The following is a 57,671-nucleotide window of genomic DNA, read 5'->3' as shown; positions in this document are numbered from 1 at the left end:
GAAAAATAAAATAATATATCATTTTTTCTAATTATATTATCATATTTATAGAAAAATTAAAAGCCAATTATCATTTATAACAATTTTCTACCTTTGTTTTTTACTTGGCATGTAGATTCGTGGCCCACAGCTTTCAAAAGTGCGACAAAGATTCCTAACCTTTAAAAATTACAAAAGATTTAAAGGCTACCGCTATTGGTCTGACTTTTGGTAGTATATAATGAAAAGGAAGTGGCATCATAAGGGATGCCAACAAAAATGGTTTAACCCTTTTTCTAAAAAAATGTACCAAGTGTAATAATAAGGAGTGTATACAATGGCACAACGAAGATATAATACAGATGCGAGTGTCAACCAGATGCAATCTTTGCGGGCGGAAACACATCAAAAAGCCAGCGCCTTGTCGGCGGATATGCGGTCCTTCTTCCAGGATTGTGAGGGGTATTTTCTAACGAGTGGTCCGGCGCAACCTGCGATTTATCAGGAGTTATCGAAATTGGTGGACCGATTGCAGGTAGCGGAACTGCGACAAATTTCAGCTGAGGAAGTGCTAGGGATGTCGGGGGAGGATTATTGTAAGTTGACCCTGCGTCGCTTGAATATTGAACGATATGATTTTAATTTAGCTAAGTATGTACCAGCTGTTCTATCATTTGTAGTTTTAACTTTAACCATTTATGCTACTTATATGTTTATTGCCGGCTTTGCTTGGTGGGGTGACTTTGCTTCTGCTATCCAGATGCCCGTTGCGGTATCGATTTTAGGATTGCCCCTACAGGTTTTCGTGATTTTCACAGCCATTTTCTTCTGGGTGACTTTCAGCCGCAATACTGCCTTTGGCCGCAAGTGGTATCAGGGCTTTAATGTCTTATATTTATTGGCCGGCATCTTTTCTGCCGCACTGGTTTTCACCCTACCCTACATTATTCATTCATACCGGGTAGCGCAGATTAACCTACCAGTCTGGTTGGTATGGGCCATTGCCATTATCGCTATGGGATACTACTTCTTGGTCTCTTACTTCAATGTGGGCGACAAGGTAGACTTATGGATTTCAAACCGAGCGGCTCAGTCGACTTTAAGTGATGACGACACCTATTCACCAACTTTAGGAGCCTATTTAACAGGCCAACCAGGGAATGAAGATAAGGATTTAACCCCAGTTCGGGAATTAGACCAAACACCTGATAGTAATAATGAGGAAAAACCAGCTGTCTCTGATGAACCCATGCGTTTAAATAACTTGTGGAATACTATCATGTTAAAACGGCCGATTATTAACCGAAAGACTTACCGGGAAATGCAAGACCGTCAAGAACGTGATGGTTACAGCGATAAGGCAGATAAAGACAACAAGAAAAATAGCGAATCTGGCAAAACCAGTCAGCGCCGTAAAAAATAAGGGCTAGCAAAAGATGAAATTCGCTGATATTGGTACTGATTAATAGTACTGATACATTGTACCGATATATAGTAAGGAGCTAACTAAGTGAAGATAGCAGTAATAGGTGGCGGGATCCTTGGATCGACCGCTGCCTTTTATTTAACCAAAGACCATGATGTAACCCTATATGACGACGGAATTGGACAAGCTACTAAAGCGGCGGCCGGCATTATCTGCCCCTGGTTCTCTAAACGTCGCAATAAACCCTGGTACCGCCTAGCCAATGGTGGGGCCCATTTTTACCGAGACTTATTGAAAGATTTGGCGGACGCTGGGATAGTGACCCAGGCTTATCAACAAAAAACGACTTGGTTGTTGAAGAAGAAGCCCAAACTGATTGATGATTTGATGGCGGTTGCTGAAAAACGACAAGGAGAAGCACCTTTAATCCAAGAAATTAACAAGTTATCCCCAACTTATCAACAGGCTCGATTTCCCCATTTTCACTATGACAACGACCTGATTGAAACGGATGGCGGTGCGGTAGTAGACGGTCATGATTTATGTCAGGATTTAATTACCGCAGCTAAGGGGGAAAATCTAAAAGTTGTGAATGTTCGGGCTGATTTAACTTTCTTAGATGATGGTAAAGTTATGGTGAAAAATGACCAAGAAGTCTATGATACCGTGGTTTTAGCGACTGGTGCTTGGTTGGGTCAGGTCCTTGACCCACTGGGCTATCAAGTAGATGTCCGCCCTCAAAAAGGCCAACTGGCAGTGTTTGAAACCGACTGGAATACCCAAGCATTACCCCTGATTATGCCTGAAGGTGAAGGTGATTTCATACCTCATTTAGACGGGAAAATCTTTGTGGGCGCTAGTCATGAAGACGATCAAGGCTTTGATTTGTCCACAGACCCAAGCCAATTAGTGGATATCTTTTCCACAATCTATCAACTGGTCCCTGAATTGGCTAACTATCCAGTCACTGACTATAAAATCGGTAGCCGGGCTTATACCTCTGACTATGCGCCCTTCTATGGACCATTGCCTGACCGGCCAAATGTTTATGTGGCATCCGGCTTGGGTTCATCCGGTTTAACCACCGGCCCTTTGATTGCTAGAGAGATGAGTCGCTTAATCAATAATGAGGAAACCTTGCTTGATCCTAGCGACTATGCCGTTGAAAATTATATCCAAAAGCGTGTCCAATAGTAGGAAAGTCTTTCAAATCATTTCAAATAACCAATGCAATACACAGTCCTTGCTGCATCAAATGAATCAGCAAGGGCTTTTTTTGGTGTTCATTTATATTTATTTGCACACTTAATTTGCATAACTTTTAAATTATTTTTCCACCTCTTCCAGTTCTGTGTCTTTTCTTACAAATCTCACATGGTTTGCGGAGAAAATCTCACATTGATGAGAAAATCATGTGAGGTATTTTTCTGTCATGTTACTTTTTTGAAAATATTTTTAAATTATTTTACACGGCGCAAACCCTTGTGAAATAAGAAAAAGATGAGATTCACTCTCATCTCATTCTTAAAATAGTGGTTGACATTCAAATATAAAGTGACTAGGATACAGTTATCAAAACTGACTTGTAGCGTTTTCTACAGGGTTTTTGTTTTGCATGTTTTATTAAAATTAAAGAAAGGGTGCGGTATATCTTGTCTATCGGTTTTGATAATAGAGAGTTTGGACGTCAATTTGTTGATGTAGTAAAAGATAACACAACTATCTCTCCTGACCATTATTCTACCTATGACTTGAAACACGGTCTACGGAATGACGATGGTACAGGTGTATTAGTTGGGGTGTCAGGGATTGCTTCAGTTTCAGGATATAAAATGCTAGATAATAAAATAATTCCGACAGAAGGGGAACTCCGTTATCGGGGAATTCGATTGACAGACTTAGTAGAGAATTATTTTAAAGAAGATAAGTTCGGCTATGAGGAAACCATCTACCTATTGCTCTCTGGCAGTTTACCAACTAAAGGAGAAATGGCTGCTTTTGATGAATTGCTGGAGGAGAATCGAAAACTCCCCGATAGCTTCATTGAAAATTTCATTATTAATTCACCATCTCAAAACGTAATGAATAATATGCAGCGGGTATTATTGGCACTTTATTCCTTTGATGATAAGGCGGAAGATCGTGATTTTGAAAACCAAATCTCCCAAGTCATTTCCATCATTGCGAAGATGCCACTCATACTTGCCTATTCCTACATAGGTAAGAAGTATTACTACGATGATGCGTCTCTTATCTTGCATCACCTGGAGCCGAATATGTCCACAGCTGAAACAATCCTTCATCTTATTCGTCCAGACGCGACATTTACAGATGAGGAAGCCAAGTTATTAGACCTATGTTTGATTATCCATGCGGAACACGGCGGCGGGAACAATTCAACCTTCGCTACTCACGTAGTGTCTTCAACAGGAACGGATACTTATTCAACCATTTCAACAGCCTTAAGTTCGCTTAAAGGGTCAAAACACGGTGGCGCCAATTCGATGGTAGAAGCCATGGTGCAAGATTTAAAAGCCACAACGGCTGATTGGACGGATGAGGACCAAGTTGAAAAATACTTACGTGACATCTTAAATAAGCAAGCCTTTGACCAGTCAGGTCTCATCTACGGTATGGGGCATGCAGTATATACAAAGTCAGACCCACGAGCTGTTTTGCTGAAAGATAAGGCGAAAGAAATGGCCATTGAAAAAGGCTATTGCGATGACTTCAACCTCCTAAGTAACATCGAAGCCATCACCAAAGACCTCATCAACGAAAAGCGTCCTGGCAGTGAAATTTGTGCCAACGTCGATTTATACACGGGCCTTGTTTATAGAATGCTTGGACTGAGTCCAGACCTCTATACCCCAATCTTTGCCGTCGCACGAACTGCCGGTTGGTGCGCCCATCGTTTGGAACAAATTCAAGACCCGAAAATTATCCGCCCAGCTTATGTCAACATTTCCGAAAACAAGGCCTACCTTGCCATGGAAGATAGGCAAAGCAAACACAGTCAATTAGCTATCAAGTAACGATCAAATAACAACAGACACTCTGGTTTACGAAAGGGAAAGTGATTACTATGGGAAACAACACTGATCTAAACAACAAAGAAGCATTTGCTAAAATTAAACATAACAACCGTCAAGCAAAACCACGTACACGCGGGATTACAGAAATCCGTGGACCATACTATACGGTTATGGGTGAACGCTACTTACGCGATGTGTTAGAAACAATGGGTGAACATGTAGATATCTTGAAATTTGCTGGTGGGTCTTTCACTTTAATGCCTGAAGAAGAATTGATTAAAATTTTAGACTTGGCGCATGAATATGGTGTCAAAGTATCTACAGGTGGATTCATGGAATATGTTTTAACACAAGGAATCGAAGCGGTAGACTACTACATTAGCGAATGTAAACGTGTTGGTTTTGACATCATTGAAATCTCTACAGGCTTTATTACCATGCCAACTGATGACATTGTCCGTTTAGTAGAACGCGTGCAAGATGCAGGTCTATTAGCCAAACCAGAAATCGGTGTGCAATTTGGTTCAGGTGGTACCAACACAATCGAACAAAATGAAGCAGCCGGTCTACTTGATCCCGCTCAAGCGATTGAAGTAGGTAAACGTTGTTTAGAAGCTGGGGCTTACATGTTGATGATCGAGTCTGAAGGAATCACTGAAAGTGTGGCTAGCTGGAGAACAGAAATTGCTACCCGTTTCGCTTCAGAATTAGGTACTGAAAAAGTCATGTTTGAAGCAGCTGATCCGGATGTATTCTCTTGGTACATTAAAAACTACGGTCCAGACGTGAACTTGTTCGTTGACCATAGTCAAATCGTACAATTAGAAGGTATTCGTCGCGGTATCTGGGGTAACAACGAGTTATTCGGCCGTGTAATTACCTTAAACGACGGTAAAAACTAAGTAGTCATATAAACATCAACTATAGGGGGTATGCGTTTTTGACCATATCCTCCTTATATATCTATAAAGAAAATAGACTGAATAAAATATCGGAGGTCGAGTAGATGTCAAACGATAAACAAACATTGGTTCAACAACTTGCAAGCTGGGTAGAAAGCCGTAGCTATGATGACTTATCAGATGAAGCCATTAAAGTATTAAAATTACGTCTCTTAGATAGTATCGGAGTCGGGATCGGTGCCTTAGAAGGCCAACCCGTGAAAGATATCCGCACGATGACAGAAGATTTAGGTGGCGCCCCACTAGTAACCTTACTTGGTGGCGGTAAATCCAGTCCTGACTACGCAACCTTTTATAACGGGGCAGCTATCCGTTATTTAGACTACAACGATTCATACCTAGCGAAAAACGAAACCTGCCACCCATCTGACAATATTGCCCCAGTATTAGCCGCCACTGAATACGCTGGTGGTAGTGGGAAAGACTTCTTACTTGGCTTAGGCATCGCCTACCAAGTCCAAGCTCGCTTATCTGACGTTGCTCCCGTACGTGACCATGGTTTTGATCATACCGTACAAGGAAGTTACGGTGCCGCTGCAGGTGCGGCCGCTGCCTTGAAATTAGACGCTGATAAGACCGCAAATGCGATTGCCATTGCAGGTACAGGCTACAATTCATTGCGGGTGACTAGAACCGGTGCCCTATCTCACTGGAAAGGGTTAGCTTATCCAAACACGGCCATGGGTGCCATGCATGCGACTTTACTCGCTAGCTACGGCATTACTGGACCTAAAGAAGTATTTGAAGGAAACAAAGGATTCATGGATTCGATTGCTGGTAAATTTGATATCGACTGGTCGAAAGAAGATTTAAACCGAGTAACCAAAACCATCACCAAACGCTACAATGCTGAAATTCATTCCCAATCTTCTATTGAAGGTTTGTTAGAATTGAAAGACGCAGAAAATATCGCCGCTGATGACATTAAGGAAATTCGCTTGTACACTTTTGACGTAGCCTTCAATATTATCGGGGGTGGCGAGGAAGGTGGCAAAAAGAACATCCAATTCAAAGAGGAAGCAGATCATTCACTACCTTACATGCTAGCTGTCGCCTACTTAGACGGACAAGTCATGCCTGACCAATACGAACCAGCCCGGATTACTAGTTCAGACGTTCAAGGCCTCTTACATAAAGTCCATGTTGAACCAGTTCAAGCATATAGCGACCGTTTCCCAGCAGAAATGGCTTGCCGTATTGAACTAGAAACCAACGACGGCCAAGTATTTGAAATTGAGAAAAATGACTACCACGGCTTCAACACCCACCCTGCCGATTGGGACGTCTTAATGGAAAAATACAAGGGCCTTACAAGTAAAATCGATGCTGACCTAGCAGATAAGATTGCTGCTACCATCAAAGATATCGAAAACGTTGATATCAGCATCTTAACTGACTTACTAGGACAAGTGAAAGTCAAATAAGTACATTATGCCAACTAAAAAAGGCCTAGCTGAGTATACTTACATACTCAGCTAGGCCTTTTACTTTATTCAAAATAGATGAAGGTAGATTAAAGGACGGAGCCTAAATCGGGCTCACACCTTATAGTCGAGCTCGAGGATCTCGCATCCTAAAATCGGACTCGCTTTGGCAGTCAGGTGTTCACTTCAGGAATATTTGCAGCAAGTAAACTTGCTACGGCATATTCCTTCCAGTGCTACCTGCCTAAACGCCAAAGCTCACACCTTAATTATTATTTTGTTCTTTTAATAAGTCACGGATTTCTGTTAATAGTAATTCTTGGCTATCAACAAGTGCTACTTCGTCGTCTTCAACACCATCTTCTTCGAATTGGCTCTTCAATGATGCTACAGCTTTCATGACGAAGAATAATACCAATGCGATAATTAAGAATGTGATCACTGCTTGGATGAAGTTACCTACAGTTAATACAGCTGATCCTAACTGAACTGTGATAGATGTAAAGTCTGTTGACCCCAAAAACAATCCAACAAATGGCATAATAATATCATTTACTAATGAGTTCACGATAGTAGTAAAAGCAGTCGCCATTACAACCCCGATTGCCATATCTAAAACGTTACCTTTAGCGATAAAATCGCGGAATTCTTTTAACATTTTTGTTTCCTCCCCTAAATAAAATATGATTAATAATACATAATTTATTAAACCATATCTCTCATTTTTTGTAAAAAAAATAGCCTAATACCATACAAAAAAGTACAATTTCAAGCTAAATATTTCAATATTGTATTAAAAATGCACGAAATTGATGACCCCTAAACCAACCATCAAACAAGAAACCGCCAAATGCAGCTTCCGGTGCATGAAAATAATGGCGACAAACTCCCGCACCCAATTTAAAATCTGCTCCATCATCGTCGCCTGCGCACCCACACCAGACATCTGGTACAAGCCCTCCATATTGGCGTACAACTGACTGCGGTATAAATGGTAAGACGACGTCACAAAGACCGCTTTCGTCGTTTTCAACTGCTTCACATTCGCCTGCATAATCCCTTTTGCATAAATAAAATTCTCATGGGTATTTCGCGCCTGGTCCTCAAGCAAAATCATCTCAGGCGGCACCCCGTGGTCCACCAAATAATCGGCCATAATCCGCGCCTCGCTCACTTGCGACTCCGCCCCAGTCGACGTGCCGCTCACGATAATCCGCGGCACCGATTGAAATTGGAACTGTTGCCGTTCAATGTAATCCACCGCCATATCCAACCGACTCTCCAAAACACCCGAAGGTTCCCCGTTCTTAGACAGCTGCTCCCCCAAAATCACCACAAAATCCTGCTGGCCTTCATCCTCCAACAAGGTCAATCGCAAGGTCACCACCAAATAATTGACGAAAGCGAGCACGAAATAGGCCATCGCAAACTGGAAGACCCGTACCACTTCCTGGTGAAAAAGGGTCGAGTAGAAGAAACTGGCAACATATTGGAAGACAGTTCCGCCAATCAATACAGCAGCCAATAGTAAACCTACCGTCAACTGCAATTTCGACTTTTCAACCCGGTAGACTTTCAAAGCATAGGAAATCATCCCAACTCCAAAAATCATGGTAAATAAAGGCGCTAATAACCGGACATACCTGTCCAACCAATAAAAGACATGCTGGAAGAAGGGATGGTTGTTAAAAGTCGGATCATTTAAAATTGCGAAAAATAAAATAATAAAGCCCGCTAAAAACAGGAAATTATCCACCAAATTCCTGGGCGCAATCACTAAAATGACGATGCCAACAAGAAAACATGTCAGCGCTATGAGATATGGAATCATAAAGCCTCCTAGATTTCGTGGTAAGCCGCGTACACGTCCCGCTTATTCACGCCCGTTTGCTTAGCCACTTGTTTAATGGCATCCTTTGTCGACAAGTCTTTTTGCCCCATCCACCAGTCCACCTGGTCTTTCAAGGTCATTTCCTCTAAAGCATCCTGCAACATCGTCGCCTCAGTCACTGGCGCATCATTACCCGCAATATAGAAGCAAATTTCCCCTTTAATCGGCCCATTTTGGTCAAAATGCACAGCCAAATCATCCAGGCTGCCTCGGTTAAACTCTTCAAACTTCTTAGTCAACTCCCGGACCACCACCGCAGGCCGGTCAGGACCGAAGGCATCTCGACAATCCTCAAGGGTTTGCACCAAGCGGTAAGGCGATTCATAAAACATCATCGTGTAGGGAAAATTCACCAATCCATCCAAGAAAGCCTTTTTCTCAGACTTCTTACGCGGTAAAAATCCAATAAAAGCAAACTGGTCAGTATCCAAACCTGAAGCCACTAGCCCAGTTAAGGCCGCATTAGCACCCGGCAGCGGCACAACCCGAATCCCTTCTGCAATAGCTGCTTGCGCCAACTCAAATCCCGGATCAGAAATCGCTGGCATCCCTGCATCTGATACCTGAGCTAAACTCTGCCCTTCTTTTAGCATAGCCAAAATTTGTGGTATCCGCGTTTGACTATTATGTTGGTGGTAGGACATTTGCCCCGTCGTCACCTCAAAATGGTTGAGCAACTTCTGCGTATTTCGCGTATCCTCCGCCAAAATCATATCCACCGATTTCAAGGTATTGACCGCACGGAAAGTCATATCCTCCAAATTACCAATCGGCGTCGGCACCAAATACAAGGTCCCAAACCCTTCATTCTCCTGCTTCGTAAATGAATGTTGTACCTGAACCATGCCCTCACTCCTCATCTTTAACTGCTTTTTCTTCCTCCGGCAAAAAGGGTAAACTGCCCTCTAAGCTGTCAGCCACCCGGTCCGCCCACGCACTCGGGGGCCAAACCCACTTGGCCCCCTTATCACTAAGGAAGGCCTCCTTTTGACGCCGGGTCAACTGTTTAAACCGATACTCCGCAGACATGGCCCGCGACTTGGAGGTAAAGGGCTTGCTGTAAACCATATGAACGGGCCGACGCCTAGCTGCCTGAGTATACTTGGCCCCCTTACCTTGGTTATGAACCATTTCCCGACGATCAGGATCAGTCGTATATCCTGTGTATAGCGTATTATCACTGCAAGCTAGCACGTAGAAATAGTGCCATTTTTCTGACTTATTCGCCATAAATTAACTGTCTCATTTCTGGTGTATACTCGTCTGACAAGGTTTGTGTGTAGAAAGGTGGCAAGACCCGCAAACCCTTATCATGGCCATCTTTCATGAATTCTAGCAAAATGGTTTTCGCTTCTTTACCTGGTTTCGGATAGATAAATTGCAGCCGTTTCAAAGTCAAATGGTATTGGTTACCTAAAACAATCAACTCACTCAACCGCTCAGGTCTATGGACAATATATAATTTACCACGGTTACGTAGGACAAACTGAGCCTGCTGGAAAATGTCTTCCGCTGTCATCGCCACTTCATGGCGGGCCAAGGTTTTAGCATCCAATAAATTGACCTTAGATTCATCGTATTTCTTGAAATAAGGCGGATTACAAGTCACGACATCTACAGAATCCTTTTTAAAATGGTCACGAACCGATTTTAAATCCATCTGGTGAACCATAATTTTGTCCGCTAAGTCATTATGTACCATCGATCGCTTGGCCATGTCTGCTACTTGAGGTTGAATTTCAATCCCATGAATCTGGGTTTTATCACTCGTTTTAGCCGACAGTAATAAAGGAATCACCCCGTTACCCGAACAAAAATCAATGACCTGCTTCACACGACTCGAAGACACCTGGGCGAAATGCGCCAATAAAATTGCGTCTACTGAAAAGGAGAAGGTCAGGTCACTTTGAATAATTTCAAGATTTTGCGGAATTAAGGCATCCAACCGTTCGCCTGCTTGTAATAAGGGTGTCTCCATTAGCCTTGATTCCCCTCACCAGCACGCTCACCATACAGAATATCTAAACAGAACATGCACTGTTCGTCATTTCCTCGGCGTTGACCGTAGGAAATATTACAAATATGGAAGCCATCTTCGTAGATATTCATAAGATTTTGACGGGCTTTTGACATCACCTGTGGCGTATCCTCGTCAGCAGGTTCATCTGTTTTCGCAGTATTTTGCGACAAACTATCGTTTAATTCAGTTAGTTCTTGCACCCGTTCACGTAAATAAAAATTTTCCATTTTCAAGTTATGGGAAGAAATCAATAATTTGTCCCACTCCTCGTTGATGGCATCAATTTTTTCAATCATCCCTTGCAAATCACTCTTCAATGCAGTAATTTCTTCTGCTACATGATGTTCATCCACGTTCCCACACCTACTTTCTACTAGTCATCCTATACCTGTTTAGCCAAAGCCTATTTGGCTATCGGATCATTTCAGTCAAAACGCAATATCTACGCTTTTTTCACTCTCCATGATACCACATGATGTGGCTAACCTAAATGAAAACTTCCTTTTCAACTAGCGTCAATTATAGCACACTTGTTCGGTTTTTGATTAGTAATTACGCTAAATCATCTCAAGTAAATAATGTTTTCACTGAAGAGCTAGCAAGTTATACCTAGCCAGCACGATTTATTTTCCTAAACGATTAGTCTAAGCTATGCTAAAATAGGAACAATAATATAGAAAAAATTTTACGCAAGGAACGGAGCACGCTCATGCAAGCATTTACCTTTGACAATATGTTTACCCTAGCTGATACCTACGATGAAACCGAATTATACTATTTCATTGGTAATCGCAAGGTCCCTAGCATGTATAGTAACAACAAAATAGTCCTAGATTTCGTCCCTACAGCCGAAGAATTAGATATTCTAGAAGACAATTTTCTAGATTACGCTTATGACTTAAACCTCGCCTACTACAGCTTCGTACTACCTATGAATCAACCACTAGCGCCAGACCTATTCGCTTCAATCGGTGAAGTGGGCTACGAAATTTCACTAACCAAGTTAATGGTGCTAGATCCCGCTGACTTCAAAACTACAACCAAAGCCAAAGATACTTACGGCGACCGTCTCGTCTTAAAAGAAGTAAATCCTTCTATTGAACAAGATTACATAGACTTCAACCAAGTCTTTGATAAGGCTATTGATGACTCAGGCCAATTTGCAGAACAAAAGTTAAATTATTACCCATGGTTTTTAGCGGAAAATTATACTACTGCGCTAGCTGTCTATATAGATGACAAATTAGTCGCTATTACAGACATCATCCGCCTAGCAAACGCCTATGAAATTGATAATTTCCAAGTTTTAGACGATTACCAGCGTCAAGGAATCGGTTCACTCATCCAACAATGGGTATGTGATAAAGCCCTAGCTGAAGGTAAAATGATTATCCTGTCTGCTGATGCTGACGATACCCCTTATGACATGTATGTAAAACAAGGCTACCAAGACCAGGGTATGCAAATTGGGCTAAATCGAAAAATCGAAGCCCCCATCATCGAAGACATCCAAACCTACCAAGCAGACCCCGTGGCTTATATGTTAGAAAACGCAGGTCCAGATGATTTCGATGACTTTGACGATTTAGATGATTTTGAATAAAAAGTCTAATCACTTCGAGATGAAAGAGTCTCGAACCCGACTATGACTGATGGTGGTCTCACCGCAAGTCGAGGTCTCCAGGAAGACAGGCGTCAACTTCAGAATAGTTTGCGCCACACTTTGTGTGATACGGCACTATTCTTCTAGCTTTCCCTGTCTGAACGCCCTGGATTACATCCTTACTTAAGTCAATGATAGGAAAATCGGAAGACGAAGGCTTCTTGATATATAATAAGAAATCTATCGTCACCCTTTTAAACACATTCGTCACCCAATTTTTAAAACTAGTTGACAACCTACTTTTAACTTGTTAATCTAATTCTTGTATTTTAGAAAGAAAGGACGGATTTCATGACAGTTAAAGCGAAACTACTTGCTTATCTTTTAGACCACCCAGGTCATTTTCACACTGGCCCTGAATTGGCAGACCACTTCCAAGTTACTCGTAATGCCATTTGGAAGGCTGTGAAGCAATTAGAAACGGATGGTTATGAAATTATCCGTCACCCTAAAAATGGTTATGCATTAGAAAACCTAAACCAGGCAATTGACCCTGGTCAGATTACCCATGGCCTACAAAATGTATGGCCAGAATTAAAGGTTTACTACCTAGATTCCACTACGTCAACCAACGATCTTGGTCGTAAGCATGCAGCGGACTATCCAGATCACCCCGCTATTTTTATTTCCAGTGAGCAAACTGCTGGTCGTGGTCGACGTGGTCGTACCTTTTATTCTTCACTTAGCCAAGGCCTTTATTTTTCAATCGTCATGACCCCACCACCGGGTGTGAATAATGACCTTGTTGCGTCCTTGACCATCGCTTCTGCTTCAGCTTATGCGGAAACCTTAACCAGCTATTTACCCGATGATGTTATGATTAAGTGGGTAAATGACTTGTTCTACCATGGTAAAAAGGTTGCTGGTATTCTAACTGAGGCGACTTTTGATATGGAATCTCAAACGATTTCTCATCTGGTGCTTGGGATCGGATCCAATCTGGCAGGTGACTTCGCTAAGGAGAATGCACAAAATCAATCTGTTGCGGGTACGATATTTGGTCCACAATTGCCTAATCACTTTAACCCAAATGACTTAGTTACCAACTTCATTACTAAGTTTAAGGGCTTCTATGATGACCTAGCAAGCTTGGCTTTTCTAGATTATTACCGTGACCATCTATTAGGAAAAGACCAATGGGTAACCTATACGGAAAACCACGAAAGTTATCGCGGGAAAATCCTTGGTGTGACAGATCTTGGTCACCTTTCAATCAAAACATCAGAGGGCAAGGTACGAACCCTTGTATCTGGTGAAGTGTCTTTCTCTAGCAAGCAATTCGCTGACTTATGAGAGACAAAACTTTATCTACAGTAACAACTGGATGTGTGATATTATGTCGCACGTTCAAATTTAAAAGAGTTGGTCAACCTATAATGAAATTGGGTTGACTGAAAAAGGAGAACAATTATGACAAAATCAACTACTTACTACTGGGTGCTCGCTGCACTAATGAGCGTGATTACCTTAATCGCTTCCTATGTTGTCGTACCATTTGGGGTGATTCCATTCACCTTACAAACCATGGCAGTTGTCTTAACTGGTTTGTTGATTCCAAGAAAATATGCGGCTGTAGCTATGTTTTTAAATGCTATTCTTCTATTTATTTTTAAAGGTGCTTTTATTTACTCCCCTTCATTTGGTTTCATTATCGGTTTCATCGTGGCGATGATGTTTGCCAGCCAAAACCCTGGGGCTGAAAACGGCTGGAAAATCTTAACTATTCGTGCGATTGGTATGAACTTGATTATCTTCCTATGTGGTTTAACTTACATGTATTCGGCTTTAAACTACTTATTGGATTCACCAATTTCTTGGATGGACACGTTGATGTCAGGTATGATTATTTTCTTACCAACAGACATCATCAAAAATGTAGTAGCTATTTCTTTAGCTTTAGTATTGAAGAAACGCTTAACCCTATAGAAATGTATTCTCTTTTATACCCTCAATTCATCTTACAAGCCGGGACTTCACAGTCTCGGTTTTTTTAGAATGTTACACAACCTCATAAAATAACCCTCTGAATTTGTAATTGTTTTCACAAAGTTTTCGTTGTATACTCATGTCAGTTGATAGAAACAAGTGCGTTTGCAAGCGTTACAAACCTTTTTTGAACAACGTTTCACGATTTTTGGATATTTCTGCACAAAATGTGTGCTTTTCTATTCCATATATATCGTTATATATTTCACAAATAGTTGGAGGTTAATTTATGAAATTTGTTGCTATTGTTGGTACAAACTCTGACAGATCAACCAATCGTCAGTTGCTGCATTTTATGGCCAATCATTTCGCCCACCAGGCTGAGATTGAAGTGGTAGAAATTAAGGGTGTTCCTGTTTTTACCCAACCTGAAGACAAAGTTGCACCTGAGTCTGTACAAGTGATTTCTCAAAAAATTGCTGAGGCTGATGGCGTCATCATTTCGACGCCTGAATATGACCACTCAATTACAGCCGCTTTGAAGGCTTTGTTAGAATGGATTTCTTATACTGACCAAGCGCTGATGGATAAGGGTGTCATGATTGTTGGTGGGTCTTTAGGAAGTTTGGGAACATCTCGTGCTCAAAGTCACCTACGCCAAATCCTAGATTCCCCTGAATTAAAAGCTCGCGTGATGCCTGGTACTGAATATTATTTATCAAATTCAGGGCAAGCTTTTGATAAGGATGGCCAATTGGTTTACCCAGAAAAAGTCACTCAACTAGAAAACCACTTCACGGAATTTACAGGTTTTGTTGAAATCCTGACTCAGCTTCGTGAACAGGGACAATTGACTAGTCGTCACGATGCAAACTTTTCATGGGAAATTCGATAAGGAGGATACCTCATATGATGAAATTTATTGCTGTTGCCGGTAGTGCCGCTGACAAATCATACAACCGTACTTTACTTGAATTTATGCAAAAGCATTTTGCTAATAAAGTTGAGATTGAAATTCTAGACCTTCGTGAAGTACCTATGTTTGTGGAAACGGAAGATCAGGATAACTTACCTATTATTCAAACCTTTAATAAAAAAATCGTCGCTGCCGACGGTGTGATCCTAGCAACACCTGAACATAACCACTCTGTCCCTTCTGCCCTTAAGAATTTAATTGAACACTTATCCTTTAATTTACATCCACTTGACGGTAAACCAGTCATGTTAGTGGGTGCTTCATATGATATTCAAGGGTCATCTCGTGCCCAGTTACACTTGCGTCAAATGCTTGATACACCTGGGGTAAATGCCATTGTCATGCCTGGATACGAATTCTTATTGGGACGCGCGCACCAAGCCTTTGATGAGGATGGCAACTTGAAGGACGAAAACACTGTACACTTCCTAGAAACTTGTCTTGATCAGTATATTCGTTTTGCCGATGTGACTAGTATCTTAGCCCTACCTGAAGAGATTCGCTTCGAACCTGGTCAATATGAGGTGAAAGCAGTTGGGCATAATGGGCCACTTCCGATTACTGTGTCATTTAGTGATACCCGCATTGATAAGATTGATATTGATTCAAGTAGTGAGACTGAAGGGATTGCGGACTTAGTCTTCACGCGTATTCCAGAACAAATTCTTGAAAACCAGACCTTAAATGTTGACGCGGTTTCAGGTGCTTCTGTCACAAGTCAGAGTGTGATTGACGGCGTTGCGGATGCTGTGCGCTTGGCTGGTGCTGACCCAAACATCTTGAAGAAACGACCAAAAACAGCTAATAAAACTGCTAGCGAAACAATTGAATATGATACAGATATCCTGGTTATCGGTGGGGGTGGTGCTGGTTTAGCCGCTGCTGCAGCAACCCTTCAAACAGGTAAAGATGTGATCTTACTAGAAAAACCCCCATCATTAGGTGGCAATACTGTCCGGGCTGGTGGGCCAATGAACGCCGCTGAACCCGCATGGCAAGCAACTTTCAAAGCCAACCCTGGTGAAGCCCATACCCTAGCTGAAGTTGCAGCGATTGATGTGGCAGCCATTGATCCTGAATACTTAGACGACTTTCTGGAATTGCGTGACCAAATCAATGACTACCTAAACCGCACTGAAAATGGGGAAGACTACCTATTCGATTCAGTCCTACTACACCGTATTCAAACTTATTTAGGCGGTAAACGTAGTGACTTGAACGGGCAAGAAATTCACGGCGACTATGCCCTAGTGAAACAATTGACGGACAATGCTTTAGGCGCAGTTGAATGGCTAGCTGAAATTGGTGTGCCGTTTGATACAACAGACGTAAGTATGCCAGTTGGTGCCTTATGGCGACGCGGTCACAAACCTGAAGGTCACGAAGGTTTTGCCTTCATCTCTGTCTTAAAACCTTATGTTGAGGAAAATGGCGGCCTAATTCTAACTGAAACACCTGCTAAAGAATTATTAGTAGAAGAGGGCAAAATTACTGGGGCGATTGCCCGAAATACTAACGGCGACAAGGTCATTATTCACGCCAAAGCAACCATTATTACTTCTGGTGGTTTCGGTGCCAATACGAAGATGCTTCAAAAATACAATACCTACTGGACTGAAATTGCAGATGACATTAAAACCTCAAACTCACCTGCTATTACTGGTGACGGTATCCTATTGGGTGAAGCAGTTGGTGCTGAATTAGTGGGCATGGGCTTCTCACAATTAATGCCGACCTCTGACCCAGATACCGGTGCCCTATTCTCAGGTTTGCAAGTACCGCCGGCAAACTTTGTGATGGTGGATACAAATGGTAAACGTTTTGTCAATGAGGTGGGTAGCCGTGACGAATTGGCACAGGCGGCTATCAATGTCGGAGGCTTCTTCTATTTGATTGCTGACGATAAGATCAAGGAGACAGCTTATAATACCAACCAGGAAAAACTGGACCAACAAGTTGCAGCGGGGACCCTTTTCCGAGACGATACAATTGAAGGATTGGCTAGTCAAATCGGCATCGACCCAGCTGTATTAGCGGATACTGTAGCTAAATATAATAGCTATGTGGATGCAGGTGAAGACCCTGAATTCCATAAATCAGCCTTCGACTTGAAAGTGGTAAAAGCCCCGTTCTACGCAACACCGCGTAAACCGGCCGTTCACCACACAATGGGAGGCTTGAAAATTGACCCAGAAACGCGCGTGATCAACACTGACGGCCAAGTGATTCCAGGATTATTCGCTGCTGGTGAAGTTGCTGGTGGGATTCACGCTGGTAACCGTCTAGGTGGTAATGCCTTAGCTGACATCTTTACCTTCGGACGGATTGCAGCCATCACTGCCATAGCCGAAATTGACTAAGTATAAGTTATGAAAATCAATAAAATAAGAAAAGCACGTTACTTCAAAGAGCAGCGTGCTTTTTGCTTAGCGTTTATCTATCAAATATTGCTTTAATACAAAATCCAATATACATCCGGTTATGACCGATAAGGTTAGGAAATAGAACCGATAGGTTAGCAACACTGAAGTTGAATCTTAGAATAATTGCTCTTTAAATGTCCTTAGTGATGAGGAATTAACTATCTTAATTATCCACGTTCTCATCTGGTACTGTTGTGACATGTTCATCCTGATACGGTGTATTTATATAATCTTGTATCTCTTCAACGGTGATATTCTCACTATTGATATCTTCGATTTCACTATTGTAAATTTGCCCTTCAAAGAAATGGAAGGCTGGTACAGTGTCAATACCATAGTCCTCAGTAAATGTTGTAGTTGCTCGGTCGCTAGCATTAGTTAAATCTAAATAATAAATGACACCTTCAATATCAGCTGAAGATGGGTTTTCAAAGATGGAGGAGACTTCTTCAAGTTTAGTGGCAAAAGTCTGTGCATCCGCCGAATCCTCTGCACCAACAAATAGGTAAAAAGCATCGCCATTATTGATTTTGTTTATAATCTCTTCTGCAGTAATAGCTGTAAAGTTTTGTACCGTACTCTGGTATGATGCTTGCCCTTTCTCTGAACTGGTTTCTTGTGCCACATTGGAGTAGTTTGCCGAATCACTAGTCACTTCTTCCTCATTCGTTTGATTAGCGCAAGCAAACAAAAGCACACTTAAACTAGATAGTAATAAAATCTTCTTCATAATAATTCCACCCAAATCTAACGCATCACAGTACGAATATTTTATGCACAAATTATACCATTAAAGTTATTTTTTTGAATCACTACACATGAACCCTACTCATTCTATTTCTGAAAGACCATGTAGTCTGTGACTGTGCATCCCACAGCGAATAGAAGGACACCACCCCATTCCCTGTAAGCAAGGAACGGATTAAAGAGATAGATAGCAAAACATAATAAAAATACACCTAGTAATAGGGCAATATAAGTCCACCAATTCTTCACCTGAAGTCGAATTTCCTGTATCCCGTAAACCAATACTAAAATACCAAATACACCACTTGCTAACATCGCCATAAACTCCACTATTATACCCCTCTCTGTGAGTAAGAATGCTTATATCATCAACGAATTGTTAAAAGCATTGATATGTATCTACACAAAAAAGACCAGTAACAATAGTCGTTACAGATCTTCCATAATCTTATTTGCGCATAGAACTGCTTTTATCTCCTATCAGTCCATCAAATGGTAGATATGTAAACTCTTGTTGTTAGTCTTCATTCTACCGAAATTTTGGTGGTCTTCTAAAAATTGTTATATATAACAATTATGCGTAGTTTGTGATATATGCATCTAGTTCATCCTGATGCATTTTAGCGAATGGTTCGTCGAATAATTCGAAAACTTGAATCGCATTTTGGCATTTACTTACCCCTTCATCAAACTGACCCTCAACAATCGCCACAATCCCTTTTAGGAATAAGAGACGGTTTTTAAAGTAATACGCATTTGTGCTCAATTGTGGCTCAATTTCTGCCATAATATCATTCACTTCGTCAGTCTCCTCCGACCGTAATCGATCGAAACAGACATTGATTAAGATGCTCAGTATGTGCACCTTCAAGGGATTGCTTTCTTGTATTGTAGGCAATTTCGCAATCATATCTGCTACTAATACGTCTTGCAATGACTGCGTCAATCCTCGAAGGGAATTCCCTAGCAAAATAACCTCGTAACTCGTCCAAATGGAACATTTCAAGATGTATTCACTGATTAAATGCTTGTCTGCTTCAGGAATTTCCACCTCAGTTAAATCATTCAATAAGAGTTTCGTCATTATAGCATTGTATTTAAATAAGATTTGGTTGGTTTCACCATACAAGTTTTCTTGTGTTTGCGCGATTGCGTTCAAGGCGTCAATATCAGCTTTTTTATAAGCGTTATCAATTTCTTCGATGTAGAATTTATAAGGACTATTGTATTCCTCAATTGCCGTCATAAACTCAGCAAAGGAGATGCCCAGGTTATGGACTAGATTGACTAAGTGATGAATTGTAATACTTGTTTCACCACGTTCAAACTTTGAGAGTTGGGAGTAGGAAATCTCCCCCGTGGTTGTGACATCCATAAGTGTCAAACCGCGCTCTCTTCTTAGATCTCTGTAGCTTATTCCAATATTCATTCTGTTGCTCCTTTTGTTATATATGACAAAAAATGAATTTCCCCCTATAATTCTGTTATATTTTAACAAAAAGGAGACGAAATCATGAAACAAAAAATCTTATCTTTACTAACTACGATTGCAATTTTCGGTATCATTGGCGTTCTTTAAACATTTCGGTCTACTTTTTCCAGTAGGCTAATACCATATATTCCATTGCGGACTGTACACTCACATTCGATTGAATCATCCTCTGTGCTTGCCCTACTAAATGTAGGGCTTTTGTCGCTTCTGCTACTGTTATTTTATTGACCATCCCTTGGTATTTACCAAAGTCATTAGGGAAGACCAATTGCGCTTGATTGTCTTGTCCCTGATCTACATGTAGAAGTAAATATAATAAATCATGGAAATGAAAGGCCACCAGATTTAGGGCCTGAATCATATCCATCCTACCCTTAGGGCCCTTCATCCAGTCTGACGCTACCATTGTTAGACCACGAGGGTCCTTTTTCACGATTAAATCCACCCACTGCAAGGACCAGTTGAGTCGTTGCTGGAAATCTTCATTCTCTGCCAACACCGTCGCTTCACCCACATCATTGGTTAAAGCCGTCAGAGTTGTCGCCATACTGGGCTTAATCCCCGCTTCCTCAAATAAGGCTTGTAGGTCCACCTGGTTTAATTGGGGAAAATGAATCATCTGGCAGCGGGAGACAATCGTCGACAAGATCGCGTCCCTATTATTGGTTAGAAGGAAAATAAAGACATTTTCATGCGGTTCCTCGATAAACTTCAACAAAGAGTTGGCTGCATTGACGGTCATTTTCTCTGCTTCATGAATGATAAAAATTTGATTGTCCCCTTCAAGTGAAGACATAGACAACCGTTCTTTTAAATCTCTCGTCTGGTCAATTTTAATGGTATTCCCGTCCGGTTGAATATGGAAAACATCCGGATAATCAGCAGACAGAATCCGACGACAATGGTTACAAGTACCACAAGGAGCCCCTTGGTCATCAGGATTTAAGCAATTCAAATAAGCTGCTAAATAAAGTGCCATGTCTTCTTGACCAGCGCCGACCATCCCTTCAAAAATATAAGCATGACCAAGACGGTTATTGACGAGGACCCGGTCCATCATAGCGGTCAAATCCGCTTGCTTCTTGGCGATATCAAAATGTTCGTGTGCCATTGATGGACTCCTTTCCATTGCTTTAAGGCGCTTTAATGATTTGGATGACTAGCTCTATTAACGAAATAAAGTTGGGAAATGGCTTTCTAAAATAGCCAAGGCATCCCGCTGCATACTTTCAGGGTCTTGGGTGGCATCAATGACTTGAATCCGTTCTGGAAAACGGTCTTTCAAGACGCCATACCCTTTATGGACCCGTTGGTGGAAGTCTATGGCTTCAACGTCCAAACGGTTTTGTTCAGCCTGACTGCGGTTGGCTTGAATCCGGCGAATCCCCTCTTCAGCCGTAATATCTAAATACAAGGTCAAGTCGGGTTGGCGACCATCCGTTGCGAATTGATTGATGGCAATAATCCCCTCTACACCAATTTCACGACCGTAGCCTTGGTAGGCAATTGACGAGTCGACGAACCGGTCACATAAGACCATGTGCCCAGCTTCAAGTGCAGGCAGTACGGTATGGACTAAATGTTGACGACGGCTAGCTGCGTATAAAAGGGCTTCAGCTTTAGGATCTAGAGCCACGTTTTCCGGGCTTAAAATCACTTCTCTGATATCTTCCGCAATCGGGTCACCACCTGGCTCGCGGGTCAGCTTTAAAGGTACAGCTAACTTGTCTTCAAGCTTTTGTGTCAGTCCCTGAATAAGGGTTGTTTTGCCTGCGCCATCGGGTCCTTCAACAGTAATAAATTTCCCAGAAAATTTTTGTGTATCCATAAGGTCTCCTTAAAATCTGTTATAGACTAGTTAATCGATATCACGGCGGCCTTCAAGGGCACGCAATAGGGTCATCTCATCCGCATATTCAATATCACTCCCGACAGATAAACCATAGGCAATCCGCGATACTTGAATGCCTGCAGGTTTAATCAAACGAGACAGGTAGGTTGCGGTCGCTTCCCCTTCAGCTGTTGCATTGGTCGCCACAATCACTTCCTTGACCTGGTCATCTTGCAGACGGGTCAATAGGGGCTGGATATTCAAATCTTCCGGCCCAGTGCCTTCCATTGGGGATAACACCCCGTGCAAGACATGGTAGAGGCCGTGATACTCACGCATCCGTTCCATAGATACCACATCACGCACCTGCTCCACCACTAGAATCCGTGACCGGTCCCGGTTTTCATCCGCACAGATTTCGCAAGGATCAGACTGGGTAATATTCCCGCAAACTGAGCAATACCGCAACTCACGCTTTGCATCCACCAAGGAAGACGCAAATTGCAGCACATCCGCCTCAGGCATGTCCAAGACAAAGAAGGCCAACCTAGACGCCGTCTTCGCGCCAATCCCTGGCAACTTACTAAAAGAATCGATTAACTTAGCGATTGGTTCTGGATACTGCATTCTCTACACCCCTGCATCTAACTTTCCTAACATTGTTTCAATCATTCTTGGCAAAAAGGTCACGCACTGGCTAATAAAAGGCAGGATTAGCACAAGTGGTGCTCACATCCTGTCAAAAAAATACCATGCGTAGTCCCGCTACCCATGGTATAAATGGTCCATCATTATCAACCATATTCTTTGCCTTGATTATAGTCCTGGGATACCTTTAGTGTATTTGCCCATAACGTTTGCAGTTTCAGCGTCTACTTTTTCAAGTCCGTTGTTCACTGCTTCAATCAATAAATCTTGCAACATATCAACGTCTTCTGGATCAACTGCATCCGGTTTGATGTTGATTGCTTTCACACGGCGGTCACCTGTTACCGTCACGTTCACCATACCTGATGGTTCAGTCCCTTGAAACTCTTTTGTTTCAATATTCTTTTGTTCTGACTCCATCTCTTGTTGCATCTTTTGCATTTTACGCATCATTTGTTGCATATTTGCCATTCCGCCTGCCATTTTATCGTCTCCTTTTAGCTTTTCATACTTTTTAAATTACATATTCATTGTCATTTTGACATCAAGCCCCATGACCTAATCATCTATTATTGTAACATTATCCTTACCAAATAGTGAAGTTGCTTGATCGACTTGCTCTTGACGCGAACGAGATTCTTCTTCGTTTAGGCCGTTCTCATCTAGACCATCATCCACCACTTCATCTTCCTGAGTAAAGGCCTCAGCGTCTGTCGCCGACCCTTTAGTAGCCACTGCATCGTTCCCAACCAAGTCACTCAATTCGCCATTTTTCATAGCCTGAACATAACTTTGACGGGCAGACTGCCACTGGTCACTCGTTAGATAATACATCTTCGTTGGGTGACCTAGTTGATTAGATAGAATCCGCTCAATTTCTTGACGGGTCTCCGTATCGTCATCCACCTTCTTGCACAGAATTTCATAATCAAACCGCACTACGAATGCATTTGGTGAAGCCGCCGCCGGGAAAGTTGCCTTCAATAAGGCCGCTTGCATACTTGGCAGACTCTCAATCAGCCCATCCCATAAATTGGCGATATCATTCAAATCTTTCTTAGTCGCTTGATTTAACACTTGGAAGACCTTCGTCAGATTTGGCGTAAAGGCCGTCGCATTCCCTGACCGCTTAGCCGGCTTACTTGGCGCAGGTTTAGCTGGCTCTCCGCCCCCATTTTGGACCTGTGCCGTTAAATTCGCCACTTGTTCTTGCAATTCAGCTAACGCTTGACTCACTTGCGTTGGCAAGACATGGTCACCTTCTTGGTTAGCCACCACTTGTTGGTTACCACTTTGACCAACAGCCGACTGACTACCGATTTGGCTAGCTACCTGAACCGTTGCCACCTCTAGATAGATCGTTGGTTGCAATGAAAAACGAATCTCTGCCTGCGTTTCTCGGAAAACTTTCATCATCTTATACAAGACATTCACATCAATCGTTTTCGCTAGACTATAAAAGGCTTCGTCATAACGTTGGGTCAACTCTTCAATCTCAGCCGTATCCGCCTTGGTTTCCTTGGCAATCATTAAATCACGCACAAAAACCAACTGCTCTTCCACAAAACGCGCCGCATCTTGACCACCAGCCAATAAAGCATGTAAGTGGTCTAATGCTGCCGTCACTTGCCCATTAGCTAGGGCCTCCGTATATTGAACCAACTGCTCTTCAGACAAGGCCCCCGTCACCAACCGACTCGTTTCAAGTGATAAAGTCCCATCGGAAAAGGAAATCACTTGGTCTAACAAGGATAAGGCATCTCGCATCCCACCGTTTGCTGCCCGAGCAATTACAGTAAGGGCGCCATTCTCATATTCAATACCGTCCTGGTCCAAGATAAATGCCATCCGGTCCTCAATCGCCTGACGTGAAATACGTTTAAAGTCAAAACGTTGGGTTCTTGAAATAATCGTTGCAGGTATCTTATGCGGCTCAGTCGTTGCTAAAATAAAAATGACATTAGCTGGTGGTTCTTCTAAGGTTTTTAATAAAGCATTGAAAGCACCCGTTGAAAGCATGTGGACCTCATCAATGATATAGACCTTATATTGCGCTTCCGTTGGTGCATAGCGAACTTTATCACGGATGTCACGAATCTCTTCAACACCATTATTTGAAGCCGCATCAATTTCAATCACGTCAGGTAGCGTACCATCAGTAATTGCTCGGCAAATTTCACATTCATTACATGGTTCCCCATCCACCTGGTTTGGACAGTTGATCGCTTTCGATAGAATTTTAGCCGCACTCGTCTTACCAGTCCCTCTAGGACCCGTAAACAAGTAAGCGTGACTCGTTTTGCCAGTTCGAATGGCATTTTGCAGCGTACGCGCAACAGCCTCTTGGCCAACAATATCTCCAAATGTCTGCGGCCGCCAAACGCGGTATAATGCTTGGTAACTCATCGCTGCCTCCTTAAACTTGCTACATTTAATCATCTCGAACATTATAACATGAAACTATAGTAAGGCAATTAATGCAGGGTTATCTTAATCTTAAAAATAGTCTATAAAAACTTATCAGAAAATTGAAAATACCGCCATTTTCCCGTTACTATTCCCTTCATATCATGTATAATGGGGGACGTTACAATAAATTCTTCCCGATAGGGTTTGCTTAGGCAAAAATTCCTTGTAACCATAAAATTTATATTTTGGGGGAAACAACATGAATAAACGACTATTTACTTCTGAATCAGTCACAGAAGGACATCCAGATAAGGTTGCTGACCAAATTTCTGATGCCATTCTAGACGCGATTCTTGCACAAGACCCACAAGCTCGAGTTGCTTGCGAAACTGCCGTAAATACAGGACTTGTCCTAGTATTTGGTGAGGTAACAACTAGCGCATATGTGGATATCCAAAAAATCGTTCGCAATACCGTTCGTGAAATTGGTTATCGTGATGGAAAATTCGGATTTGACGCTGACTCCATCGCCGTATTGGTTTCACTAGATGAACAATCACCTGACATCGCACAAGGTGTAGATGATGCCATTGAAACCCGGGAAACGGGCGAAGTGGACAACAAGCTGATTGGTGCCGGTGACCAAGGGATTATGTTTGGTTATGCTACGGACGAGACACCAGAGTTAATGCCAATGCCAATTGCTTTAAGTCACCGCCTATCTCGTCGACTAGCTGAAGTCCGTAAAAGTGGTGAATTAAACTACTTAGGTCCAGATGGTAAGACTCAGGTAACCATCGAATATGATGACAACAACCAACCACAACGCATTGATACCATCGTCATTTCAACACAACATACTGAAGGTATTGAACTAGACCAAATCCGCCAAGACGTGATCAAACACGTTGTTGAGCCAACTATGCCTGAAAACTGGTTAGATGAAAACACGCGTTACTTCATCAACCCAACTGGTAAGTTTGTATCCGGTGGTCCTGAAGCCGATTCAGGTTTAACTGGTCGTAAAATTATCGTCGACACTTATGGTGGATCTGCTCACCACGGTGGTGGGGCCTTCTCAGGTAAAGACGCTACTAAAGTTGACCGGTCTGCTTCATATGCGGCTCGCTATATTGCTAAAAACTTGGTTGCAGCTGGCCTATCGCGTAAAGTTGAAATCCAATTAGCCTATGCTATTGGGGTTGCAGAACCTGTATCTATTGCGATTGACACCTTTGGTACAAGTGACTTATCTGAAAATGAATTAGTCGGCCTTGTGCGCGACAACTTTGACTTAACCCCAAATGGGATTATCGATATGTTATCACTACGTCAACCAATCTTCAGTAAAACTGCTGCTTACGGCCATTTTGGTCGTGATGACCAAGACTTTGCTTGGGAAAAAACAGATAAAGTAGACATTTTGAAGAAATAAGCATTCTTGAATAAATAACACAAACAAACCCCAGTAAGGCGCCTCATCGAGGCTGCTTACTGGGGTTTTCTGTGTCTATTTGTAGTTATCTTTACATGCAAAGATGCGGTTCATTTAAAAATTCATCCGTTGAGCCAAGGCTTCAACAGCGTACATGTTTTGCACGAGGACATTCTTTTTGCCTAGTTTTAAAACAGCAGTTGAAAGGGCTAGTGAAATCAACAATACCAGACCTTTAGGCAGCATAACAATCAGGGCAGACACCGATTTTATAACCGCCACCTCCACTGTGTCACTTCGTAGGAAAAAGGCTTGCAAGAACAAGAGTATCCCGAGTGGCACAAGGGCTTCCTGACGATTTCGGACCACCTTAACTGGTTTATTGGATAAAATGGTCAACTTGCTGACCAAATCGCGGGCTTTAATCTCTTGGACAAACCCAATAACAATATTCAATATAATGATGGCAATAACGGCCATATTAGAATATGCGCCAACCAGTAACAATAAGAAGGCCTACAGGAAGTTTAATGCATTAAATAGGGTAAAAACATTCTCTTTAATAATTTCAGCCGTCGTCTTCTGGGTAGAATGACTGGTTTGATTAACCTGACCTTCAACCACTTTGGCTTGGTCTTCTTCATCCGTTAGACCTTGGTGTTGATTATTCCTCATTAATTCACATCCTCCATTTTCCATCCCTCGTTTTTGTTGCTCTTTTATTTTCCTCATAAAAGTACATTATAAGCCAGATGAATATGCATAAACTTAAAGATTAACTTAGCTTCCCCTTAAGAAAAAAAGGTTGTCGGGGAAAACGTAGTGGAGAACAAAAAACTCCTCCATCTTTCGATAAAGGAGTTTTTCCATATATGCCGGCTAAAGGACTTGAACCCTCGACCCTCTGATTACAAATCAGATGCTCTACCAACTGAGCTAAGCCGGCAAATATTTTTTATTCAAAATGAATATGACCCGTGTAGGATTCGAACCTACGACCCACTGATTAAAAGTCAGTTGCTCTACCGACTGAGCTAACGAGTCATGGTGGAGAATGAGGGGCTCGAACCCCCGACATCCTGCTTGTAAGGCAGACGCTCTCCCAGCTGAGCTAATTCTCCGTAAATATTTCAATTGGTTATCTGTCAAAGACAACTATTAAATAATACCATCTGATTTAGACACTGTCAACACAATTTCCATAAAAATTTTATTTTTCGTCATTTTTTAGCACATCGGCAGAAAAAATACGTATATAAAACATATGGAGGTTGAAAATGATATTGTTTTTCTATTATACCATTTTATTGGCTCTTTTTGCTAGTCTTGCTTCGTTTTTTATGGTGGTCGGTTCAAGAACAGTCCTTGGACAATCCTTTATGCACGGTCGTTCCAAATGCGACAATTGCCAAGTCACGCTTTCACCCTTAGCCTTGATACCAATTATCGGTTACGGACTATCAGCAGGTAAATGCCAGACTTGCCGCCAATCAATACCTTTTATTTATCCATTCTGTGAAGGATTTTTCGCTATATTTTCTTTCTTGTTTTTTCTGAACCACCCGACTGAAACGGCTATTCTTCTCTGCATGATTTTCGCTATCCTACTCATTATGACCAGTGCCGATCTGGCTTTACAAATCATACCAGACCGATTTCAAGTCATATTATTATTAGTTGTTATTTATTATCTTTACCGAAACCCGAACCTAGCGCTCTTAAGCCATGTTACCTTTTCCCTGCTGGTCTTCGCCACTTTAATCACCTGCAATTATCTGCTTCATCAAGGTATAGGTGGTGGTGATATTAAAACACTGGCAGTCTTAGCCCTAATGCTCGGTCCCTTAACCTTCTCATATCTTCTGTTGATTGCCAGTGGTCTAGCCCTCTGCCACATCTGTTATGTGAAAATAAAAAATGTAAACCTACCGACTGGTCTGCCATTTATCCCTTACTTATTCTTTGCCTATCCCATCATCTTCTATATACTGTAATTAGTAAAGTATAGAATGTGAGGGAGAGAATTTGCAAATTCAACACACTTTCATCCAAGGTAAATATGACCAGCCAGCTTTATGCGAGGACGCTCTTTTTACAAACGACCACTTCATCGCTGTTATAGACGGGGTAACATCCAAGTCGAACTTTACCCATAAAGGCATGAAAACTGGCAAAATAGCGTCCAACATCATCCATGATTTCTTAACCACATTAGATCCACAAGCACCTATCGAAACGGTTATTTCAGGTGTTAACCAAGCTTTTGTGGACAAGTTTTATACACACGTGGATTTCCCGCTAGACCGAATCAAACATGGTCCACAAGCTGCTATGGCTTTGTATTCTGATTTCTACAAGTGTATCTACCTAATTGGGGATTGCCAAGCTAGTGTAAACGGGCAATTATATACCCAACCAAAGGTCTCTGATGATATTTTAAGCGCCTTCCGGTCACTCATCTTGCATATCAACCCTAACCACCACCAAGAGGCCAGAGACGCCATTATGCCCTATTTAATTTCCTCAAACGCATTTGCCAACAAGGCTGATACACGGTTTGGTTATTCGGTTTTAAACGGACAAGAGATTCCAAGCAGCTTAATCACAACTATACCTGTTCAAGCTGGGGATGAAATAGTCCTAACATCAGATGGTTATCCAGATATTCGACCAACTTTTGAAGAAACTGAAGCTTACCTGCAAGCAATTATCCACAATGATCCGTATTTAATTGATCAATTTATTTCCACAAAAGGCCTCAACCCTGACCAAGTCAGCTTTGATGATCGGTCTTATATTGCCTTCAAAGTGACGGCCCGGTCGTAAATTTCAAAATTTTTCTCTCCATAAAACACAAAATCCCTAGACCAATTTGGCCTAGGGATTTTTTCTCGTCTGAATATTCATTTGTGGTTTCTACAATGGTGAATTAGTTTTCTTGAATACTTGAGTAGTCAATTTGGCTAATATCAGCATCTTCATCTACTTCTTCGCCGTAGATTAGTTGTTGTGTGTCACCGATTTTTTTCGGTTCCATTTCACGGTAACGAGCCATACCTGTACCTGCAGGGATAATCTTACCGATAATAACGTTCTCCTTCAATCCAAGTAAGTGGTCTTCTTTACCACGGATAGCCGCGTCAGTTAAGACTTTAGTTGTTTCTTGGAATGAGGCTGCAGATAGGAAACTGTTAGTTTCTAAGGCAGCTTTAGTGATACCTAATAATACTGGGCGCGCTGTTGCAGGTAGTTCACCTGAACGGATTGCTTGCGTATTGGCATCTGTAAAGTCTGCAGTATCCATTAACTTACCTGGTAACAAGTCTGTTGAACCTGGGTCAAGGACACGTACTTTACGTAGCATTTGACGAACCATAACCTCCACGTGTTTATCATTGATGTCTACCCCTTGAGAGCGGTATACACGTTGAACTTCATCTAACATGTATGTTTCAACAGTCAGTGTGTTTGTTACACGTAGTAAGTCTTTAGGATCGATTGAACCTTCTGTTAATTGTTGTCCGCGGTGAACAGTATCGCCTTCAGCAACGTTCATACGCGCTGTGTAAGGTACTTTATACTCACGAGAGTCTGTCATACCTTTAACAAATACTGTCTTCGTACGGCTTGCTTCGTCTTCTTCGATTGCTTCGATTTCTCCAGCAACTTCAGTAATCACGGCACGACCTTTTGGATGACGTGCTTCAACAATCTCTTGGATACGAGGAAGACCTTGAGTGATGTCATCACCGGCAACCCCACCAGTATGGAATGTACGCATTGTTAACTGTGTACCTGGCTCACCGATAGATTGTGCAGCAATTGTACCAACTGCTTCCCCTACTTCTACCTCTTGGTTAGTAGATAGGTCGCGTCCGTAACAATGTTTACATACACCGTGACGAGTGTTACATGTGAAGGCTGAACGAATCGTTACTTGCTCAATACCAGCTTCAACGATGCGACGAGCAGTTTGTTCGTCGATTAATTCGTTGTGGTGCGCAATGATTTCGCCAGTTTCTGGATGACGTACTTCTTTTTGTAAATAACGGCCAGTCAAACGTTCTTCAAGTGTTTCAATCACTTCGTTACCATTCTTGATTGCTTCAATCGCTAAACCACGGTCAGTGCCACAGTCTGCTTCACGAATGATGACATCTTGGGCAACGTCAACAAGACGACGAGTCAAGTAACCTGAATCGGCTGTCTTAAGGGCCGTATCGGTCATACCTTTACGGGCACCGTGGGTCGAGATAAACATTTCTTGTACGGTCAAACCTTCACGGAAGTTAGACAAGATAGGTAACTCGATGATCTTACCGTTAGGTCCAGCCATCAAACCACGCATACCAGCAAGTTGGGTAAAGTTAGAGATGTTACCACGGGCACCTGAATCGGACATGATGAAGAATGGGTTATCTTGATCAAGTGAGTTCATTAGGGCGATTTGGATTTCATCTTTTACTTTGTTCCAAGTATCGATAACTTGGTCATAACGTTCGTCGTCTGTAATCAAACCACGACGGTATTGTTTTGTAATCTTGTCAACACGGTCATGTCCTTTTTGGATAGACGCCGCTTTTGATTCTAGGTTTGTAATATCTGCCACACCTACGGTAATACCTGAACGTGTAGAGTATTTGAAACCTAAGTCTTTCATTTTATCCAAGATAATTGAAGTTTCAGTAATCTTAGATACTTTAAATACTTGTGCGATGATACGCGCTAAGTATTTTTTCTTGAATGGTGAAACCATATCTTGACGACTGATGAACTCTTTTACGTCTGTACCTGGTTCCATGATGAACTTGTCAGATAGAGATGATTCTAAGTTTTCAGTTGTTGGTTCGTTGATGTACGGGAACTCTTCAGGCATTACCTCGTTAAAGAATAATTTACCGATAGTTGTCACCATCAATTTACCTTTTTGGTTTTCAGTCCAAGGTTTTTTAGGTAGTGCATCTGTTGGGAATGCAACTCGTGTATGTAATTGCACATAACCGTTAGTGTAGGCGATATGCGCTTCATTAATAGAAGACATTAACATACCTTCACCCATTACTTCAGGTTCTTCCATTGTTAGGTAGTAGTTACCTAAGACCATATCTTGAGACGGTGTAACAACTGGTTGACCATCTTTAGGGTTCAAGATATGCGTAGCAGCTAGCATTAATAAACGTGCCTCTGCTTGCGCTTCTTCACCTAATGGTAAATGGACGGCCATTTGGTCACCATCAAAGTCGGCATTGTAGGCTTCACACACAAGGGGGTGAAGACGGATTGCTTTACCTTCAACCAATACCGGTTCAAAGGCTTGGATACCTAAACGGTGTAAGGTAGGTGCGCGGTTCAATAGAACTGGATGTTCACGAATGATTTCGCCTAAAACGTCCCAAACATCTTCATCTTGGTGTTCGATTTTACGTTTTGCATGTTTCACGTTGATTGCCATATCGCGGGCAACTAATTCACGCATTAAGAATGGTTTGAATAATTCAAGGGCCATTTCTTTTGGTAAGCCAGCTTGGTACATCTTCAACGAAGGACCAACAACGATTACTGAACGACCAGAGTAGTCAACACGTTTTCCAAGTAAGTTTTGACGGAAACGTCCTTGCTTCCCTTTAAGCATGTGTGACAATGATTTCAATGGACGGTTACCTGGACCAGTAACTGGACGACCACGACGACCGTTATCGAATAAAGCATCAACCGCTTCTTGTAACATACGTTTTTCATTTTGCACGATAATATTTGGTGCATTTAAGTCTAATAGACGTTTCAAACGGTTGTTACGGTTGATTACACGACGGTACAAGTCGTTCAAGTCAGACGTAGCGAAACGGCCACCATCTAATTGAACCATTGGGCGTAATTCTGGTGGGATAACTGGAATAACATCCATTACCATCCACGCAGGATCGTTACCTGATTTACGGAAAGCATCTAAAACGTCTAAACGACGAATTGCACGAGTACGTTTTTGACCTTTAGCTGTTTTCAATTCTTCTTTTAATTCAACAACTTCGCTATCAATTTGAACTTGTGATAACAAGGTCTTGATGGCGTCAGCACCCATTGCTGCTTTAAAACCTTCGCCGTACTCGCGTTTGTTATCGCGGTACTCTTTTTCAGATAACAATTGTTTGTAATCTAATGGCGTATCACCAGCATCTGTTACAACGTAAGATGCGAAGTAGATAACTTCTTCAAGCGAACGTGGGCTCATGTCTAACATCAAGCCCATACGAGATGGGATACCTTTGAAGTACCAAATATGTGTTACAGGTGTCGCTAATTCAATGTGACCCATACGTTCACGACGTACTTTAGAACGTGTAACTTCAACGCCACAACGGTCACAGACAACACCAGCATAGCGAATGCCCTTGTATTTACCACAAGAACATTCCCAGTCTTTAGAAGGTCCAAAGATTCTTTCATCGAATAGACCTTCTTTTTCTGATTTAAGTGTACGGTAGTTGATGGTTTCGGGTTTCTTAACCTCACCGTAAGACCATGATCTGATCTTGTCTGGTGAAGCTAACCCGATACGCATGCTTTCAAATCTATTTACATCTACCAAGGGGCCAACCTCCCTTATCTAATTTGCCCAAATTATTCGTTTACTTGTTTTTGTGCAGTGATTTCACTTGCTTGTGATTCAACAGTTGCATCTGCATCAACTGCATTTTCTTTGTTTTCTTGATCTTTTTTAGGGAAGCCCGGTGTTACTTCATCCATGTCACGTAAATCTACTGCTTTCTTGTCAGAGTCTAATACTTCAATGTCTAGACCTAACGATTGCAACTCTTTAACTAATACACGGAATGATTCAGGTACACCTGGTTTTGGAATTGGTTCACCTTTTACAATAGCTTCGTATGTTTGTACACGTCCTACAACGTCATCTGACTTGTAAGTCAAGATTTCTTGTAATGTGTATGCCGCACCGTATGCTTCTAGTGCCCAAACCTCCATCTCACCGAAACGTTGTCCACCAAATTGTGCTTTACCACCCAAAGGTTGTTGTGTAACAAGTGAGTAAGGGCCTGTTGAACGCGCATGTAATTTGTCGTCGACCATGTGAGACAATTTCAAGTAGTACATTACCCCTACAGAAACGCGGTTGTCGAATGGTTCACCTGTACGACCATCGTAAAGAACAGTTTTAGCGTCGCTTGCCATACCTGCTTCTTTGATTGTTTCCCATACGTCTTCTTCGTTGGCGCCGTCAAATACTGGTGTTGCAATGTGGATGCCCATTTCGCGTGCAGCCATACCTAAATGCAACTCTAATACTTGTCCGATGTTCATACGAGAAGGTACCCCTAGAGGGTTCAACATGATATCAACTGGTGTTCCGTCAGGCATGTAAGGCATGTCTTCTTGAGGTAAGATACGAGACACAACCCCTTTGTTACCATGACGTCCGGCCATTTTATCCCCAACTTGGATCTTACGTTTTTGGATAATATAAACACGGACTAACATAGAAACACCTGGTGATAATTCGTCGCCGTTTTCACGATAGAATACTTTCACGTCGTTAACGATACCGCCGCCACCATGTGGTACGCGTAATGATGTATCACGAACTTCACGTGCTTTTTCACCGAAGATAGCGTGTAATAAGTGCTCTTCTGCTGATAATTCAGTTACACCTTTAGGCGTTACTTTACCAACTAAGATGTCACCATCTTTAACTTCAGCACCGATACGGATGATTCCGCGTTCGTCAAGGTTACGTAATGAATCTTCACCAACGTTAGGAATTTCACGTGTGATTTCTTCAGGTCCTAATTTAGTGTCACGCGCTTCAGATTCTAATTCATCAATATGAATAGAAGTGTAGACATCGTCTTTCACTAAGCGTTCAGACATGATAACCGCATCCTCATAGTTATAACCGTCCCAAGTCATGAAGGCGATTAATGGGTTTTGACCTAAAGCCATTTCCCCTTTTTCCATTGAAGGTCCGTTAGCTAGGATTTCGCCAGCTGTAACAGATTCGCCAATAGTCACGTTAGGTGTTTGGTTGTAAGATGCTGAGGCATTTGAACGGTGGTATTTGATTAATGGGTACTTATCTAAAGCACCATCTTCACGGCGTACACGGATTTCACGTGCATCAACGTATTCAACAACACCATCAAATTGGGCAACGACTGCTGCACCTGAGTCAGCTGCAGCTTTATGTTCCATACCAGTACCAACTAGTGGTGCATGTGGTTGTAACAATGGCACAGCTTGACGTTGCATGTTGGCACCCATCAAGGCACGGTTAGAGTCATCGTTTTCCAAGAAAGGAATTGAAGCTGTTGCAACAGATACTACCTGTTTAGGTGAAACGTCCATGTAGTCTACACGTTCAGGTTTCACTTCGATATTTTCTTCAACGTAACGAGCCATAACAACTTCTTCTGCGAATGAACCGTCTTCGTTCAAGATAGAGTTACCTTGGGCGATAACGAAATTATCTTCTTCGTCAGCTGTTAAGTAGTCGATACGGTCTGTTACTTTATGTGTGTTCCAGTCAACACGACGGTAAGGTGTTTCAATGAAACCAAATTCATTGATTTTCGCATATGACGCCAAGTTGTTGATCAACCCGATATTTGGTCCCTCAGGTGTTTCGATTGGACACATACGACCATAGTGAGAATAGTGAACGTCACGAACTTCGTATCCGGCACGGTCACGAGTCAAACCACCAGGTCCCAAGGCAGATAGACGACGTTTGTGCGTCAACTCACCTAATGGGTTGGTTTGGTCCATGAATTGAGACAATTGAGAAGAACCGAAGAACTCTTTAATTGACGCAACGACTGGACGAATGTTGATTAATTGTTGTGGCGTTACTTTTTCAATGTCTTGGATAGACATACGTTCACGTACAACACGTTCCATACGAGATAAACCGATACGGAATTGGTTTTGTAATAATTCACCAACTGAACGGATACGACGATTACCTAAATGGTCGATGTCGTCTGTTTTACCAATACCTTCATATAAACCTAAGAAGTAGTTTAATGAAGCTAACACGTCAGCAATTGTTAAGGCTCGAGCTTCTTTACCTGGGCTCGCGTTACCAATAACGTTGATTACACGGTCAGCATCTTTAGGTGCTTGAATTTTAACGATTTGTAAATCAACAGGTTCTGTTAGGACAGCATCGTCATTTGGATACAATGTTGTCACGTTTAAACCATTTTCAAAATATGGCTCTAATTTGTCCATAACTTCACGGTTTAATTCAGTACCTTTATCCGCTAAGATTTCACCAGTTTCTGGGTCAACCAAAGTTTCAGCCAATATTTGGTTGAATAAGCGGTTTTTGATATCTAATTTTTTGTTTACTTTGTAACGACCAACAGCTGCTAAGTCATAGCGACGTGGGTCAAAGAAACGAGCAGTTAATAAGTTACGAGATGAGTCTGCAGTCTTTGGTTCGCCCGGACGTAGACGTTCGTAAATTTCTTTTAAGGCTTCTTCTGTACGAGAATCAGATAAGTCTTTGTGGACATCTTTTTCTAAAGTTAATTCTAATGTTTCGCTTTCTCCGAAGATTTCACGAATTTGGTCATCAGAAGAGAAACCTAATGCACGCATCAACACTGACATCGGCACTTTACGTGTACGGTCAATACGTACGTAAGAGATGTTTTTCGCATCTGTTTCCATTTCTAACCATGCACCACGGTTAGGGATTACAGTGGTACCAAATGATTGGCGACCATTTTTATCTAATTTGTCGTGGAAGTAGACACCTGGAGAACGCACTAATTGAGAAACGATTACACGTTCCGCACCGTTGATGATAAACGTACCACCGTCAGTCATTAGTGGGAAATCACCGAAGAATACTTCTTGATCCTTGATTTCACCAGTTTCTTTATTCATCAAGCGCAATTTAACATAAATTGGCGCTGAGTAGTTTGTGTCATGTGCACGCGCTTCTGCTAAGTTGTATTTAGCTTCTTTAAATGAATAATCAACAAATTCTAAGGCTAATTTACCAGCATGATCTTCAATAGGAGAAATGTCCTCAAACATTTCTTTCATCCCTTGATCCAAGAACCATTTGTATGAGTCCGTTTGGATTTCAATCAAATTTGGCAATTCTAGCACTTCATTAATACGTGAGTAACTGCGGCGCACGCGATGTTTACCGAAATTGACATTATGCCCAGTCATTAAAAGCCACCTCTCCGAAATTTAAACTGTTAGAATTTAATGAGAATTTGCTAAGAAATTGCCCATTAAGGCCTTTTTACCCTAAAAAAGGACAAAAAAATAACAAAAGATTATTTGACTTTCCTGTCATTACCTTTTGTTTTCGCCTAGAAACGCGTCCGGACAATATTTCGGAACGTTCCAATCCAATTAATAATATACAGAGTTTATAATACACCATTTTCTGTGCCATGTCAACGAGTATTGCCGTTTGAAAAATTAAACAGATCAAATTGCCTAGAGATACAAGCGCGATTTAATTCTTAAGATTTTGCTTAGTTGATAAATTGTATTTTTTCACACCATGATAGACATTTGTGCTTAGAATAAGGAAAAATTGTTATATATGACAATTCTCACTATCTTTCACAAAGAGGTGTATAATTAGATGGGTAAATAAATTCTATTTACGATAAATATTGACCTTTGGAGGTAATACGAATGAAATACGTTATAGTAGGAACTTCACATGCTGGTTTTGAAGCTGTGCAAACTCTATTGAAAAAAGACTCAGATGCAGAAATCGTTGTATTTGAAGCTGGATCAACCGCTTCTTTCTTATCATGTGGTATTCAGTCCTATCTAGAAGACATTGCAAAATCTTTAGATGAATTACACTATGCAAATGAAGCATCATACAAAGAACAAGGCGTTGACATCCGCATGAACACAAGCGTTATTGCCATCAACCCAGACACAAAAGAAATTACAACACGCACTACTGACGGTGTGGAAGCTACAGAAAGTTACGACAAACTATTGCTTTCTCCAGGTGGTGTACCAGGTAAAATCCCGAATGTAGATGACCAACACGAAAACATCTTCTACTTACGTGGTAGAAACTGGGCAGATAAAGTGAAAAATCGTATGTCTTCAGCTAAAAAAGCTGTAGTCGTTGGTGCTGGTTACATCGGTATCGAAGCAGCAATTGCTTACGCACAAGCTGGCATCGATGTAACAGTTGTCGACTTTGTTGATTCAATCTTACCAACTTACCTTGACAGTGAATTCACTAGTCTTCTAACAAAACATATGGAAGAAAAAGGTATGAAGATTAAAACTGGCGAAGGTGTGAAAGAATTTAAAGTCAACGAAAACAACGAAGTAACTGCTGTTGTCACTGACAAAGGCACTTACGAAGCAGATACAGTTATTATCAGTGTTGGGGTTCGTCCAAACACACAATGGTTGAAAGACACTTTAACCCTTGATGGTCGCGGCTTTGTTGAAGTCAACGAACACATGGAAACTTCAGTTAAAGATGTTTACGCTGCAGGTGATGCAACTGCTATTCCTTTTGCACCTACAAACGACAAAGCTTACATTGCTTTAGCAACTAACGCTCGTCGCCAAGGTGTCATCATGGCTCGTCACGCAAGTGGTGATGCAGACGCTAAAATTGGTCGCGTAAACGGTACATCAGGTCTTGCTGTATTTGACTACAAATTCGCTACTACTGGTATCAAGGATGCTAACGCAAACTCTTACCAAGGAAATGTGAAATCTGTTTACAAAGAAGACTTAATCCGTCCTTCATTTATGCACGACGAAGAAAAAGTTTTAATGAAGCTTCATTACGATGCAGATAACGGGCGTATATTAGGTGCTCAATTAATGTCAACTTATGACATTCTTCAAGCTATTAATGCTGTATCTGTTGCGATTGAAGCTGAATGGACTGTAGACCAATTAGCGCAAGCTGATTTCTTCTTCCAACCAGAATTCAGCCGTCCTTGGAACTTCTTAAATGTCTTAGCGCAAGAAGCTCAAGGTCAACCATACGGCGCAGACACAATGATTTTCTAATCCAAACGAAAACCACTTTTTTACCACAGATATATAACATCCTTTATAACAAATAAAAGACAGGCGGTAGACTCTCATTTAATCTACTCGCCTGTCTTTTTCTTCTATTATGTAGCTCACGATATCCGGTTCCAAAGGTCAAACTCTTCCAACACTTCCCAAAATACGCCAATTACTTAGCAGTACTTGTTCGGCTTTTGCTCCAGCGCGCCGAGTCTTAGCGACTTTTGTCACACCTCTAATTTTTACTCTAACCAACCATCCACTGTTTCACGATTGGCTTCAATCCAATTATCTGCTGCTTCTTCTGGTTCCACATCTGTCGCTAATTCTTCCATAACAGAAGACATATCTTCAACTTCCCAGTAGAAGTTATCAATAATCTTATAGGCTTCTGGATTATCTTCCTTTAGCCCTTCTCTTGCATATGAATGAATTTCCTCGTAGCCACCAAAGACATTTTCTGGATCGTCAAGCATCTTAAGATCATAATCCATGAACATCCAATGTGGCTTCCAACCAATCACAACTATATCCTCTTCATCATTGATAGCTTGCTCTAATTCAGCAATCATTGCACCTGTTGAACTCACAGAAACCTCCCAATCGGATAGATTGTCATACTCCTTGACAGCATTTTGGGCACTGTTGGTAACACCTGCCCCTGGTTCAATTCCTGTAACAGTCGAGTCATTTTCATCCGTGAGGTCGGTAATCGAATTGATATCTTCCATATATGCTGGAACAGTTAATGCTGAAATAGCACCTTCTAGGTTAGCCCCTAAATCAACCATCGAGTCACCATATTTCTCTGCATAGGCCTGGTGCGTTGTAGGCACCCAACCGCCGACCATAGCATCCGACTGCCCTTCAGCAACTGAACTAAACATGATGGCCGGGTCTACTGTTGTAATTTGTACGTTGAATCCTGCTTCTTTTAGCACCTGTGCCAGGACATTTGTTGAAGCTATTTCAGACTCCCAATTAACAGTTGCTAGAGTCACTGTTTGGCCACCAGAATCAGAACCTACAGTCGTTTTATACGAATCTTCACTGCCAAAGGTAAATAATAACCCTATAACTGTTGCTACTAATAAACTCATTTTCTTAAACATTTTTACACTCCCGAAAATAATCTTCCTTAGTTACAAATGTTCGACTACTTACTTTTTATAAAAAAAAACAGGAGCGGCTAGTATTGCCTCACTCCTGTTATAAGCTCGTTGAGACGTTACTGTTCATTAATTATCACGAACAGCATTGTCAAGCTTTTATTCAATTATTCTTCAATAGCTAACCATTGATTGACTGTTTCTTGATTTTCTTCAATCCATGCTTGTGCTGCAGTTTGAGGATCAGCACCGTCATTGATTTCAGCCATTACAGATTCCATATCCTCAACTTCCCAGAAGAAGTTGTCTAAGATTTGATAAGCTTCTGGCATGTCATCTTGTAATCCTGGGCGAACCATTGTATTGATTGTTTCACCGTCTCCGAAGATACCTTCAGTATCTTCTAGATATTTCAAGTCATACTCTTGGAACATCCAGTGTGGTGACCAACCAGTAATAACGATTTCTTCTTCATTCGCAATAGATGTCCCTAGTTCAGTCGTCATGGCACCTGAAGATGATGTTTGAACTGTCCAATCACTTAGGTTGCTGTATGTATCTACTGCATTTTCTGCAGCCGCTACAACACCAGCACCAGGTTCAATACCTGTAATTGTTTGGTTCGCTTGGTCACTTAAGTCCTCGATTGAGTTCACATCTTCCATATAAGTTGGTACGGTTAAACCTGTAATCGCGCCCTCTAAGTTAGGACCCAAGTCTTCCATCTGATCACCATATTGTTCGTATTGCGGTGCATGTGTGTTAGGTAACCAAGCACCAACCATCGCATCCGCTTCAGCTGACGCAACTGATGACCACATAATAGCATTATCTAGTGGCGTAGTTTCTACTGTATAGCCAGCTTGACGTAAAACTTCTGCGATAACATTTGTAGAAGCAATTTCAGTATCCCATGTTACGTAAGATAGGTTGATGTTCCCTTTACTTCCACTGCTTCCAACAGAAAGAAGGTTAAAAGCATTTGAACTGTAGGCACCCGCACTTCCGAAAGTAAGAATTAGTCCCAAGACTGCAATGACTGCAATCCAGATTCCTTTAAGTTTTTTCTTCAAAATAAATTCTCCCTTCGTTGACTTAGCTATTTTTATCAGCTGTGAAACGATTTGTTAAGCGGTCAATCAAGATTGCTAAGATAACAATCGCTAGACCTGACACAAACCCTGAACCTACTGAGGCACGTTGTAGAGCTGTTAGTACTTGGCGACCTAGACCTGGTGCACCAATCATTGAAGCTGTAACAACCATAGACAAGGCAAGCATAACTGTTTGGTTTACACCAGCCATAATTGTCGATTTAGCTAAAGGTAATTCTACTTTGAATAGTTTTTGTTTACCAGTTGAACCAAAGGCGTCTGCTGCTTCTACTAATTCAGTAGAAATTTGTTTGATACCTAACTCAGTAAATCGTACTGTTGGTGGTAATGCAAAAATAACTGATGCAAATGTTCCTGGTACGATACCAATACCGAAGAAAGCAACGGCTGGAATCAAGTATACAAAGGCAGGCATTGTTTGCATGAAGTCCAAGATAGGTTTTAGGATGTTGTGAACAGTTTTATTTTTTGCGGACCAAATACCTAGAGGAACACCAATAATAACCGAAACAAGACTTGATACAAGTACCAATGTTACTGTGTTCATTAATTCTGACCATAAACCTTGGTTTAAGATATAGCCTAAACCGACCAAAGCAAAGGCAGATAATGACAGTTGCTTCTTATTCACAAAGTAAGCAATCACGGCCACGATTAGTATAAAGGCAAATGGGGGGATTAATAATAGTAAGTTCGTAATACCGTTCATAAAGGCTGAACCGCCATTTTGAATGGCACCAAAAAGTCCTGATAGAGTTACGGTTAACCAGTTTGTTGCTGCTTCAACCCAATCCGCCACTGGCAATTTTGGAATTGGATACATAGCTAAATTAAACATTCAATTCTTCCTCCTCTTCAACTTCATTATCACCATTGTCATTTGCTAGACTATTGATAACCATCTTAGAGCTTACCATTCCTAATAAGTGGTTTTCCTCATCTACTACTGAAATTGGCATAAATGCATTACCCATCACATCATAAATATCATTAATAGATGTTTCTGGATGAACTGTTGGGTGATCTGTACGAATAATAGATTCAACAGATAAGTATTGTTTATTTTGATTGCCTTTAATTATTTTGACAACATCAGTGTCACGAACGTAACCTAATAATTCACGTTTGTTATTTGTCACCATTAGGAAGCTGTAGTTTTCTTCTTCCATACGGTGTAGGGCCATTCTGGCACCATGCTTCTCAACATTTAATAAGAAGTTTGGACGTTCCATAGCATGTTCTGCAGTAAGGACTTTAGAACGGTCAACACTTTCAACAAACCGTTCAACGTAATCGTTAGCTGGATTCGTTAAGATTTCTTCACCAGTACCTACTTGAACGACTTCTCCGTCTTTCATTAAGGCGATACGGTCACCGATTCTTAAAGCTTCATCCAGGTCATGGGTAATGAAGACGATTGTTTTGTTTACACGTTCTTGTAAATCAACTAACTCATCTTGCATGTCACGACGGATTAATGGGTCAAGCGCTGAGAAGGCTTCATCCATTAATAGGATTTCTGGGTCATTTGCTAAGGCCCGTGCTAAACCAACACGTTGTTGCATACCACCAGATAATTGGTTTGGATATTGGTCTTTAAAAGTTAATAGACCAGAGTTTTCTAGTGCTTTTTCAGCAGCTTTTTGACGTTCTTCTTTGCTGACACCTTGAATCTCCAAACCAAATTCTGTATTTTCAAGAATTGTTTTGTGTGGGAATAAGGCGAAGCTTTGGAATACCATACTCACTTTTTTACGTCTGATTTCACGTAATTCATCTTTACTAGCACCTGTGACGTCATCACCTAAAATTGTGATGTTACCCGCTGTTGGTTCGATTAAACGGTTGATCATACGTAACATAGTTGATTTACCTGAACCAGATAATCCCATAATTACGAATGTTTCACCTTGCTTGATATCTAAACTGGCGTTGTCGACCCCGACTGTGGCACCTGTTTGTTGAACGATTTCTTCTTTAGACTTTCCTTCATTTAATAGTTTTTTCGCTTTCTCAGTTTGAGCGCGTGATCCATAAATTTTGGTTAAATTCTCAATTTTTACTGCTGTAGTCATCATAATCCTCCTTTATTTTGACACTTTGTTACAAAACGCAACGTAAACTCACCATATTACCGTAACATGTTCACCGAAAATTTTCAAAAAAGGACCCTTAAAAAGGTTGATTTGACAAGTTTTCACAAAAAGAACATTTTTTATGTTAACTTTCTACAGCCCTTTAGACTAAAAATGAAAGGGCTTAATTTCACAAACTTCTAAAAGTACAAGCATTGTTCTATTTGGAAACTTTCATGAACAAATAAAAAAGCACTACACCCAAAGGATGCAATGCCCGCCATGATGGTCTATTCACTTTCTTTTACACTTTTTAAAATCCAATAGCCTTTACGGCGTTCGATTTCTTCAACGTTACCAAAGACTTCTTCTAATTTCTTCATAGCTGAAGGGGCTCCTTGTTTCTTTTGTAGGACCACGTAAATTTCACCACCTGGTTTTAGATAGTGAATAGCTTCACTCATAAAATGATGCACCATTTCCTTACCCGCACGGACTGGTGGATTCGTCAGAATGACACCGAAATCTCTTTTGGCAATGGCTTCATAGGCATTTGACACTTGAAAAGTGACGTTGTCAACATGGTTAGCTGTCGCGTTGTCCTTAGCCAGACCAATTGCCCGCTCAGAGATGTCTACCCCGTAAATGGCACGGTCAGGCAACATAGACCCCATAATGACCCCTACAGGCCCGTAGCCAGCGCCCAAATCAAGCAGGTCGCCTGGTGCAAGTTGGTCAAGGTCCAAGGCTTCAAGCATGACCCGGGTCCCAAAATCTAAATTATCCCTAGAAAAGACGCCTGAGTCGGTCTTGAAGGTAAATGACCGGTCGAAAATCACGGTCTCGTATTGTTTAAAGTCGTGTCCAAGATCTTCATTGTTTTCGAAGTACTGATGACTCTCTTTCATGAACACCCTCCATTCTATATCATTACTATTTTCATTGTTTTTGTAAATGCACATTATCATCTCTCCCATTTTATAGTTTGTGTGGACTAGGCGCAAGTAGGTAAAATCTGCTTGATACTTTTGTCAAAAAGAAAAAGCGCCCCACTCAGACCTTGTAGCCTGAATAAGACGCTGACTTACATACGTTCACTTTCCTTAAATCAAAATCTAGGCTTCCTTAGCCCGCTTGAACCGCTTGCCAATTAAACCATTTGGTGCAAACAAGAGTGTCAATAAGAAGGTTACAAAACCTGCGAAGGCGATGGTTCCTGAAATGGACACGTTAAAGTAGATGGCTACATAGTACCCAAGGACACTGTTGATTACCCCATACAATAAGGCTACTAACAACATGATGGATAACCGTTTTGACAGTAAATGGGCACTCAAGGCTGGCGCTACCATTAGGGAGATCACTAGGATCGCGCCGACGGTATCAAAGGCAACAACGGTGGTGATGGATACAAGTGTCATCAAGACCAGATTCAAGAACCCAACCGCTACACCGATTGATTTCGCGTAAACGGGATCAAAAATGCTGACTTTGAGTTGTTGGTAGGTCACTGCGACAAAGGCCAGATTAATCACCAACATGACAAACATTCGGCCGAAGGAAATCGGCACCTGGATACCAAAGATTTCCATAGTATTTAAGGTCGCAAAGACCACTTCACCGCTCAAGACCACATCCACATCTAAGTGAACATTTCGCGCGTATTTTGAAATCAGGATGATGGCAAGAGCAAAAAGCAAGGTAAAGACCAAGCCAGTGGCCGCATCACTTTGAATGGCAAATTTGTTGACCACGTATTCAATGGCATAGACAGTCATCACACCAAATAGGGCTGCCCCCACAAATAGGATCGGTGAATCTAGGTCGCCGGCAATAAAGTAACCAAGGACAATCCCTAGTAAAACTGTATGCGACAAGGCGTCAGCCACCATGGCCATGTTCTTCAAAACTAAAAATACCCCGAGCAAGGCGCAGGAAACGGCCGTAATCATTACAACTGATAAAGCCCCCATTATGCCACCTCCTCTGTCTCAAACGTGTCATCTTGATGGGTCGCTAAGTACCGTTTCTTCCGTAAATAAGCGACCACATAACCTCTTGGCCCAAAAATAATGGACAATAGCGAGACGATCGACATGACCACGATAATGGTTGGTCCGGTCGGCAAGTTTGAGAAAGTTGATGACAAGTAGGTGCCGATACCAGCTGAGATCCCGCCCGATACAGCAGCCACCAGCAAGACGACTGGGAATCGTTTTGACCATTGTAGGCCGGTAATCGCTGGCGTAATCAACATGTTGGAGATAAGGATGGCGCCGACTGCCTTTAGCCCGACAACGATCATGACGATAGCCATCAGGAGAATGACCCAGTTCAAGACGTTGGCCTGGATTCCGACTGCTTTCGCGTAATTCGGGTCGAAGACAAAAATCTTGATTTGTTGGTAGCAAACAATGAATATCGTTAAGGCGATCACTGAAGCGATGATGATTAACCAGACATCTGATTTCAGCAAAAAGGCTGCCTGCCCGAAAATATAGTGTTGGAGGCCTGCTTGTGATGCGTCACCAAACTGTGGATTGCCTTGGATATATGACTTCAAGGCCATCCCCAATCCAAAGAAAGAAGACAAGACTAAAGCCAAGGCCGAATTAAGGCTGACCAAGGAATGCTTATGGATCAACTCGATAAAGTAGAAGGCCACCATACCCGCGACCAAAGCACCCAGGGTTAAAATCAGGGTATTCTTTGATTGGAAAAGCATAAAGGCGATAACGATACCCGCAAAGGTGGCGTGACCAATCGCGTCTCCAATCAGACTTTGTCCTCTAAGCACTGTGACTGTCCCGACGACACCTGATGCCATAGCTAGGACGACTGTCCCAAGCAAGACGATTTGAAAAGAGAAATCAGTTAATATGGCCATAGATTTCACCAATCCTTTGATCATATGCCGTCGCGATATTGGCTTCATTGAAGGTTTCTGCAACTGGACCTTGGCCAATGACTGTCTTATTCAATAAGATGACATGGTCAAAGTACTCACGGACTGTGGCCAAATCGTGGTGAACGATAATAATGGTCTTTCCGTCGCGTTGAAATTGGTTAATAATCTCTGCGAAAAGTTTCTCCGTCTTAATATCGATTCCCTTCATTGGTTCATCCAAGAAGTAAATGTCCGCATCCTGGCAGATGGCCCGAGCTAAGAAAACCCGTTGCCGTTGCCCACCAGAAAGCTGAGCGATTTGCCGCTCAGCGTAGTCAGTCATATTGACACTTGCTAAGGCATCAAGCGCCCGGCCCTTGTCCGCTTGGCTGACCTTTTTGAAAAAGCCTTGATGTACATACCGTCCCATTAAAACAACATCTAAAACCGTTGTTGGGAAGTCCCAATTCACCGAAGATGATTGGGGTACATAAGCGATTTTCTTGTAATAGTCCTTGTATGCCTTACCGTAGAAGGTCACATCACCTTTCAAGGGCTTCAAAAAATCAAGCATACAATTCAACAAAGTCGACTTGCCGGCACCATTCGGCCCGATAATCGCCGTCTTCGAATTTACCTTAATGCCAATATTTATATCCTCTAATACGAGTTGGTCGTCATAAGACATGGCCAAGTCTTCCACTTTAATTATTGCTGGCATCTTGTCTATCATCCTCTCATTACATCATCAAAATTTATCTTACTAAACCTTATCTATTTAAGATTTGACACAATTAGGTTCACATTGTGTTTAAACATATTTATATAGGTATCGCCCTCTTGTCCTTCACTCGCAAGTGAATCTGAGAACAATTCCTGCCCTTCACCAGAAACAACTGTCACTTCGCCACCATCAGCATTTACAGCCTCTTGGATACGTTGCATACGCGCTGGGTCAGTTGTTGATTCCGCAAAGATTGCTGGCACTTCGTTTTCTACAATAAAGCTTGCAATAGTTGAAATATCTGCGTTAGAAGCTTCAGCTTGTGTTGAAATCCCTTGTGGTGCCACTACTTCAATCCCGTAACGTTGTGAGAAGTAGTTGAAGGCATCATGTGGTGTAATCAAGTAACGTTGACCTTCAGGAATTGAGTCGATTGCTGCTTGCGCCCAGGTATCCAATTCAGTCAACTCTTCCTTGTAAGCTGTCGCCGTATCGTTAATCGACTCGTCACCAGTTAAAGTCACCAATTCAGCTGCTACTGTAGCCACCGCTTTTTGGTAAAGGGTGATATCAAACCAGAAATGCGGGTCTACTTCGCTTTCCCCGTCTTGGTCAACCATCGTTAAATCTTCGTCAGTGAAATCTTTCGTCACCGCCACACCTGTCACTTCCAAGGCTTCAACCATTTGCGCCTCTAAGTGTAAACCATGGTATAAAACCAAGTCTGCCCCTTGGATTTTCTTTAAGTCTCTAGGACGTGCTAAGTAGCCATGAGGGTCCTCGCCCGCTGGAATAATCGTTTCAACCGTTACTTGGTCTCCCGCCAATTGTTCTACCATATCCCGTAGAAAAGAAGTGGATACTGTGACAACCGGTTTTTTATCCGCGGCATCGCCACCGTCACTAGCTGACTCCCCGTCGCTCGCGCATGCACCCAAGGCTAGGGCCACAACTATTACACTCAATAATTTCCAAATCTTCTTCATTTGAATACTTCACTCCTATTTTCTATATTTAAGGGGTAACCACGAGGTGCAACCTTAGCTTTTGTTAATTATATTTTTAGTTTAACCTAAAAACATATAAGAGTCTAGTCTAATTCACTAGGATTTTTTTGAAAGATGACGCCCCCTTGCCAAGCTAGTCCATCTAGACAAGCAGGCAAACTTATTCAAGCAGGCAAAAAGACCACATCCTAAAACCGGATGTGGTCTTGTAAATTCAAATTTTTTTCATATATTATTCAACATCTGCAGATGCTTCTGGCGACGTCGTCACGTCCATACCGTACCACTTCTCTGAAATCTCGGCTAAGGTCCCGTCCGCGCGTAACTCTTCGATGGCTTGGTTCCAATCCGCAATCAACTCTTCATTTTCCGCTGTCTTAGCGAAAGGAAAGGCCACTTCATTGACCCCGAATACCTCATCTAAAATGACGATATTGGCATCGCGGTCCTTGTTTAAAGCGCTCAAAGTTTCGTAACCAAAGACAACGGCGTCCGTTTTGCCTTGGTAGACATTATTAAAGGCCACATTGATGTCTTCCAAGGGTTCAATCATGATTTCATTATCAGTATCCATATCTTCGACAACCTTGCCATAGTTGGTCCCAACAATGGAATTGACTGTCTTGCCCTTCAGATCATCAAAAGTCTCAATATCGGTATTCCCTTCTGCAACACCAATACCAACACCAGAATAAAGAACGGTATCAGTAAAATCATACATCTCTTTCCGCTCAGGTGTCACAGCAAAGTTGGCTGCCGAATCAATCCGCCCAGCTTGTAGTGACGCCAAAATACCTGACCACTCGCCAAGCTCCCAATCGATCTCATAGCCCACCTTTTCGCCGATCGCATTGGCAAAATCAACGTAGGACCCCTTCACCTCAGCCCCTTCCATATAGAGCATGGGGTAAGAAGTCGGCGTACCACCGATGGTAATAACACGGTCGCCAGATGCTTCTTCATCGCTTTGATTCGTCGAGGCCTGCATATACACACCATAAAAAACAAGCCCCAAGAGTATCAGGGCCGCCACTATAGCCTTTATCGGCTTTAATTTTAATTTCATTCTCTCACCCACTATCTAATATACGGTTTATTGATATAGTCTTCGAACCACTCTTGAATCCAAGTATAGAGAATTGTTAGCCCCCAATAAATCAAAGCAATGGCGAAGTATACTTCAAAGAATCGAAGAGATGCAGCTGCTAAGATTTTTCCTTGAGCCACAATTTCCACTACCCCAATGGTGAAGGCCAGCGAGGAGTTTTTCATCAGCGAAACGAAGGTGTTCCCCGTACCCGGTAAGGCGTTTCGTAGGGCTTGAGGCAGAATAATCCCCTTTAAAGTCTGGCGGTAATTCATACCAACAGACATGGCGGCTTCCACCTGACCAGCATCTACAGATGCCAAGGCAGCCCTGAATACTTCCGCTAAATACGCAGCGGTATTCAATGATAAGGCCAGAATCGACGCCTGCGTTGCTGTCATGCTAGTTAAAGCCGGTATAATTTGTGGTAATCCAAAATAAACTAGTAATAACTGCACAATAGCCGGTGTTCCTCTAAAAAAGGAAGACAAGACTTGCACCAGCTGTGATAAGACCGGCACCTTATTAAATAGTATAATGGCGAAAAGCCCACCGATAATGATCGCAACCACCATCGAGATCACCGTGATATACAAGGTGGTTGGTATATAAACTAATAGGTTTGGTATAACCTCTAACATGTACTGAAAATCGAAATACATAAATATCCCTTCTATTACATCCTTTTATTTTAAATGCAAGCTTGAAGCCCTTTTAAATCATCCTGTCAAAACAGCTACCATTAGTTTATTCACTTATCCCCAACAGTTTAGCAGCATTGGCATAGAAGACCTTGCCTGCAATATCAGAATCTGCCAGGTGTTTCTGATAAAAACCTAAAGCATAATCATAATCCACATTTGGATAACATGATCCAAAAATCACCTGGTCTTCAAGTCCCGAATTAGCCGCTTCAAAATAAGCCTTAGCATTTGGGAAACCACTATAGAAATCTGGGACCAAGAATATATTTGGAAAATGAATCGCTACCGCGATCATCTCATCCACAAAAGGCCAAGCCGCATGCGACACAATCAATTTTAAATCTGGATACTTCTTGGCAATAGGAATTAAACGTTTAGGGTGAATATAATCGTAATCGGGTTTATCACTCAGCAAACTAATCAATAAACTCATGGTAATACAGAAAGGTAAATCATATGCCAAACAAGCTTCAAAAATAGGGTCTAACGTGGGATCATCAATATTGGTTAGCGGTAAAATTTTCGCTGGATTCACAGTGACCCCACTGAAAGCACCTGTGGCACCATACCGGTGAATGGTTTCAACCGCTTCATTTATCGTCATATTTTCCAAACCAATAAAACCACGAAAACGTTCAGCTTCTGGCGACTGCAAGAATTGATACAATTCTTCATTGCTTGACCCAGCTTCATTATCCCGACCAAGAATCACACTATAGCGCACATCACGGTCGTCCATTTCCTGGATAACATCCTCAAAAGTAACCGCTTTTGTTGGTTGTTCATTCTTCAGATAGGGGAAAAGCTCTATAACGCTAGTCTTCCCAGCATTAAATAAAGGTTCCCAACTTGGAATAGGGGCTTTCATCTTAAAATCAATAATCATATATATCCTCCAATTTTCATTTCAACTAACAAGCGGTTAAACCGCCATCAATCCGTTTTTCTGATCCGGTCATATAAGAAAGTTCATCAGAAGCAAGTAATAAGACTAAATTAGACACTTTCTCCTTGGCCGCAATCACACACTCATAGGCGTCAAACGGAAAGTCTTCAATACTATCAGAATGATTGATACCAGCATTATTAACTAAAATATTAACCGGTTCAAAAACGGCTTCTACTAGATCATCTCCCCCGGCCAAGACGCTGCATCAGCAATGTCCCGTTGAATAAATAGGACATTATCCGAGCCTCCTAGGATATGATAAAAAAGTTTATTTGACATAACCCACGCATTAAATGACCTCATTAGGCCATTACACTTCGCTTTAGGCTACCAATATCAACCTTTCCGGTCAATTCACTTGCTCACTGCATACACTAGCCAATTAGCCTATTTACACAAGTCTTTGGGATAAAATCCCACTAAATAAACGATTCTTGTAAGATATATCTATTCGTCCGAACACCATTGATACAAAAGAGATTTTACCGGTCACAATAAAAAGCAAGCTTTGTACCTGAAAATTCCTTAAACAAAGGCCTAAAACAGAAAAAGACCACACCCGAAAATCAAAAACGGATGTGGTCTAATAAAAATGATAAAAAAAAAGAAGCTCGGATAATTCCGAACTCCCCTCATATACATAATAAGATAATCTGTTAAAGATTATTTTACTTCTGCAGTACCGCCAGCTTCTTCGATAGCAGCTTTTAAAGCTTCTGCTTCTTCAGCAGGTAATGCTTCTTTAACGATCGCTGGAGCGCCGTCTACTAATGCTTTAGCTTCTTTCAAGCCTAAACCAGTAGCTTCACGTACAGCTTTGATTACTTTAATTTTAGCTGAACCAGCAGAAGTTAATTCTACGTCAAATTCAGTTTTTTCTTCAGCAGCTTCACCAGCACCTGCACCAGCAGCAGCTACAGGAGCAGCAGCAGATACGCCGAATTCTTCTTCGATTGCTGATACTAAGTCAGCTAATTCTAAAATTGTTGATTCTTTTAAATCAGCAATGATTTGTTCAATGTTTAAAGCCATTATAAAATTCCTCCGTTTTTAAATAGTTTGTTTTGTATGATTAAATTGGTAATAAATTACGCTGCGTCTTCGCCTTTTGCATCTGCAACAGCTTTGACAGCGTATGCCACGTTGCGGACAGGAGCTTGCAATACTGATAATAGCATTGAAAGTAGACCTTCGCGGTTTGGCAATTTCGCAATTTGTTGAATTTCTTCTTTAGAAAGCACTTCACCTTCTAAGATACCACCTTTAAGTTCTAACGCTTCTGCTTTTTTAGCAAAATCAGAAAGAATCTTAGCTGGGGCAACTGCGTCTTCCATACCAAACGCTACAGCTGTAGGGCCTTGGAAAACTTCTTCATGGTATTCTAAGTCTTGAGAATCTAAAGCACGACGCATGATTGTGTTTTTGATAACTTTAAACTCAACGCCCGCTTCACGTAATTGTTTACGTAATTCAGTCACTTCTGCTACTGTTAATCCTAAGTAGTCAACCACAACTAAAGAATTTGCAGCGTTCATTTTCTCAACGACTTCATTTACTTCTTGTTGTTTTTTAGCAATTGCTTGTTCACTCACTTATATTTCACCTCCACTGATTTTATTAGAGTTTTTTTAAATAAAAAAACTCTATGTCACTGAAGACATAGAGGATAAAGTTCACCATCTAGTAGTGAACAACGTATCTCCCTCGGTTGGCAAAATTAAGGCAAAGCCGCCAACTGTCTTCGGTAAGCTATATAAATAACCTCACTTATACTAACAGAATAGTATAAGTGGGTCAAGTATTAATTTAAATAGATCTTAGATTGATGAAACATCAACTTGGATACCAGGACCCATAGTAGATGTAATTGCTAAGTTTTTGATGTATGTACCTTTAGAAGATGCAGGTTTCACACGTAATACCATTTCTTGAACAGCTTTTACGTTTTCAGCTAATGCATCTGCAGTAAATGATACTTTACCAACAGGTAAGTGTAAGTTACCAGCGCTATCAGCACGGTAAGCAACTTGACCAGCTTTGATGTCTTGAACTGCTTTAGTAACATCTTGCGTTACAGTACCAGTTTTAGGGTTTGGCATTAAGCCTTTAGGACCTAATACACGACCTAAACGACCAATTTGACCCATCATGTCTGGAGTCGCAACGATCACGTCGAAGTCGAACCAGCCACCTTGGATTTTTTGGATGAACTCGTCATCACCAACGTAGTCAGCACCAGCGTCTTTAGCTTCTTGCGCTTTTTCACCTTTAGCAAAAACCAATACAGTTTGGTCTTTACCAGTACCGTTAGGTAATACCATAGCACCACGGATTTGTTGGTCATTTTTCTTAGTGTCGATACCTAAACGGTATGCAACTTCAACTGATCCATCAAATTTAGCGTAGTCTACTTCTTTTAACAATTCAATTGCTTCAGATAAAGCATATTTTTTATTTTTTTCGATTTTTTCGAAAACAGCTTTTTGGTTTTTAGTTTGTTTAGCCATTATATATATTCCTCCTATGTGGTTTTAGCGGATAATCCTCCCACTCACAAATCGTAATTGATTTGTGGCGTACGGGTTTCATGTATTACAGTATGACAATTAGCCTTCTACTACAAAGCCCATTGAACGTGCAGTACCTTCAACCATACGCATAGCAGCTTCTACATCTGCAGCGTTCAAGTCTTCCATTTTTGTTTCTGCAATTTCACGAACTTGGTCGCGAGTTACGGTAGCGACTTTATTTTTGTTAGGTTCGCCAGAACCTTTAGCAACGCCAGCAGCTTTTTTCAATAATACTGCAGCTGGTGGTGTTTTAGTAACGAATGTAAATGAACGATCTTCGAATACAGTAATCACTACAGGGATAATCATACCCATTTGATCTTGTGTACGCGCGTTGAATTCTTTAGTGAATCCCATGATGTTCACACCAGCTTGACCTAATGCAGGACCTACTGGAGGAGCTGGACTTGCTTTACCAGCTTCAATTTGTAATTTTACGATTTGTTGTACTTTTTTAGCCACGAAACATTCCTCCTTGTTTTTCGCGTTGTGGTTTAATGGAGTTGAGATTCCTCCTCCCACTACATGTGTCTACACACAATAACCTATTTAACCATACATCTTTAGTTATTGCAAGAGTTTTTTAAAAAATATGCTATACTTTATAAGTAAATGATGCAAACGATTTGTAAAGGGTTACATTACCTATTTAACAATACTTACTAGATGACAAGACCGACAAAATATGGTAAACTGTATCCTTGATAAGGGAAAAGTACATTGCAAAGGAGTGATAATGATGGAACGTCCAGTAAGAAAATTTTACGATGACCAACTAAAGACTTTGGAGGGTATGCACGCAAAACTTGGATTTGGTACAGCGGCTATGTTAGAACGATCTTTCCAAGCATTAAAAACCAATGACCACAATGGCGCACAAATTGTCATTGAAAGCGATGCTGAGATTAACAAGCTAGAAAAAGAAATCGAATATTATGTAATGCGTATAATCGCTCGTCAACAACCAATCGGTACTGACCTTCGTATGATTCTGTCAGTATTTGCTTCAAGTTCTGACCTAGAGCGCGTAGCCGACCACGCAGTATCCGTAGCGAAAGGTATTTTACGTGTTGAAAACTTAGCACCATTTGATCCAGTTATGGATGATGTTTTTGCCGTAGGTGAGTTAGCGAAAAACATGCTCGGACAAGCAATCGATGCCTTTAGCCAACATAACGTTGAACGCGCTAAAGAAATCGCTGCTATGGATGACGAAGTAGACAGTGCTTTTAGAGAACTTGTCGATCAAATTTTAGTGATTATGAAGAATCAACCGGAAACTGTCCAAACTGGTTCAGCGATTAATGCCATTTTACATGATATCGAACGTATCGGTGATTATGCAACAAACCTATGCGAACGCGTTATTTATACAGAAGATGCAGATATTGTTAAATTAAATGATTAGTAATATATTTAATAGATTAAAAAATCAGTTGCCCATAAAAGCAACTGATTTTTTTGTGCATCTTCTGTTTGCCATTCGCCTCTTCTACCAATAAACCTGTTATAATGAGCTTAACAATAGAAGCATTTGATGTTGCGGATTAAACATTTAACCACTTACATTAACTGAATTAAGTAATATTTATTCACACTTAAGCGAAGTAACAATTTAGAAAGTAGATAATGGAGGGATTAATTGTCTAAAATCAATCAAACAGAAGTTAAAAATGAAGCAAAATTTGCCCTTGGTCTATTGGCCATTATGATACTTTTTGCTAACGTCATTCACCCTAATGCACTCATCATTATGACTGGCAACTGGCTACTCTCTGCATTATGTTTATTTTGTGTTAGTTTAGCGATAACAAAATATTTTTTTGTTTTAAAGAAAGAGAACACCAAAGATAATGTGCAATTAAAAAAGTTCGCAGTATTCTCCGTTATTTCAAGTACGTTCATTGTATGGTTCGTCCATGCTAACGTTTTACGTTTTAATGGTAGTTTTCATTCACTATACACATTCCCCTTTATGCATTCGGTAATTTCCGGCTATATATTGTACGATATTTTAAAATACATGTATCTTTACCGCTGGAAGTATGAAAAATAAACCATTAGAAAATGAATATTGATCAATAGAGAAAAATAGCGGGTAAGGATTTTGTTTAAGAATCCTTACCCGCTATTTTTTCATTTAACTATGGTTTATTTTACCTCAACTATGATTTGTAAAATATCGCAAATTAGAATTTGTCTACTTGGTCATAGTCTACTTCTGCTAATGTTTCACGTCCAAACATTTCAACAGTCAGTTTCAACTTGCCATGTTCTGCATCAATCTCTTGAACGCGACCTTCCATACCATCAAAGGCACCATCGATAACCTTAACCACTTCACCGATATCGAATGAGATATTACGGTTACGGCCACCTTCACCAAGACTTGATAAGATATTACGTACTTCATCAGGTAACAATGGTGTTGGTTTTGAACCTTGACCGTGAGAACCTAAGAACCCTGTAACACCCGGTGTATTACGAACAACGAACCATGCTTCATCAGACATGATCATTTCAACTAATACATAACCTGGAAAGTTTTTAATTTTAACAATCTTTTCTTTACCTGACTTCGTTTTCTCTACATGCTCTTCTTCAGGCACGATTACACGGTAAATGTAATCTTCCATATCCATCGAAGTAATACGCATTTCCAAGTTTTGTTTGACTTTGTTTTCATATCCAGCGTATGTATGGATTACATACCATTCTTTACCAATTTCGATTTCTTCTACCATCGATATGCTCCTTCTTTCAATACATTCATAACTGATCAACTTTTAGGCAAATTAAAAAACCTTCCCCACATGAAAGGTTTTCTCTTCGCTTTATTCGTGCCAATTATAACACACCGCCCATGCGCGCGCCATAACAAGTTACAATTATAAGTTAATAAACCATGCAAAAGCCCATTGTGCTAAGGTATCAATAATCCCTAGGAAAATGCCAACCATGATAATAGTTGATAATACGATACCAGTGTAGCGCACCAACTCGCCACCACTTGGCCATGTAGTCAATCGCATTTCATGCCATACATCTTTTAAAAATTGCATCTACTTCCCTCGCCCTCTACCATCTATTAGTCAATACCGACTATTTGGTTTCCTTATGTATTGTATGTTGATTACAGTGTCTACAGAATTTCTTCACTTCTAAACGCTCAGTACGGTTATTGGCATTACTATTTGTCGTGTAATTTCTTGAGCCACATACTGAACAAGCAAGTGATACTTTTTTCGTTGCCATAATTCACAATCTCCTTGATTTCTGATTCATTGTACATGGTACTTACTCCGATGGTCAATGTCAATTTATTTTTCCTGCACCCCTAATTATACCACAAACAGCAAAAGGAGTTGCACTATCATAAGGCAACTCCCTCAAAAATTTATTTTATTAATATAAAAAGGCTGAAGCGATAAGTACCGCAATCAAAGCCAACAAGTGCGCCACGTTTGTAATAATGAACTGGTGTATAAAGCCATGTTTAATGGATAATCCAGTCAGATTATTAAAGGTAATCACGACCCCAGAGTGTGGCATCGCCGTTAATGTTGCCGCCGCAATCACTGTAATTCGGTGGACCAGCTCTGGATTAATCCCCATAGCAATATAATCTGGCGCTAGAGTATTCATCACAATCCCAATCGCCCCAGAAGCAGAACCGGTAATCCCACTTAGTAAGGCAGACGATGCAGCCAATCCAATCACTGGACTACCGGGAATAGAGGTAATCGCTTGTTGGATGACCGCAAAACCAGGTGCCAAGGTTAATACTGAACCAAAGGCTACAGAAGATGAAGTTGAGAAGGCTGGCATAATTGCCCCTGTCGCCCCCGCATTCAAGGTCATATTCTGAGATGGAATGTAGCTGTGGTATAGAATAGCTGATAAGATAATCGCTGCAGCTAAAGCCACTAAAATAATGTTTGCCACACTAGAAAAAATCAAGATAATAGCAATCAAGGTAACAATCGGCGCCAATGAAATCCAAATAGATGGCAATTTCGATTCATCCACATCACCGGCTACCCCTTTAAGATCCACCTTACCTTCTAAATAGGTATCAAAATGTTCGCCGTTCTTCACAGACCGGTCCAAGCACCATTTCATATACAGCAAGCCAAAAGCTAAAAGAACTGCAGACCCGATTAACCCTAGAATAGGTGCCGCCGTTAACGATGTCCCCAAAGCTGTAGTTGGAATCGCATTTTGAACCGAAGGATTTCCTGGCAAACTAGACATAGTAAAGGTCCCAGCACCTAAAAATAAAGGAATAGGGAATAATTCCCAGTTGATATCCATTTGTTTAAAGATTCGCTTGGCTAACGGTACTACCGCAAACATAACCACAAATAAAGAAATCCCACCATAAGTTAACAATGCTGCAATAGCCATAATCGCTACCATAATCATATATTTAGACCCCATCCCCACCTTACTCAAGATGAAGTTGGCAATAGACAATGTCGCATTACTCTTTTCCATATATTGTGCCAAAATAGCACCCAATAAGAAAATCGCAAAGTTATTAATCAAGAAACCAGCCAAAGCTGTCATAAACGAATTCTCTTGACCAACCAAAGACCCAAAAATATCCATCTGGTTAGCGAGAATTACAACCAAAGCAGATAAAGGTGCCGCAATAATAATATGCAACCCTTTAACAGAAAACCAAATAATCAGTAAAATACCGATAAACACACCAATAATACCCAAGATTTCCATACACAATCTCCTAAAATGTATTTACAAGCGTTCGCGCAAACCGCCCATATAAATGAAAAACTGGCAAAACTCTCAAAAACTCACCAACTTCCAAAAATATCATAAACTACTTTGCTCACTTTTTCACTATGCAAATGTAAGCTACCCCATAAAAGTTAATCCATAAATGAACAAAGAAAAAACCATGCACAGTTTCAACCCGTGCATGGCCTAATTGGCTCTACAATATATAGGACTGATGACTTCAAAAAAAGTCATTGGTTCTATATTTTTTTTACAAAAAAAGAGGAATCTCCATTATCATAAAGTTAACGACAACCATGATAAGATAGGAGATTCCCCGTATGAATAAGTTTATCAATACCACGTTAC

At 41.3% G+C, this 57,671-nt stretch carries 52 protein-coding genes, 3 tRNA genes, 2 pseudogenes, 1 riboswitch and 1 other annotated feature; of the genes and pseudogenes, 16 read left to right on the top strand and 41 right to left on the bottom strand.

What is annotated here, in order from left to right; all coding sequences use genetic code 11:
* Nucleotides 1-316: 316 nt before the first annotated feature.
* The 5 genes from ACUW85_RS06680 (at nt 317) to ACUW85_RS06660 (ending at nt 6,826) form a co-directional block, all read left to right on the top strand.
* Nucleotides 317-1,402 (top strand): ABC transporter permease, encoded by a 1,086-nt coding sequence (locus ACUW85_RS06680; protein WP_149256319.1) that lies wholly within the window; start codon nt 317-319, stop codon nt 1,400-1,402.
* Nucleotides 1,403-1,489: 87 nt separating this feature from the next.
* Complete coding sequence (locus ACUW85_RS06675) at nt 1,490-2,599, top strand: NAD(P)/FAD-dependent oxidoreductase (protein ID WP_149256318.1); 1,110 nt, start codon at nt 1,490-1,492, stop codon at nt 2,597-2,599.
* Between the two features lie 458 nt (nt 2,600-3,057).
* The gene (locus tag ACUW85_RS06670) at nt 3,058-4,440 is read left to right on the top strand and encodes a citrate synthase (RefSeq protein WP_182023484.1); all 1,383 of its coding nucleotides are present in this window, start codon (nt 3,058-3,060) and stop codon (nt 4,438-4,440) included.
* A gap of 50 nt (nt 4,441-4,490) precedes the next feature.
* The gene (locus tag ACUW85_RS06665; protein WP_003142301.1) at nt 4,491-5,342 is read left to right on the top strand and encodes a phosphosulfolactate synthase; all 852 of its coding nucleotides are present in this window, start codon (nt 4,491-4,493) and stop codon (nt 5,340-5,342) included.
* 104 nt (nt 5,343-5,446) lie between these two features.
* Complete coding sequence (locus ACUW85_RS06660; RefSeq protein WP_182023485.1) at nt 5,447-6,826, top strand: MmgE/PrpD family protein; 1,380 nt, start codon at nt 5,447-5,449, stop codon at nt 6,824-6,826.
* Nucleotides 6,827-7,091: 265 nt separating this feature from the next.
* Here the strand turns inward: ACUW85_RS06660 and mscL are convergent, their stop codons facing one another.
* The 6 genes from mscL to ACUW85_RS06630 all read right to left on the bottom strand — a co-directional run bounded on the left by mscL (nt 7,092) and on the right by ACUW85_RS06630 (nt 11,090).
* A complete protein-coding gene (gene mscL / locus ACUW85_RS06655; protein ID WP_182023486.1) occupies nt 7,092-7,484 on the bottom strand; it encodes a large conductance mechanosensitive channel protein MscL in 393 nt (130 codons plus the stop codon).
* 135 nt (nt 7,485-7,619) lie between these two features.
* Nucleotides 7,620-8,657, bottom strand: a complete 1,038-nt coding sequence (locus ACUW85_RS06650; protein WP_016897864.1) for a YdcF family protein — start codon at nt 8,655-8,657, stop codon at nt 7,620-7,622.
* Between the two features lie 8 nt (nt 8,658-8,665).
* Nucleotides 8,666-9,562 (bottom strand): 16S rRNA (cytidine(1402)-2'-O)-methyltransferase, encoded by an 897-nt coding sequence (gene rsmI / locus ACUW85_RS06645; RefSeq protein ID WP_016897865.1) that lies wholly within the window; start codon nt 9,560-9,562, stop codon nt 8,666-8,668.
* Between the two features lie 4 nt (nt 9,563-9,566).
* Complete coding sequence (locus tag ACUW85_RS06640) at nt 9,567-9,947, bottom strand: GIY-YIG nuclease family protein (RefSeq protein WP_182023488.1); 381 nt, start codon at nt 9,945-9,947, stop codon at nt 9,567-9,569.
* Nucleotides 9,937-10,695, bottom strand: coding sequence for a tRNA1(Val) (adenine(37)-N6)-methyltransferase (locus ACUW85_RS06635; protein ID WP_149314896.1), 759 nt, complete (start codon nt 10,693-10,695; stop codon nt 9,937-9,939). Before ACUW85_RS06635 ends, ACUW85_RS06640 begins: the two co-directional genes overlap by 11 nt.
* Entirely contained in the window at nt 10,695-11,090 is a 396-nt protein-coding gene (locus ACUW85_RS06630) for an initiation-control protein YabA (RefSeq protein ID WP_016897868.1), read from the bottom strand. The genes ACUW85_RS06635 and ACUW85_RS06630 overlap by 1 nt, the downstream gene beginning before the upstream one ends.
* Before the next feature lie 356 nt (nt 11,091-11,446).
* On the opposite strand from ACUW85_RS06630, the gene ACUW85_RS06625 reads away from it, so the two are divergent.
* The 5 genes from ACUW85_RS06625 to ACUW85_RS06605 all read left to right on the top strand — a co-directional run bounded on the left by ACUW85_RS06625 (nt 11,447) and on the right by ACUW85_RS06605 (nt 17,662).
* Nucleotides 11,447-12,340 (top strand): GNAT family N-acetyltransferase, encoded by an 894-nt coding sequence (locus tag ACUW85_RS06625; RefSeq protein ID WP_149314897.1) that lies wholly within the window; start codon nt 11,447-11,449, stop codon nt 12,338-12,340.
* Between the two features lie 351 nt (nt 12,341-12,691).
* Entirely contained in the window at nt 12,692-13,693 is a 1,002-nt protein-coding gene (locus tag ACUW85_RS06620) for a biotin--[acetyl-CoA-carboxylase] ligase (RefSeq protein ID WP_149314898.1), read from the top strand.
* A gap of 117 nt (nt 13,694-13,810) precedes the next feature.
* A complete protein-coding gene (locus ACUW85_RS06615) occupies nt 13,811-14,326 on the top strand; it encodes a biotin transporter BioY (protein WP_149314899.1) in 516 nt (171 codons plus the stop codon).
* A 289-nt stretch (nt 14,327-14,615) separates the two neighbouring features.
* A complete protein-coding gene (locus tag ACUW85_RS06610) occupies nt 14,616-15,221 on the top strand; it encodes an NADPH-dependent FMN reductase (protein WP_149314900.1) in 606 nt (201 codons plus the stop codon).
* 17 nt (nt 15,222-15,238) lie between these two features.
* Nucleotides 15,239-17,662 (top strand): flavocytochrome c, encoded by a 2,424-nt coding sequence (locus tag ACUW85_RS06605; RefSeq protein ID WP_182023500.1) that lies wholly within the window; start codon nt 15,239-15,241, stop codon nt 17,660-17,662.
* 226 nt (nt 17,663-17,888) lie between these two features.
* Here ACUW85_RS06605 and ACUW85_RS06600 read toward each other — a convergent pair whose 3' ends face one another.
* The 8 genes from ACUW85_RS06600 to dnaX all read right to left on the bottom strand — a co-directional run bounded on the left by ACUW85_RS06600 (nt 17,889) and on the right by dnaX (nt 24,849).
* Nucleotides 17,889-18,455, bottom strand: coding sequence for a thioredoxin (locus ACUW85_RS06600; RefSeq protein WP_182023489.1), 567 nt, complete (start codon nt 18,453-18,455; stop codon nt 17,889-17,891).
* Nucleotides 18,456-18,559: 104 nt separating this feature from the next.
* The gene (locus ACUW85_RS06595; RefSeq protein WP_029315849.1) at nt 18,560-18,787 is read right to left on the bottom strand and encodes a hypothetical protein; all 228 of its coding nucleotides are present in this window, start codon (nt 18,785-18,787) and stop codon (nt 18,560-18,562) included.
* Between the two features lie 259 nt (nt 18,788-19,046).
* The gene (locus ACUW85_RS06590; protein ID WP_182023490.1) at nt 19,047-19,901 is read right to left on the bottom strand and encodes a helix-turn-helix domain-containing protein; all 855 of its coding nucleotides are present in this window, start codon (nt 19,899-19,901) and stop codon (nt 19,047-19,049) included.
* Between the two features lie 160 nt (nt 19,902-20,061).
* Nucleotides 20,062-21,075: a DNA polymerase III subunit delta' gene (holB, locus tag ACUW85_RS06585; protein WP_182023491.1), complete on the bottom strand. Its 1,014-nt coding sequence runs from the start codon at nt 21,073-21,075 to the stop codon at nt 20,062-20,064.
* Nucleotides 21,076-21,132: 57 nt separating this feature from the next.
* The gene (gene tmk / locus ACUW85_RS06580) at nt 21,133-21,792 is read right to left on the bottom strand and encodes a dTMP kinase (protein WP_149256310.1); all 660 of its coding nucleotides are present in this window, start codon (nt 21,790-21,792) and stop codon (nt 21,133-21,135) included.
* 30 nt (nt 21,793-21,822) lie between these two features.
* On the bottom strand, nt 21,823-22,422 hold the full coding sequence (gene recR, locus ACUW85_RS06575; protein WP_016897879.1) for a recombination mediator RecR: 600 nt from the start codon (nt 22,420-22,422) through the stop codon (nt 21,823-21,825).
* 189 nt (nt 22,423-22,611) lie between these two features.
* Nucleotides 22,612-22,926: a YbaB/EbfC family nucleoid-associated protein gene (locus ACUW85_RS06570; protein WP_149256309.1), complete on the bottom strand. Its 315-nt coding sequence runs from the start codon at nt 22,924-22,926 to the stop codon at nt 22,612-22,614.
* Nucleotides 22,927-23,001: 75 nt separating this feature from the next.
* Complete coding sequence (gene dnaX, locus ACUW85_RS06565) at nt 23,002-24,849, bottom strand: DNA polymerase III subunit gamma/tau (protein ID WP_182023492.1); 1,848 nt, start codon at nt 24,847-24,849, stop codon at nt 23,002-23,004.
* A 176-nt stretch (nt 24,850-25,025) separates the two neighbouring features.
* Nucleotides 25,026-25,114, top strand: a riboswitch (SMK box riboswitch).
* On the opposite strand from dnaX, the gene metK reads away from it, so the two are divergent.
* Nucleotides 25,112-26,287, top strand: coding sequence for a methionine adenosyltransferase (gene metK, locus ACUW85_RS06560; protein ID WP_182023493.1), 1,176 nt, complete (start codon nt 25,112-25,114; stop codon nt 26,285-26,287). It overlaps the preceding riboswitch by 3 nt.
* A gap of 114 nt (nt 26,288-26,401) precedes the next feature.
* Here the strand turns inward: metK and ACUW85_RS06555 are convergent, their stop codons facing one another.
* The 5 genes from ACUW85_RS06555 to ACUW85_RS06535 form a co-directional block, all read right to left on the bottom strand.
* On the bottom strand, nt 26,402-26,794 hold the full coding sequence (locus ACUW85_RS06555; RefSeq protein WP_259345405.1) for a hypothetical protein: 393 nt from the start codon (nt 26,792-26,794) through the stop codon (nt 26,402-26,404).
* A 9-nt stretch (nt 26,795-26,803) separates the two neighbouring features.
* Nucleotides 26,804-26,962: a hypothetical protein gene (locus ACUW85_RS06550; protein ID WP_259345406.1), complete on the bottom strand. Its 159-nt coding sequence runs from the start codon at nt 26,960-26,962 to the stop codon at nt 26,804-26,806.
* Between the two features lie 198 nt (nt 26,963-27,160).
* Nucleotides 27,161-27,233: transfer RNA gene (locus ACUW85_RS06545), tRNA-Thr, on the bottom strand.
* Nucleotides 27,234-27,258: 25 nt separating this feature from the next.
* Nucleotides 27,259-27,331: transfer RNA gene (locus ACUW85_RS06540), tRNA-Lys, on the bottom strand.
* Nucleotide 27,332: 1 nt separating this feature from the next.
* A tRNA-Val gene (locus tag ACUW85_RS06535) sits at nt 27,333-27,408 on the bottom strand.
* A 156-nt stretch (nt 27,409-27,564) separates the two neighbouring features.
* Here ACUW85_RS06535 and ACUW85_RS06530 point away from each other — a divergent pair.
* Nucleotides 27,565-28,281: a prepilin peptidase gene (locus ACUW85_RS06530; protein WP_182023494.1), complete on the top strand. Its 717-nt coding sequence runs from the start codon at nt 27,565-27,567 to the stop codon at nt 28,279-28,281.
* Between the two features lie 31 nt (nt 28,282-28,312).
* Nucleotides 28,313-29,113 (top strand): hypothetical protein, encoded by an 801-nt coding sequence (locus ACUW85_RS06525; RefSeq protein ID WP_182023495.1) that lies wholly within the window; start codon nt 28,313-28,315, stop codon nt 29,111-29,113.
* A 103-nt stretch (nt 29,114-29,216) separates the two neighbouring features.
* Here the strand turns inward: ACUW85_RS06525 and rpoC are convergent, their stop codons facing one another.
* Together rpoC and rpoB are read right to left on the bottom strand one after the other, a co-directional pair.
* The gene (gene rpoC / locus ACUW85_RS06520) at nt 29,217-32,873 is read right to left on the bottom strand and encodes a DNA-directed RNA polymerase subunit beta' (RefSeq protein WP_149314917.1); all 3,657 of its coding nucleotides are present in this window, start codon (nt 32,871-32,873) and stop codon (nt 29,217-29,219) included.
* Nucleotides 32,874-33,021: 148 nt separating this feature from the next.
* A pseudogene (gene rpoB, locus ACUW85_RS06515) lies at nt 33,022-36,487 on the bottom strand (DNA-directed RNA polymerase subunit beta); the annotation flags it as partial.
* Nucleotides 36,488-36,967: 480 nt separating this feature from the next.
* On the opposite strand from rpoB, the gene ACUW85_RS06510 reads away from it, so the two are divergent.
* Nucleotides 36,968-38,332, top strand: coding sequence for an FAD-dependent oxidoreductase (locus ACUW85_RS06510; RefSeq protein WP_149256099.1), 1,365 nt, complete (start codon nt 36,968-36,970; stop codon nt 38,330-38,332).
* 245 nt (nt 38,333-38,577) lie between these two features.
* Here the strand turns inward: ACUW85_RS06510 and ACUW85_RS06505 are convergent, their stop codons facing one another.
* The 16 genes and pseudogenes from ACUW85_RS06505 to rplK form a co-directional block, all read right to left on the bottom strand.
* Complete coding sequence (locus ACUW85_RS06505) at nt 38,578-39,447, bottom strand: glycine betaine ABC transporter substrate-binding protein (protein WP_149256098.1); 870 nt, start codon at nt 39,445-39,447, stop codon at nt 38,578-38,580.
* A 164-nt stretch (nt 39,448-39,611) separates the two neighbouring features.
* Nucleotides 39,612-41,382: pseudogene (locus tag ACUW85_RS06500) on the bottom strand (ABC transporter permease/substrate binding protein).
* 7 nt (nt 41,383-41,389) lie between these two features.
* On the bottom strand, nt 41,390-42,634 hold the full coding sequence (locus ACUW85_RS06495) for a quaternary amine ABC transporter ATP-binding protein (protein ID WP_069285982.1): 1,245 nt from the start codon (nt 42,632-42,634) through the stop codon (nt 41,390-41,392).
* Between the two features lie 290 nt (nt 42,635-42,924).
* A complete protein-coding gene (locus ACUW85_RS06490; RefSeq protein WP_149358261.1) occupies nt 42,925-43,542 on the bottom strand; it encodes a class I SAM-dependent methyltransferase in 618 nt (205 codons plus the stop codon).
* Between the two features lie 207 nt (nt 43,543-43,749).
* Nucleotides 43,750-44,607 (bottom strand): metal ABC transporter permease, encoded by an 858-nt coding sequence (locus ACUW85_RS06485; RefSeq protein ID WP_048729724.1) that lies wholly within the window; start codon nt 44,605-44,607, stop codon nt 43,750-43,752.
* Nucleotides 44,607-45,521 carry a metal ABC transporter permease gene (locus ACUW85_RS06480; RefSeq protein ID WP_182023496.1) on the bottom strand — a complete coding sequence of 305 codons (915 nt, stop codon included), beginning with the start codon at nt 45,519-45,521 and terminating at the stop codon, nt 44,607-44,609. Before ACUW85_RS06480 ends, ACUW85_RS06485 begins: the two co-directional genes overlap by 1 nt.
* Nucleotides 45,505-46,242 carry a metal ABC transporter ATP-binding protein gene (locus tag ACUW85_RS06475; protein WP_149256094.1) on the bottom strand — a complete coding sequence of 246 codons (738 nt, stop codon included), beginning with the start codon at nt 46,240-46,242 and terminating at the stop codon, nt 45,505-45,507. Before ACUW85_RS06475 ends, ACUW85_RS06480 begins: the two co-directional genes overlap by 17 nt.
* Before the next feature lie 53 nt (nt 46,243-46,295).
* On the bottom strand, nt 46,296-47,231 hold the full coding sequence (locus tag ACUW85_RS06470) for a metal ABC transporter solute-binding protein, Zn/Mn family (protein ID WP_048729732.1): 936 nt from the start codon (nt 47,229-47,231) through the stop codon (nt 46,296-46,298).
* A gap of 253 nt (nt 47,232-47,484) precedes the next feature.
* Nucleotides 47,485-48,318, bottom strand: coding sequence for a transporter substrate-binding domain-containing protein (locus ACUW85_RS06465; protein WP_182023498.1), 834 nt, complete (start codon nt 48,316-48,318; stop codon nt 47,485-47,487).
* 11 nt (nt 48,319-48,329) lie between these two features.
* Nucleotides 48,330-49,001 (bottom strand): amino acid ABC transporter permease, encoded by a 672-nt coding sequence (locus ACUW85_RS06460; RefSeq protein ID WP_149358258.1) that lies wholly within the window; start codon nt 48,999-49,001, stop codon nt 48,330-48,332.
* A gap of 85 nt (nt 49,002-49,086) precedes the next feature.
* Nucleotides 49,087-49,929, bottom strand: coding sequence for an amidohydrolase family protein (locus ACUW85_RS06455; protein WP_149358257.1), 843 nt, complete (start codon nt 49,927-49,929; stop codon nt 49,087-49,089).
* Between the two features lie 25 nt (nt 49,930-49,954).
* Nucleotides 49,955-50,188 (bottom strand): hypothetical protein, encoded by a 234-nt coding sequence (locus ACUW85_RS06450; protein WP_205713452.1) that lies wholly within the window; start codon nt 50,186-50,188, stop codon nt 49,955-49,957.
* 467 nt (nt 50,189-50,655) lie between these two features.
* A complete protein-coding gene (rplL, locus tag ACUW85_RS06445; RefSeq protein ID WP_016897304.1) occupies nt 50,656-51,024 on the bottom strand; it encodes a 50S ribosomal protein L7/L12 in 369 nt (122 codons plus the stop codon).
* Between the two features lie 56 nt (nt 51,025-51,080).
* Complete coding sequence (rplJ, locus tag ACUW85_RS06440; RefSeq protein ID WP_048729742.1) at nt 51,081-51,584, bottom strand: 50S ribosomal protein L10; 504 nt, start codon at nt 51,582-51,584, stop codon at nt 51,081-51,083.
* Nucleotides 51,585-51,617: 33 nt separating this feature from the next.
* Nucleotides 51,618-51,755 (bottom strand) — a sequence feature (ribosomal protein L10 leader region).
* 54 nt (nt 51,756-51,809) lie between these two features.
* Entirely contained in the window at nt 51,810-52,499 is a 690-nt protein-coding gene (gene rplA, locus ACUW85_RS06435) for a 50S ribosomal protein L1 (protein ID WP_016897302.1), read from the bottom strand.
* Nucleotides 52,500-52,598: 99 nt separating this feature from the next.
* Nucleotides 52,599-53,024: a 50S ribosomal protein L11 gene (gene rplK, locus ACUW85_RS06430; RefSeq protein WP_182023499.1), complete on the bottom strand. Its 426-nt coding sequence runs from the start codon at nt 53,022-53,024 to the stop codon at nt 52,599-52,601.
* Nucleotides 53,025-53,298: 274 nt separating this feature from the next.
* Here rplK and phoU point away from each other — a divergent pair, with 274 nt between their 5' ends.
* Nucleotides 53,299-53,970: a phosphate signaling complex protein PhoU gene (gene phoU / locus ACUW85_RS06425; protein ID WP_225968979.1), complete on the top strand. Its 672-nt coding sequence runs from the start codon at nt 53,299-53,301 to the stop codon at nt 53,968-53,970.
* A 234-nt stretch (nt 53,971-54,204) separates the two neighbouring features.
* Entirely contained in the window at nt 54,205-54,618 is a 414-nt protein-coding gene (locus ACUW85_RS06420; RefSeq protein ID WP_048729746.1) for a hypothetical protein, read from the top strand.
* A 133-nt stretch (nt 54,619-54,751) separates the two neighbouring features.
* On the opposite strand, the gene nusG is transcribed toward ACUW85_RS06420, so the two are convergent.
* The 4 genes from nusG to ACUW85_RS06400 form a co-directional block, all read right to left on the bottom strand.
* Nucleotides 54,752-55,306 carry a transcription termination/antitermination protein NusG gene (gene nusG, locus ACUW85_RS06415; protein WP_048729749.1) on the bottom strand — a complete coding sequence of 185 codons (555 nt, stop codon included), beginning with the start codon at nt 55,304-55,306 and terminating at the stop codon, nt 54,752-54,754.
* Nucleotides 55,307-55,450: 144 nt separating this feature from the next.
* Entirely contained in the window at nt 55,451-55,624 is a 174-nt protein-coding gene (secE, locus tag ACUW85_RS06410) for a preprotein translocase subunit SecE (RefSeq protein WP_048729751.1), read from the bottom strand.
* 40 nt (nt 55,625-55,664) lie between these two features.
* Nucleotides 55,665-55,817 carry a 50S ribosomal protein L33 gene (gene rpmG, locus ACUW85_RS06405; protein WP_003142586.1) on the bottom strand — a complete coding sequence of 51 codons (153 nt, stop codon included), beginning with the start codon at nt 55,815-55,817 and terminating at the stop codon, nt 55,665-55,667.
* A gap of 150 nt (nt 55,818-55,967) precedes the next feature.
* Entirely contained in the window at nt 55,968-57,299 is a 1,332-nt protein-coding gene (locus tag ACUW85_RS06400; RefSeq protein WP_048729753.1) for a GntP family permease, read from the bottom strand.
* Between the last annotated feature and the right edge of the window lie 372 nt (nt 57,300-57,671).

Source organism: Aerococcus sp. 150760013-2 (assembly GCF_053627715.1).
This window is presented reverse-complemented; position numbering and strand designations above follow the sequence as displayed.

What these genes read in the sequence shown, in the direction of transcription:
- ACUW85_RS06680 (WP_149256319.1), top strand. Translation starts at nt 317, where the DNA reads ATGGCACAACGAAGATATAATACAGATGCGAGTGTCAACCAGATGCAA.
- ACUW85_RS06665 (WP_003142301.1), top strand. Translation starts at nt 4,491, where the DNA reads ATGGGAAACAACACTGATCTAAACAACAAAGAAGCATTTGCTAAAATT.
- ACUW85_RS06660 (WP_182023485.1), top strand. Translation starts at nt 5,447, where the DNA reads ATGTCAAACGATAAACAAACATTGGTTCAACAACTTGCAAGCTGGGTA.
- mscL (WP_182023486.1), bottom strand. Translation starts at nt 7,484, where the DNA reads ATGTTAAAAGAATTCCGCGATTTTATCGCTAAAGGTAACGTTTTAGAT.
- ACUW85_RS06650 (WP_016897864.1), bottom strand. Translation starts at nt 8,657, where the DNA reads ATGATTCCATATCTCATAGCGCTGACATGTTTTCTTGTTGGCATCGTC.
- rsmI (WP_016897865.1), bottom strand. Translation starts at nt 9,562, where the DNA reads ATGGTTCAGGTACAACATTCATTTACGAAGCAGGAGAATGAAGGGTTT.
- ACUW85_RS06640 (WP_182023488.1), bottom strand. Translation starts at nt 9,947, where the DNA reads ATGGCGAATAAGTCAGAAAAATGGCACTATTTCTACGTGCTAGCTTGC.
- ACUW85_RS06635 (WP_149314896.1), bottom strand. Translation starts at nt 10,695, where the DNA reads ATGGAGACACCCTTATTACAAGCAGGCGAACGGTTGGATGCCTTAATT.
- ACUW85_RS06625 (WP_149314897.1), top strand. Translation starts at nt 11,447, where the DNA reads ATGCAAGCATTTACCTTTGACAATATGTTTACCCTAGCTGATACCTAC.
- ACUW85_RS06620 (WP_149314898.1), top strand. Translation starts at nt 12,692, where the DNA reads ATGACAGTTAAAGCGAAACTACTTGCTTATCTTTTAGACCACCCAGGT.
- ACUW85_RS06615 (WP_149314899.1), top strand. Translation starts at nt 13,811, where the DNA reads ATGACAAAATCAACTACTTACTACTGGGTGCTCGCTGCACTAATGAGC.
- ACUW85_RS06610 (WP_149314900.1), top strand. Translation starts at nt 14,616, where the DNA reads ATGAAATTTGTTGCTATTGTTGGTACAAACTCTGACAGATCAACCAAT.
- ACUW85_RS06605 (WP_182023500.1), top strand. Translation starts at nt 15,239, where the DNA reads ATGAAATTTATTGCTGTTGCCGGTAGTGCCGCTGACAAATCATACAAC.
- ACUW85_RS06600 (WP_182023489.1), bottom strand. Translation starts at nt 18,455, where the DNA reads ATGAAGAAGATTTTATTACTATCTAGTTTAAGTGTGCTTTTGTTTGCT.
- ACUW85_RS06595 (WP_029315849.1), bottom strand. Translation starts at nt 18,787, where the DNA reads ATGTTAGCAAGTGGTGTATTTGGTATTTTAGTATTGGTTTACGGGATA.
- ACUW85_RS06590 (WP_182023490.1), bottom strand. Translation starts at nt 19,901, where the DNA reads ATGAATATTGGAATAAGCTACAGAGATCTAAGAAGAGAGCGCGGTTTG.
- holB (WP_182023491.1), bottom strand. Translation starts at nt 21,075, where the DNA reads ATGGCACACGAACATTTTGATATCGCCAAGAAGCAAGCGGATTTGACC.
- tmk (WP_149256310.1), bottom strand. Translation starts at nt 21,792, where the DNA reads ATGGATACACAAAAATTTTCTGGGAAATTTATTACTGTTGAAGGACCC.
- recR (WP_016897879.1), bottom strand. Translation starts at nt 22,422, where the DNA reads ATGCAGTATCCAGAACCAATCGCTAAGTTAATCGATTCTTTTAGTAAG.
- ACUW85_RS06570 (WP_149256309.1), bottom strand. Translation starts at nt 22,926, where the DNA reads ATGGCAGGCGGAATGGCAAATATGCAACAAATGATGCGTAAAATGCAA.
- dnaX (WP_182023492.1), bottom strand. Translation starts at nt 24,849, where the DNA reads ATGAGTTACCAAGCATTATACCGCGTTTGGCGGCCGCAGACATTTGGA.
- metK (WP_182023493.1), top strand. Translation starts at nt 25,112, where the DNA reads ATGAATAAACGACTATTTACTTCTGAATCAGTCACAGAAGGACATCCA.
- ACUW85_RS06550 (WP_259345406.1), bottom strand. Translation starts at nt 26,962, where the DNA reads ATGAGGAATAATCAACACCAAGGTCTAACGGATGAAGAAGACCAAGCC.
- ACUW85_RS06530 (WP_182023494.1), top strand. Translation starts at nt 27,565, where the DNA reads ATGATATTGTTTTTCTATTATACCATTTTATTGGCTCTTTTTGCTAGT.
- ACUW85_RS06510 (WP_149256099.1), top strand. Translation starts at nt 36,968, where the DNA reads ATGAAATACGTTATAGTAGGAACTTCACATGCTGGTTTTGAAGCTGTG.
- ACUW85_RS06505 (WP_149256098.1), bottom strand. Translation starts at nt 39,447, where the DNA reads ATGTTTAAGAAAATGAGTTTATTAGTAGCAACAGTTATAGGGTTATTA.
- ACUW85_RS06495 (WP_069285982.1), bottom strand. Translation starts at nt 42,634, where the DNA reads ATGACTACAGCAGTAAAAATTGAGAATTTAACCAAAATTTATGGATCA.
- ACUW85_RS06490 (WP_149358261.1), bottom strand. Translation starts at nt 43,542, where the DNA reads ATGAAAGAGAGTCATCAGTACTTCGAAAACAATGAAGATCTTGGACAC.
- ACUW85_RS06485 (WP_048729724.1), bottom strand. Translation starts at nt 44,607, where the DNA reads ATGGGGGCTTTATCAGTTGTAATGATTACGGCCGTTTCCTGCGCCTTG.
- ACUW85_RS06480 (WP_182023496.1), bottom strand. Translation starts at nt 45,521, where the DNA reads ATGGCCATATTAACTGATTTCTCTTTTCAAATCGTCTTGCTTGGGACA.
- ACUW85_RS06475 (WP_149256094.1), bottom strand. Translation starts at nt 46,242, where the DNA reads ATGCCAGCAATAATTAAAGTGGAAGACTTGGCCATGTCTTATGACGAC.
- ACUW85_RS06470 (WP_048729732.1), bottom strand. Translation starts at nt 47,231, where the DNA reads ATGAAGAAGATTTGGAAATTATTGAGTGTAATAGTTGTGGCCCTAGCC.
- ACUW85_RS06465 (WP_182023498.1), bottom strand. Translation starts at nt 48,318, where the DNA reads ATGAAATTAAAATTAAAGCCGATAAAGGCTATAGTGGCGGCCCTGATA.
- ACUW85_RS06460 (WP_149358258.1), bottom strand. Translation starts at nt 49,001, where the DNA reads ATGTATTTCGATTTTCAGTACATGTTAGAGGTTATACCAAACCTATTA.
- ACUW85_RS06455 (WP_149358257.1), bottom strand. Translation starts at nt 49,929, where the DNA reads ATGATTATTGATTTTAAGATGAAAGCCCCTATTCCAAGTTGGGAACCT.
- rplL (WP_016897304.1), bottom strand. Translation starts at nt 51,024, where the DNA reads ATGGCTTTAAACATTGAACAAATCATTGCTGATTTAAAAGAATCAACA.
- rplA (WP_016897302.1), bottom strand. Translation starts at nt 52,499, where the DNA reads ATGGCTAAACAAACTAAAAACCAAAAAGCTGTTTTCGAAAAAATCGAA.
- phoU (WP_225968979.1), top strand. Translation starts at nt 53,299, where the DNA reads ATGATGGAACGTCCAGTAAGAAAATTTTACGATGACCAACTAAAGACT.
- nusG (WP_048729749.1), bottom strand. Translation starts at nt 55,306, where the DNA reads ATGGTAGAAGAAATCGAAATTGGTAAAGAATGGTATGTAATCCATACA.
- secE (WP_048729751.1), bottom strand. Translation starts at nt 55,624, where the DNA reads ATGCAATTTTTAAAAGATGTATGGCATGAAATGCGATTGACTACATGG.
- rpmG (WP_003142586.1), bottom strand. Translation starts at nt 55,817, where the DNA reads ATGGCAACGAAAAAAGTATCACTTGCTTGTTCAGTATGTGGCTCAAGA.
- ACUW85_RS06400 (WP_048729753.1), bottom strand. Translation starts at nt 57,299, where the DNA reads ATGGAAATCTTGGGTATTATTGGTGTGTTTATCGGTATTTTACTGATT.